The organism is Paraglaciecola sp. 25GB23A (genome assembly GCF_040012495.1).
Classification (GTDB): domain Bacteria; phylum Pseudomonadota; class Gammaproteobacteria; order Enterobacterales; family Alteromonadaceae; genus Paraglaciecola.
Window position 1 is genome coordinate 1,153,431 of the sequence record NZ_JBDYKM010000001.1, and the last position, 57,671, is coordinate 1,211,101.

60 protein-coding genes (2 of these 60 cut by a window edge) are annotated in these 57,671 nt (G+C 41.0%); 38 read left to right on the top strand and 22 right to left on the bottom strand.

The annotated features are described in order from the left end of the window. Both ABKW31_RS04875 and ABKW31_RS04880 read right to left on the bottom strand, forming a co-directional pair. On the bottom strand, window positions 1–424 hold the start of the coding sequence (locus tag ABKW31_RS04875) for a Y-family DNA polymerase (RefSeq protein WP_348615098.1). Its footprint begins 842 nt before the window's first position; 424 of the gene's 1,266 nt are visible here — the first part of the coding sequence; it begins with the start codon at window positions 422–424; its stop codon lies beyond the left edge, outside the window. Beyond that, window positions 424–828 (bottom strand): S24 family peptidase, encoded by a 405-nt coding sequence (locus tag ABKW31_RS04880; RefSeq protein WP_348615099.1) that lies wholly within the window; start codon window positions 826–828, stop codon window positions 424–426. The genes ABKW31_RS04875 and ABKW31_RS04880 overlap by 1 nt, the downstream gene beginning before the upstream one ends. 145 nt (window positions 829–973) lie before the next feature. Between ABKW31_RS04880 and ABKW31_RS04885 the strand changes: the two genes are divergently transcribed. Both ABKW31_RS04885 and ABKW31_RS04890 read left to right on the top strand, forming a co-directional pair. Continuing rightward, window positions 974–1,165 (top strand): hypothetical protein, encoded by a 192-nt coding sequence (locus tag ABKW31_RS04885; protein ID WP_348615101.1) that lies wholly within the window; start codon window positions 974–976, stop codon window positions 1,163–1,165. Window positions 1,166–1,278: 113 nt separating this feature from the next. After that, window positions 1,279–2,106, top strand: coding sequence for a MipA/OmpV family protein (locus ABKW31_RS04890; protein WP_348615102.1), 828 nt, complete (start codon window positions 1,279–1,281; stop codon window positions 2,104–2,106). A 160-nt stretch (window positions 2,107–2,266) separates the two neighbouring features. Here the strand turns inward: ABKW31_RS04890 and ABKW31_RS04895 are convergent, their stop codons facing one another. Further along, window positions 2,267–2,890, bottom strand: a complete 624-nt coding sequence (locus ABKW31_RS04895; RefSeq protein WP_348615103.1) for a tyrosine-type recombinase/integrase — start codon at window positions 2,888–2,890, stop codon at window positions 2,267–2,269. Between the two features lie 152 nt (window positions 2,891–3,042). Between ABKW31_RS04895 and ABKW31_RS04900 the strand changes: the two genes are divergently transcribed. Further along, window positions 3,043–3,780 carry an alpha/beta hydrolase gene (locus ABKW31_RS04900; protein WP_348615104.1) on the top strand — a complete coding sequence of 246 codons (738 nt, stop codon included), beginning with the start codon at window positions 3,043–3,045 and terminating at the stop codon, window positions 3,778–3,780. Window positions 3,781–3,789: 9 nt separating this feature from the next. Further along, window positions 3,790–3,954 carry a hypothetical protein gene (locus tag ABKW31_RS04905; protein ID WP_348615105.1) on the top strand — a complete coding sequence of 55 codons (165 nt, stop codon included), beginning with the start codon at window positions 3,790–3,792 and terminating at the stop codon, window positions 3,952–3,954. Window positions 3,955–4,138: 184 nt separating this feature from the next. Here ABKW31_RS04905 and ABKW31_RS04910 read toward each other — a convergent pair whose 3' ends face one another. Beyond that, the gene (locus tag ABKW31_RS04910) at window positions 4,139–4,903 is read right to left on the bottom strand and encodes a TerC family protein (protein ID WP_348615106.1); all 765 of its coding nucleotides are present in this window, start codon (window positions 4,901–4,903) and stop codon (window positions 4,139–4,141) included. 986 nt (window positions 4,904–5,889) lie between these two features. On the opposite strand from ABKW31_RS04910, the gene ABKW31_RS04915 reads away from it, so the two are divergent. The 6 genes from ABKW31_RS04915 (at window position 5,890) to rplS (ending at window position 10,859) form a co-directional block, all read left to right on the top strand. Next, window positions 5,890–6,861 carry a calcium/sodium antiporter gene (locus ABKW31_RS04915; protein WP_348615107.1) on the top strand — a complete coding sequence of 324 codons (972 nt, stop codon included), beginning with the start codon at window positions 5,890–5,892 and terminating at the stop codon, window positions 6,859–6,861. A 78-nt stretch (window positions 6,862–6,939) separates the two neighbouring features. Then, the gene (locus tag ABKW31_RS04920; RefSeq protein ID WP_348615108.1) at window positions 6,940–7,800 is read left to right on the top strand and encodes a mechanosensitive ion channel family protein; all 861 of its coding nucleotides are present in this window, start codon (window positions 6,940–6,942) and stop codon (window positions 7,798–7,800) included. Window positions 7,801–8,894: 1,094 nt separating this feature from the next. Further along, on the top strand, window positions 8,895–9,146 hold the full coding sequence (gene rpsP, locus ABKW31_RS04925) for a 30S ribosomal protein S16 (RefSeq protein WP_306021474.1): 252 nt from the start codon (window positions 8,895–8,897) through the stop codon (window positions 9,144–9,146). A gap of 30 nt (window positions 9,147–9,176) precedes the next feature. Next, a complete protein-coding gene (gene rimM, locus ABKW31_RS04930; protein WP_348615109.1) occupies window positions 9,177–9,701 on the top strand; it encodes a ribosome maturation factor RimM in 525 nt (174 codons plus the stop codon). Continuing rightward, window positions 9,701–10,480 carry a tRNA (guanosine(37)-N1)-methyltransferase TrmD gene (trmD, locus tag ABKW31_RS04935; RefSeq protein ID WP_348615110.1) on the top strand — a complete coding sequence of 260 codons (780 nt, stop codon included), beginning with the start codon at window positions 9,701–9,703 and terminating at the stop codon, window positions 10,478–10,480. Before rimM ends, trmD begins: the two co-directional genes overlap by 1 nt. A gap of 19 nt (window positions 10,481–10,499) precedes the next feature. Next, window positions 10,500–10,859 carry a 50S ribosomal protein L19 gene (rplS, locus tag ABKW31_RS04940; protein ID WP_348615205.1) on the top strand — a complete coding sequence of 120 codons (360 nt, stop codon included), beginning with the start codon at window positions 10,500–10,502 and terminating at the stop codon, window positions 10,857–10,859. A gap of 170 nt (window positions 10,860–11,029) precedes the next feature. Here rplS and fdxA read toward each other — a convergent pair whose 3' ends face one another. Next, the gene (gene fdxA, locus ABKW31_RS04945) at window positions 11,030–11,353 is read right to left on the bottom strand and encodes a ferredoxin FdxA (RefSeq protein ID WP_348615111.1); all 324 of its coding nucleotides are present in this window, start codon (window positions 11,351–11,353) and stop codon (window positions 11,030–11,032) included. A gap of 189 nt (window positions 11,354–11,542) precedes the next feature. Here fdxA and ABKW31_RS04950 point away from each other — a divergent pair, with 189 nt between their 5' ends. The 6 genes from ABKW31_RS04950 (at window position 11,543) to ABKW31_RS04975 (ending at window position 19,535) form a co-directional block, all read left to right on the top strand. Next, window positions 11,543–13,159 carry an NAD(P)/FAD-dependent oxidoreductase gene (locus ABKW31_RS04950; RefSeq protein WP_348615112.1) on the top strand — a complete coding sequence of 539 codons (1,617 nt, stop codon included), beginning with the start codon at window positions 11,543–11,545 and terminating at the stop codon, window positions 13,157–13,159. Beyond that, on the top strand, window positions 13,152–13,715 hold the full coding sequence (locus ABKW31_RS04955) for a sugar O-acetyltransferase (protein ID WP_348615113.1): 564 nt from the start codon (window positions 13,152–13,154) through the stop codon (window positions 13,713–13,715). The genes ABKW31_RS04950 and ABKW31_RS04955 overlap by 8 nt, the downstream gene beginning before the upstream one ends. Window positions 13,716–13,899: 184 nt before the next feature. Continuing rightward, complete coding sequence (locus ABKW31_RS04960; RefSeq protein WP_348615114.1) at window positions 13,900–14,490, top strand: DNA-J related domain-containing protein; 591 nt, start codon at window positions 13,900–13,902, stop codon at window positions 14,488–14,490. A 380-nt stretch (window positions 14,491–14,870) separates the two neighbouring features. After that, window positions 14,871–15,959, top strand: coding sequence for a 3-deoxy-7-phosphoheptulonate synthase (locus ABKW31_RS04965; RefSeq protein WP_348615115.1), 1,089 nt, complete (start codon window positions 14,871–14,873; stop codon window positions 15,957–15,959). A 15-nt stretch (window positions 15,960–15,974) separates the two neighbouring features. Beyond that, window positions 15,975–17,111: a bifunctional chorismate mutase/prephenate dehydrogenase gene (gene tyrA, locus ABKW31_RS04970; protein WP_348615116.1), complete on the top strand. Its 1,137-nt coding sequence runs from the start codon at window positions 15,975–15,977 to the stop codon at window positions 17,109–17,111. A 105-nt stretch (window positions 17,112–17,216) separates the two neighbouring features. Further along, window positions 17,217–19,535 (top strand): methyl-accepting chemotaxis protein, encoded by a 2,319-nt coding sequence (locus ABKW31_RS04975; RefSeq protein WP_348615117.1) that lies wholly within the window; start codon window positions 17,217–17,219, stop codon window positions 19,533–19,535. Between the two features lie 98 nt (window positions 19,536–19,633). Here ABKW31_RS04975 and ABKW31_RS04980 read toward each other — a convergent pair whose 3' ends face one another. Together ABKW31_RS04980 and yciH are read right to left on the bottom strand one after the other, a co-directional pair. Then, window positions 19,634–20,437: a response regulator gene (locus tag ABKW31_RS04980; RefSeq protein WP_348615119.1), complete on the bottom strand. Its 804-nt coding sequence runs from the start codon at window positions 20,435–20,437 to the stop codon at window positions 19,634–19,636. A 26-nt stretch (window positions 20,438–20,463) separates the two neighbouring features. Then, window positions 20,464–20,784, bottom strand: coding sequence for a stress response translation initiation inhibitor YciH (gene yciH, locus ABKW31_RS04985; RefSeq protein ID WP_348615120.1), 321 nt, complete (start codon window positions 20,782–20,784; stop codon window positions 20,464–20,466). 135 nt (window positions 20,785–20,919) lie between these two features. On the opposite strand from yciH, the gene ABKW31_RS04990 reads away from it, so the two are divergent. The 14 genes from ABKW31_RS04990 (at window position 20,920) to purF (ending at window position 34,067) form a co-directional block, all read left to right on the top strand. After that, complete coding sequence (locus ABKW31_RS04990; RefSeq protein ID WP_348615121.1) at window positions 20,920–21,225, top strand: STAS domain-containing protein; 306 nt, start codon at window positions 20,920–20,922, stop codon at window positions 21,223–21,225. Between the two features lie 15 nt (window positions 21,226–21,240). Beyond that, the gene (locus tag ABKW31_RS04995) at window positions 21,241–22,887 is read left to right on the top strand and encodes a fused response regulator/phosphatase (protein ID WP_348615122.1); all 1,647 of its coding nucleotides are present in this window, start codon (window positions 21,241–21,243) and stop codon (window positions 22,885–22,887) included. Between the two features lie 7 nt (window positions 22,888–22,894). Further along, window positions 22,895–23,341, top strand: a complete 447-nt coding sequence (locus ABKW31_RS05000; protein WP_348615123.1) for a GNAT family N-acetyltransferase — start codon at window positions 22,895–22,897, stop codon at window positions 23,339–23,341. 164 nt (window positions 23,342–23,505) lie between these two features. Further along, on the top strand, window positions 23,506–23,964 hold the full coding sequence (locus tag ABKW31_RS05005; RefSeq protein WP_348615124.1) for a TerB family tellurite resistance protein: 459 nt from the start codon (window positions 23,506–23,508) through the stop codon (window positions 23,962–23,964). Between the two features lie 529 nt (window positions 23,965–24,493). Next, window positions 24,494–24,691, top strand: coding sequence for a hypothetical protein (locus tag ABKW31_RS05010; RefSeq protein WP_348615125.1), 198 nt, complete (start codon window positions 24,494–24,496; stop codon window positions 24,689–24,691). An 80-nt stretch (window positions 24,692–24,771) separates the two neighbouring features. After that, window positions 24,772–26,193 (top strand): HAMP domain-containing sensor histidine kinase, encoded by a 1,422-nt coding sequence (locus ABKW31_RS05015; RefSeq protein WP_348615206.1) that lies wholly within the window; start codon window positions 24,772–24,774, stop codon window positions 26,191–26,193. After that, entirely contained in the window at window positions 26,190–26,777 is a 588-nt protein-coding gene (locus ABKW31_RS05020) for a hypothetical protein (protein WP_348615126.1), read from the top strand. Before ABKW31_RS05015 ends, ABKW31_RS05020 begins: the two co-directional genes overlap by 4 nt. Beyond that, on the top strand, window positions 26,774–28,120 hold the full coding sequence (locus ABKW31_RS05025; RefSeq protein ID WP_348615127.1) for a sigma 54-interacting transcriptional regulator: 1,347 nt from the start codon (window positions 26,774–26,776) through the stop codon (window positions 28,118–28,120). Before ABKW31_RS05020 ends, ABKW31_RS05025 begins: the two co-directional genes overlap by 4 nt. Window positions 28,121–28,219: 99 nt before the next feature. Further along, entirely contained in the window at window positions 28,220–29,005 is a 786-nt protein-coding gene (gene truA, locus ABKW31_RS05030) for a tRNA pseudouridine(38-40) synthase TruA (RefSeq protein WP_348615128.1), read from the top strand. A gap of 142 nt (window positions 29,006–29,147) precedes the next feature. Beyond that, a complete protein-coding gene (gene accD / locus ABKW31_RS05035; protein ID WP_348615129.1) occupies window positions 29,148–29,996 on the top strand; it encodes an acetyl-CoA carboxylase, carboxyltransferase subunit beta in 849 nt (282 codons plus the stop codon). Beyond that, entirely contained in the window at window positions 29,996–31,267 is a 1,272-nt protein-coding gene (folC, locus tag ABKW31_RS05040; RefSeq protein WP_348615130.1) for a bifunctional tetrahydrofolate synthase/dihydrofolate synthase, read from the top strand. The genes accD and folC overlap by 1 nt, the downstream gene beginning before the upstream one ends. A gap of 1 nt (window position 31,268) precedes the next feature. Further along, window positions 31,269–31,895, top strand: coding sequence for an SPOR domain-containing protein (locus ABKW31_RS05045; protein ID WP_348615131.1), 627 nt, complete (start codon window positions 31,269–31,271; stop codon window positions 31,893–31,895). Window positions 31,896–32,046: 151 nt separating this feature from the next. After that, the gene (locus tag ABKW31_RS05050) at window positions 32,047–32,535 is read left to right on the top strand and encodes a CvpA family protein (protein WP_348615132.1); all 489 of its coding nucleotides are present in this window, start codon (window positions 32,047–32,049) and stop codon (window positions 32,533–32,535) included. A gap of 14 nt (window positions 32,536–32,549) precedes the next feature. After that, a complete protein-coding gene (purF, locus tag ABKW31_RS05055) occupies window positions 32,550–34,067 on the top strand; it encodes an amidophosphoribosyltransferase (RefSeq protein ID WP_348615133.1) in 1,518 nt (505 codons plus the stop codon). A gap of 61 nt (window positions 34,068–34,128) precedes the next feature. Here purF and ABKW31_RS05060 read toward each other — a convergent pair whose 3' ends face one another. From ABKW31_RS05060 to ABKW31_RS05070, 3 genes are all read right to left on the bottom strand, one after another. Then, the gene (locus ABKW31_RS05060; RefSeq protein WP_348615134.1) at window positions 34,129–34,728 is read right to left on the bottom strand and encodes a Yip1 family protein; all 600 of its coding nucleotides are present in this window, start codon (window positions 34,726–34,728) and stop codon (window positions 34,129–34,131) included. 437 nt (window positions 34,729–35,165) lie between these two features. Continuing rightward, window positions 35,166–37,157 carry a S9 family peptidase gene (locus ABKW31_RS05065; protein WP_348615135.1) on the bottom strand — a complete coding sequence of 664 codons (1,992 nt, stop codon included), beginning with the start codon at window positions 37,155–37,157 and terminating at the stop codon, window positions 35,166–35,168. Window positions 37,158–37,349: 192 nt separating this feature from the next. Then, complete coding sequence (locus ABKW31_RS05070; RefSeq protein WP_348615136.1) at window positions 37,350–38,240, bottom strand: LysR family transcriptional regulator; 891 nt, start codon at window positions 38,238–38,240, stop codon at window positions 37,350–37,352. 155 nt (window positions 38,241–38,395) lie between these two features. Between ABKW31_RS05070 and ABKW31_RS05075 the strand changes: the two genes are divergently transcribed. The 6 genes from ABKW31_RS05075 (at window position 38,396) to arsB (ending at window position 44,154) form a co-directional block, all read left to right on the top strand. Then, window positions 38,396–38,896, top strand: coding sequence for a lactoylglutathione lyase family protein (locus ABKW31_RS05075; RefSeq protein WP_348615137.1), 501 nt, complete (start codon window positions 38,396–38,398; stop codon window positions 38,894–38,896). A 339-nt stretch (window positions 38,897–39,235) separates the two neighbouring features. Beyond that, the gene (gene recQ / locus ABKW31_RS05080) at window positions 39,236–41,476 is read left to right on the top strand and encodes a DNA helicase RecQ (RefSeq protein ID WP_348615138.1); all 2,241 of its coding nucleotides are present in this window, start codon (window positions 39,236–39,238) and stop codon (window positions 41,474–41,476) included. 97 nt (window positions 41,477–41,573) lie between these two features. Then, a complete protein-coding gene (locus tag ABKW31_RS05085; protein ID WP_348615140.1) occupies window positions 41,574–41,909 on the top strand; it encodes a metalloregulator ArsR/SmtB family transcription factor in 336 nt (111 codons plus the stop codon). A 28-nt stretch (window positions 41,910–41,937) separates the two neighbouring features. After that, entirely contained in the window at window positions 41,938–42,408 is a 471-nt protein-coding gene (locus ABKW31_RS05090) for an arsenate reductase ArsC (protein ID WP_348615207.1), read from the top strand. Continuing rightward, window positions 42,408–43,127 carry an arsenical resistance protein ArsH gene (gene arsH / locus ABKW31_RS05095; protein ID WP_348615141.1) on the top strand — a complete coding sequence of 240 codons (720 nt, stop codon included), beginning with the start codon at window positions 42,408–42,410 and terminating at the stop codon, window positions 43,125–43,127. The genes ABKW31_RS05090 and arsH overlap by 1 nt, the downstream gene beginning before the upstream one ends. Window positions 43,128–43,137: 10 nt before the next feature. After that, window positions 43,138–44,154, top strand: coding sequence for an ACR3 family arsenite efflux transporter (gene arsB, locus ABKW31_RS05100; protein WP_348615143.1), 1,017 nt, complete (start codon window positions 43,138–43,140; stop codon window positions 44,152–44,154). A gap of 54 nt (window positions 44,155–44,208) precedes the next feature. Here arsB and ABKW31_RS05105 read toward each other — a convergent pair whose 3' ends face one another. From ABKW31_RS05105 to ABKW31_RS05145, 9 genes are all read right to left on the bottom strand, one after another. Further along, window positions 44,209–45,117 carry a cation diffusion facilitator family transporter gene (locus tag ABKW31_RS05105; RefSeq protein WP_348615144.1) on the bottom strand — a complete coding sequence of 303 codons (909 nt, stop codon included), beginning with the start codon at window positions 45,115–45,117 and terminating at the stop codon, window positions 44,209–44,211. A 71-nt stretch (window positions 45,118–45,188) separates the two neighbouring features. Then, window positions 45,189–45,428, bottom strand: coding sequence for a thioredoxin family protein (locus ABKW31_RS05110; RefSeq protein ID WP_348615145.1), 240 nt, complete (start codon window positions 45,426–45,428; stop codon window positions 45,189–45,191). Window positions 45,429–45,438: 10 nt separating this feature from the next. After that, window positions 45,439–46,434, bottom strand: a complete 996-nt coding sequence (locus ABKW31_RS05115; protein WP_348615146.1) for a permease — start codon at window positions 46,432–46,434, stop codon at window positions 45,439–45,441. A 500-nt stretch (window positions 46,435–46,934) separates the two neighbouring features. Continuing rightward, window positions 46,935–47,183 (bottom strand): hypothetical protein, encoded by a 249-nt coding sequence (locus ABKW31_RS05120; protein WP_348615147.1) that lies wholly within the window; start codon window positions 47,181–47,183, stop codon window positions 46,935–46,937. A gap of 566 nt (window positions 47,184–47,749) precedes the next feature. Continuing rightward, window positions 47,750–49,012: a serine hydrolase domain-containing protein gene (locus tag ABKW31_RS05125; protein ID WP_348615148.1), complete on the bottom strand. Its 1,263-nt coding sequence runs from the start codon at window positions 49,010–49,012 to the stop codon at window positions 47,750–47,752. 82 nt (window positions 49,013–49,094) lie between these two features. Next, entirely contained in the window at window positions 49,095–50,033 is a 939-nt protein-coding gene (locus ABKW31_RS05130) for an AraC family transcriptional regulator (protein ID WP_348615149.1), read from the bottom strand. A gap of 597 nt (window positions 50,034–50,630) precedes the next feature. Next, the gene (locus ABKW31_RS05135; RefSeq protein WP_348615150.1) at window positions 50,631–51,359 is read right to left on the bottom strand and encodes a hypothetical protein; all 729 of its coding nucleotides are present in this window, start codon (window positions 51,357–51,359) and stop codon (window positions 50,631–50,633) included. 232 nt (window positions 51,360–51,591) lie between these two features. Beyond that, window positions 51,592–52,368: a tRNA isopentenyl-2-thiomethyl-A-37 hydroxylase MiaE gene (gene miaE / locus ABKW31_RS05140; RefSeq protein WP_348615151.1), complete on the bottom strand. Its 777-nt coding sequence runs from the start codon at window positions 52,366–52,368 to the stop codon at window positions 51,592–51,594. Between the two features lie 434 nt (window positions 52,369–52,802). Beyond that, window positions 52,803–53,411, bottom strand: a complete 609-nt coding sequence (locus ABKW31_RS05145) for a FlgO family outer membrane protein (RefSeq protein ID WP_348615152.1) — start codon at window positions 53,409–53,411, stop codon at window positions 52,803–52,805. 251 nt (window positions 53,412–53,662) lie between these two features. Here ABKW31_RS05145 and ABKW31_RS05150 point away from each other — a divergent pair, with 251 nt between their 5' ends. Then, window positions 53,663–54,277: a DoxX family protein gene (locus ABKW31_RS05150; RefSeq protein WP_348615153.1), complete on the top strand. Its 615-nt coding sequence runs from the start codon at window positions 53,663–53,665 to the stop codon at window positions 54,275–54,277. A gap of 121 nt (window positions 54,278–54,398) precedes the next feature. Then, entirely contained in the window at window positions 54,399–54,950 is a 552-nt protein-coding gene (locus tag ABKW31_RS05155) for an NAD(P)H nitroreductase (RefSeq protein WP_348615154.1), read from the top strand. A gap of 68 nt (window positions 54,951–55,018) precedes the next feature. Here ABKW31_RS05155 and ABKW31_RS05160 read toward each other — a convergent pair whose 3' ends face one another. The 3 genes from ABKW31_RS05160 to ABKW31_RS05170 form a co-directional block, all read right to left on the bottom strand. Further along, window positions 55,019–56,371, bottom strand: a complete 1,353-nt coding sequence (locus tag ABKW31_RS05160) for a DEAD/DEAH box helicase (RefSeq protein WP_348615155.1) — start codon at window positions 56,369–56,371, stop codon at window positions 55,019–55,021. A 67-nt stretch (window positions 56,372–56,438) separates the two neighbouring features. Next, on the bottom strand, window positions 56,439–57,095 hold the full coding sequence (locus ABKW31_RS05165) for a CoA transferase subunit B (protein WP_348615156.1): 657 nt from the start codon (window positions 57,093–57,095) through the stop codon (window positions 56,439–56,441). 14 nt (window positions 57,096–57,109) lie between these two features. Next, window positions 57,110–57,671: the 3' portion of a CoA transferase subunit A gene (locus ABKW31_RS05170; RefSeq protein WP_348615157.1), read on the bottom strand. Its footprint extends 146 nt past the window's final position; 562 of the gene's 708 nt are visible here — the last part of the coding sequence; the start codon falls outside the window, past its right edge; the stop codon is at window positions 57,110–57,112.

Consider the following 57,671-nt stretch of genomic DNA (forward strand, 5'->3'; position numbering starts at 1 on the left):
TGCCCACCCCAATAGGCAATCTAACTTCACGCCACACGGTTCTTCTGATTGCGCGCCCTAAGCTCTCCCAGCCTTCTTGGGGCGGTGCCGAGTTTTTGCCGTAATACAAAAAACACTCATCTATCGAGTAAACATTAATATCAGGTGCAAATCGTGCACAGGTATCCATCATTCGCTGACTTAAATCCGCATAGAGCTCGTAATTACTTGAACGGATAACAGCGCCTGCGGCTTCAAGCTCTTTTCTGACTTGAAAGTAGGGCACAAACTTCTTGCCAATCCCCATGCGCTTGGCAATACCACAGGCCGCGCAAATACAACCGTCGTTGTTTGTTAATACCACAACAGGTTTATTACGTATGCTTGCATCAAACACTTTCTCGCAGCTCGCATACATACTATTTGCATCACATAAGGCGTACATTAAATCTTTTTCTTAATTGGTCTATGAAGCCGAATGGAGCGTGTTACCACACCTTCTACTTGGAATTCATCACCGTCTTGTAAAAAATACGGCGCAAGGCCATTTCCAGCTGATATCAAGCAGCGCTGGATTTTATCGATCTTTTTACACACGAAAACACCATTGAGGTTAGCGACCACAATATCGTGATTTTTAATTTCTTGGGCACGGTCAACAATCAGCAAGTCACCTGAAAATATGCCCACTCCTCGCATTGATTCTCCCTCAGCTATACCGATGTAGGTAGCAGAGGGGTGGTCTATGAGTAATTGGTCTAAATCTAGGTTAAGTTGTGTGTATTCTGTTGCTGGCGACTCAAAACCAACAAGTCCAGCATGTGCTTTAATAGGAATAAATTTTAACATTAACTGTAATTATATACAGTTGTTTGTGTTTAAGATATTAGTGTTTGAAAAAAGATGAATAAAATATGAAAGGGTAAAAAGAACCAAAATATTGAAGAGCAGTTTTTGCTGTAAAAAAATACTCAAAGTGACCAGCAGTATAAATATGACGGCACCTATACTGTCAGTCTGCGCACCAGAAATTTCAACGCTATCCAAGGACGGCTTAGAGCGAATAGCCGTCATTGGAGTTAGTTTAGTCGATCGGCAGCTTGCCCAAGAAAACGGCCCGTCGATGAAACAATCGGTATGGCAGGTCTGGGCCTATAACCAGCCCGTCGTAGTCAGAGGTAAATGAAAACCGCAATTTGTGAAGTAAAATATGATCTTATTTTAAACTCTCAATATAATAGAGACATTGAAACGACTTTGGGACTTGATTCTGTTCCGTTAAATAGGGGAAACATCTCAATGAAAAAAATCTCATGCTTATTATTGGTAATGACTTTATATTGTTCCTTTTTAAATACCGCATTGGCGCAAAATGATACGCTTGCTTTAGCTCCTTTACCCTCACTAGATGACTTCACGAAAGGTGACGATGGCTGGAGCTTCGGTCTTGGACTTGGCATTGAATATGAGACTGCGTATGAAGGCTCAGACGAATTTGGAATAGAAATCCAGCCAGCTGGCGCAGTTCAATGGCGCAATGGTGACAATATTTTCTACTTTGCAGGGGAAGCAATAGGCTGGCGCGGTCTTCAAGGTGACACTTGGCTGTTAGAGGCCTTACTGGGCTTTGAGGAAGGTCGAGAAGAAAATGACTCGGGCGACGGACGGCTAGATGGGCTTGGTGAACAAGATGAGGGTTTTGAATTAGTACTTCAGGCTCGCCGAGCATTTACTGGCGATTGGCGCTATTGGTTAGTCGGTCGGGTGGTAACGGGGGGGGATGGAAATTTAGGATTATTTGGTGTGGGTCGTCGCTTCGGAGAACAACTTGATGGCACCGGTTCTGAAGTTAATTTGGTCGCAGTCTTTCATGACAGTGAATACGCCAATAAGGGTTTTGGCATAGACCCCATGCAAGCTGCGGCATCAGGCTTGGATGCGACTGCGCTTAATGGAGGATTACGGTCTATTGGGGTTGATTATAGTTACCGACATTACATCAATAACAATTGGCAGATTTATGGTGAAGCACTTTTTGAATATTACAGTAGTGAAGTCCGAAAAAGCCCCATTGCTCGCAGTAACTACGAGACTGAGGTAGGCATCGGGTTCATTTATATATTCTAACGTCAAAAATCTAATAGTCTGCTTAAATTACAAGCAGGCTATGACGCATCAGTTTCTAAACGACCGCTTTCTGCTAATTGGGATCGTTCATTGGGTAGAACGTGAACAGCCGCTTTTGGTACGATTGAGCCAGACTCTGTTACAGAGTCTGGCTCACTTTCTATGAATCAATGCCCTCTGAGACCTCAAGGGCGTCATCAACCTCGATACCTAGGTATCTAACGGTACTTTCAAGCTTTCGGTGGCCTAGGAGCAATTGGCACGCTCTCAGATTCTTTGTTTTCTTGTAAATCAAAGACGGTTTTGTTCTTCGCATTGAGTGAGTCCCGTACTGTGTATGATCTAATCCAATGCTCGAAACCCAATTATCTACTATGCGCCCATATTGCCGAGTCGAAATATGTTCGGATGATTGGATTCTAGATTTGAACAAATAGTCATATGAGCTAAGTTTATGATGTTCGATTAAAGCTGAAAGAGAAAGTCGTGTACTTTCTGTTATTTCGAATTGAACTGGTGTACCTGTCTTTTTCTGAACAATAATAGCTCTCGACTGAATAGTCTTGCCATGAGCAACATCATTAACTTTCAAAGCGACTAAATCGCAACCACGAAGCTTACTATCGATGGCTAAATTAAAAAGTGCCAAATCTCTGATCTTGTTGAACAACTCTAATCTGATTCGAATCGCCCAAATTTGTTGGAGTTTAAGCGGTAGTTTTTGTCCTACTAGCTTGTCTTTATTCCAAGGCTCTTTCTTATGGTAAATTGCTAATTGATACATTTTGAATCTCCTACGTTAATGGAGATCTAAGTTTAGTAGGCTTGCTAATAGTCTTTAGGTTGAAATGCAAACGGAGTCTTTGAGCGAATAGCTGACTTAGATTTTTTCTTGTAGAATTGAATAAATTAGCTGTCATAAATTTAAGGGAAGCAATGAACTTTCTAAAAGGATTTTTAACAATCTCTGTATTTTGGATGGGAGTTGTTAATGCAGAACAAATTCTTGATAAATCCAGAGATAGGTTGATTCCGTTCGAAGTATCTTATCCACTTGATAAAGTGAGCTGCACACCTGAAATTAAATGCCCTGTGGCGTTTTTAAGTGCTGGATATGGCGTTTCACATACTAAATATTCGTTCTTGGTTAATCAACTAATTAAGCTTGGTTACATGGTGGTTGCTATCGGTCATGAGCTTCCGAGTGATCCACATATTTCAGTTAAGGGGAACTTATTTGAAACTAGAACTGAAAACTGGGTAAGAGGAGCAAGAACGCTAGATTTCCTTAAAAATGAACTTCAGACTCGTTATCAGGAATACGAGTTTGAGGCTTTATTACTAATAGGCCATTCTAATGGTGGCGATATTTCTTCATGGCTTGGAAATGAAGCCAAACCTTATGTGAAATCTATTATTACGCTTGACCATAGGCGTGTCCCGTTACCTCGAACTAAATATATAGATGTTTTGTCTATTCGGGGAAGTGATTTCCCTGCTGACACAGGAGTTTTACCTTCGCAAAAAGAAAGCATTATTTTTGGTAGTTGTATCATAAAAATTCCAGAGTCTAGACATAACGATATGTCTGACTATGGGCCTAATTGGCTGAAAGACAGAATCGCCACTTTAGTAAAAAATTACCTATCCAAAAGAGCCTGTACAGAAGAATAGGATAATCTAATGTCATTTGAATCGCGTGAGGTCACATACAAATTCTGGTTAAACCCAATGACGGCACTAGGCAGATATTCGGCTTCGAGCGATCAGGAGACAGTGGACGACTTTCTCGGCTATTACTGGTTTACTGAAAATGCGGACAGTCAACGCATTGAGTATCAAAGATGAATTTTGCCAAAAGTAGACCTTTAGCACTTTGACTCAATCAAACCTTCAAGGTCAAAAATGTCACCAAGCTTGACGCTTGCAAAACTATGTAATTTAGATGCTGAGTAAGCTAAACGGACTTTATTAACGCTTTGCTCTGATTCAAATCAAAGAGGTGCATAGGTTTGCCCCTAACAGCACATTTCTAGGGATTTGAGTCATCGGATATTTGTTTTGAAAGAGCTATTGGTTTTACTTCTCCAAGTTTACGATTCCTAACCTTTATATTTAAAAGCTCTACAGTAATAGAAAAAGCCATTGCAAAATATATGTAGCCCTTAGGTACGTGCACATCAAAACCTTCAGCAATTAATGTAAATCCAATAAGTATCAGGAAGGATAGTGCAAGCATTTTAATAGTTGGGTTGCTATCTACGAAATTACCGATAGATTCCGCAGCGATTAACATAACGCCAACAGAACCAACAACAGCAATGACCATAATGCTTATGTGATCCACCAAACCGACAGCGGTTATTACCGAATCTAGAGAAAATACAATATCCAAAATTGCCACCTGAACGAGAATAGAAAGAAAACTGGATACTTTATTTGGACTGCTCGCATTTACCGCTACCTCCAAACTGTTATGGATTTCATGTGTTGATTTTGCAAGAAGAAAAAGACCACCAAAAACCAGAATCAGATCCCTTCCAGATATTTCGTTGCCAAAAACAGAGAATATTGGCTGAACTAACCCCATTACCCACACAAGACTAAAAAGCAGTAACAACCTACTTCCCATGGCTAATGCTAACCCTATTTTTCTAGCCTTATTTCGCTGACTTTCTGGCAATCGGCCGACAAGTATTGATATGAATATTATATTGTCTATGCCTAGAACTATTTCCAAAGCAAGTAAGGTAGCCAAAGCCACCCATGTCTCTGGAATTAAAAATAATTCAACCATAATTAAAAGCCCTTCTGTTAGTAGAGTTTATTCGTGAGTCATTGCAAGGTTGTGTCACCATGCTTAAATACTCTAAAAATATAAAATGTTCCTAAATCATACACTAAAGTATTTCAATAAAGGACGAAACCAAGAACGTTTAAAAAACCAATTCCAAGATTACCGAGGGAGTGGAAGTACCTTTTGTGACGGACTTTGCCGATTACATGGCTAAATCCAATCAAAGTTTATTGCTAAGTTGTAACTAAATAAAAATTATCATTTTTTTCTGTAACCTTAGGTGAGTAGTCTCTCAATAATGTTTGAGATAATCGTCAACAATCTCCGAAAAGCAGTTCGTGGCGGTTATGTCCTTATGGATTGAAGACTTAAGGCAAGGGTTGCTCTCGGGGGCAGAGAATTGGGCTTGCCTGTACTGATGCCACCCAAGGAAATAAATATGTGTACTGTTTATGAACTTTGTACATTCCCCGATTTTGATAGGGTGCATGCAGTATCTTAATGTTGTCATGCTGGAGATGTTGCTACAGTGCCTGTCGTTTGGTTGGTTTGCTCTTAGGTTAGACTGGTTCGCGGCCTAATCATCAGTGGCTGTTGTCTTCGTTAGTGTTGAAGACAGCTATCTATTAGTAGGCGTTGAGCATGCATTTACGCATACTCCGATGGCGTATCCTTCTGGAACAACGATCAAAATAAGTCTCTTGTTAGGTTGGATTCGAGAAATATCTTCGCGCTTTTCGTTTTTACTTGCTAACCCCAACTCCACAGTGGCTGCTAATGCTAAGTTACTGGGGGTAGCTTCCAGAGAGACTGTTATTAATTGGAGCGCGTTTTTAGTCGGCGGTGTCGCATCTCTTGCAAGGGCGTTGACAGGTATTCACTTTTCCTTAAAATGCCGAAGTCAGTCGGGGATATGGCCTTATGTGATTTATCGAATCATCTTGTTAGGACGCATTCGTTTCATTTTTTTAACTTAAGGTAACGTTATGACACTCGCTATTTTAGCCATTTTAGGTGGATTTATTCTATTGGTTTGGAGCGCCGATCGCTTTGTTGAAGGGGCATCTTCGACAGCTAAGCATGCAGGGATGCCCTCATTACTCATTGGTATGGTAATTGTTGGCTTCGGCACGTCTGCTCCAGAAATGGTGGTTTCAGCAATGGCGGCACTAGATGGTAATCCAGATTTAGCCTTGGGGAATGCGATAGGTTCAAATATTGTTAATACTGGATTAATTCTTGGTGTGACAGCACTTATTATGCCGATTATGGTGCAATCCAAAATTGTCCGAAAAGAAATCCCATTGTTGTTACTTATAGGCTTATTGGTGGGCTACTTTCTCTGGGATGGCGCTCTAACGCGTTTTGAGGCTGTACTTCTGCTGGTTGGATTCTTTGTATTGATTGGCTGGAGCATTTTTTCTGCCATGAAGGGGAAAGGCGACGCATTAGAAAGCGAAATGGAGCAGGAGTTGGTTGCTCATGCCATGCCTATCAAAAAAGCCATTTTTTGGCTAGTACTCGGGCTTGTATTGTTGATTGTAAGCTCTCGTGTGCTTGTTTGGGGGGCAGTCAGTATTGCTCATGCACTTGGCGTGAGTGACTTGATCATAGGTCTAACTATCGTCGCATTAGGGACGTCATTACCCGAGCTTGCCGCTTCGGTTATAGCGGTCAGAAAAGGCGAACATGATATTGCCATTGGCAATGTGGTTGGCTCGAACATGTTTAACTTATTGGCGGTAACAGGGATTGCGGGTGTTATATCACCCATGACCAGCCTATCTTCAGATGTATTATCTCGCGACTGGTTAGTCATGATGGGCATGACGGTGGCATTATTGGTTATGGCATATGGTTTTCGACGAGCAGGCCGTATAAATCGATTTGAAGGGGCGGGCTTGCTCGTCGCTTTTTGTGCCTACAACGTCTGGTTGGTTTCATCAGTCATCGCTTAACACTAAGCGATGACTATTTGTTAGGAAAATACGCGTTTAAATGCCGTATTAGACGTGTATGAATTACAAGAGAAGTTTATGAAAGAATCACTCATTCAATTTTGGCAAAATCACTCTGAGACAATTGTTGCCCTAGGTTACAACTTGATATTGGCAATCGTTATATTTGTAGCGAGCTCCCTCATTGCTCGGGCTGTTCGTAAGGCGATAAGAAATACCAATTCGAAACTCAAAAAACTGGACGCAACGCTCATCCCAATATTTTCAACCGTAGCCAGCTACGTTGTTTACATTATTGGCAGTGTGTTTATTTTAGATATATTTGGTGTTAACACGGCCAGTCTCATCGCGCTTGTTGGGGCAGCAGGCCTTGCAGTCGGATTAGCGTTGAAAGATACCTTAAGCAACATAGCCGCTGGTATGATGCTACTGATATTGCGTCCTTTTAAAGCTGGTGACTTTATAGAGTTCGGCGCAACCCAAGGGACTGTCAAAGAAATAAATCTGTTTACAACCATTCTTGAAACAATTGAGGGGTTATATATTGCATCGCCCAATAGCGTGCTGTGGAGTAACAATATTAAAAACTTTACCCGAAACGGTAAACGAAGAATGGATATAGTCGTCGGTATTTCCTACTCAGATTCTATTGATGAGGGATTTGCGGTATTGAAGAAAATCGCGGACGTTGAATCTAGGTTGTTGGTTGATCCTGCTCCTCAAGTCATGGTCGCTTCAATGATGGACAGTGCGGTTAATATCCAACTTCGAGCGTGGGCAAAAAATGAAGATTACTGGGCTGCGTATTGGGATTTGAACAAACGGGTGAAAGAATCGATTGAAGAAGCGGGTTTGACCATTCCGTTTCCACAAAGAACGTTGCATGTCGTTGCAGAACAAAAACTGCCTGTTTTAAAGGAAAAACAATGCAGTAATTAATAACATCAGGTTGAGTCAGTCTAACAATTGGTCTGACCGCGTATTCCAAATCTTTAGATGTCAAGGGACTTACTGGTGCTGATCAAGGAGTTACTTGGCAAGTTTTCTGTATAAAGTATTAGTATAGAACACAGCTATTTCGAGCTTATATAGAGGCTAAATTTACTCGTATAGACAAGAGTATTCTCAATTATCAAAGTGATTCGACAATTGAACAAGGTAACCATAATATCGCGTTATTTACCTCTTAATGTCAGCGAGCAATAGACAGTTAGGTCTGCGAAGTTAGAGAGGTCAGTAGTGTAAACAATCGGTGTTTTGATCAAACAATTGAACTCCTTTTCGAGTTTTGGGGATTTAATAAAGACAACACACGTCAAAACACAGTGTGTTGAATGTCTCCTTTCCCCTAGTTAGGATCGTTTCATGAGGGGTTTGGCTATGACAGCTTTTGGCACTCAGGCGACAGAGGGCTCCAAGCAAAAAGCGGATCTTCGATTATTTACGAGTGAATATTGCTTTTATAAAGTAAAGCAGTCACACAAATTTAGATTTCCTTTCAAATCACTATTTTTTGCGGTTTAAATCCATCAAATATGTCGGGTGCGTTACTGAGAAGTCTCACTAACAAGGCCAGTCAAATTGGACTAGAATTCGATATACAGCTGTCGTTAACCACAGCATTCTGTTGTCACAAATTGCAATGAGTTTTAATGGCACATTCGTTGTGTAACCAACCCGGTAAATTCCCTTTTACAAAGAATAGAGTTATCTCTTTTTTGTTTGCTTATTCGCCATGTTTTTAAATGATTCTTATCGGGGGGATTTCGGGGCAGTCTAGTCCAACAAACTTGGCGCTTAATCTGGTTAATTGGCCTTCTGCATGCATAGTAATACTTAGTGACATTTTACCCAACATTACCAAAGCTTTTTACTCTTTAATTCCGTTTCTTACCAAGCTCGCTGTCATTTGTTATAAATACTTGCATTGGGGGCTGTAATCCGTACAATACGGCGTCCATTTATCAGGTAATAATTGCTTGATAGAGGGTACATTAAGTTAACGTTAACGCTACAACGAGTTTGAGGCAAATATGGTTACTATTCGTTTACAGCGTGGTGGTGCAAAAAAGAGTCCATTTTATCAAGTGGTAGTGGCAGACAGTCGTCGTTCACGCGATGGTCGTTTTATTGAAAAAGTAGGTTTTTTCAATCCTACTGCACAAGGTTCTGAAGAGCGTTTACGCTTAGACCTTGGCCGTGTTGAGTACTGGGTTGGGGTAGGCGCAAGCTTATCTGAGCGCGTATCTCGCTTGGTAAAAGACGCTCAAAAAGTAGCAGCTTAATTGCTGTTGCAAAACAATATAGAGGGTTAAATGAGTCACTCGTCTGACACATTGGTAGTTGGCAACATCGGCGCACCTTACGGTGTCAAAGGTTGGGTCAAAATTACCACTTTTACCCATGAACAAGACGGCGTGTTTACTTATACACCTTGGCTTTTAGGTCAAGAGAATAAGGAATACGTTGTTGACCAATGGCGAACCCACAATAAAGGTTTAGTGGCCAAGTTGGTTGGGGTTGAAACCAGAGATGATGCTGAAAGTATCAAAAATCTCGACATTTCAATTAAAGCACAACAGCTACCTCAATTGGCAGGTGACGATTTTTATTGGCGTGAGTTAGTCGGCATGCAAGTAGTAACTGAAAAAGGTTATAGCTTGGGTGTAGTAAAAGAATTGTTTGAAACAGGCGCTAATGACGTAATGTTAATTAAAGCTAATTTGAATGATGCTTTTGGTCAAAAAGAACGCATGGTTCCGTACTTACTTGACCAAGTTGTCAAGCAGGTAGACCGTGAGGCGAAGACAATCACAGTAGATTGGGATCCTGCATTTTAATGCAGTTACCGTCACAGGATGTACAACGTAGGTTTGGTGTAGTTACTCTGTTTCCAGAAATGATGCAGATGTTTACCCAACAAGGTGTTACAGGACGCGCCGTTAAAAACGGCAAGGTGCTAGTAGAGTGTTTTAATCCTCGTGATTTTACACACGACAAACACCGGACTGTAGATGACCGTCCCTACGGTGGTGGTCCTGGTATGTTGATGATGGTTCAGCCTCTAAAAGATGCAATTCTTGCGGCAAAAAATGCGGCAGGAGAACAAACGAAAGTGATTTACCTTTCTCCCCAAGGGAAAAAGCTGGATCAAGCCGGGGTAAAAGAGCTTGCTGAAAATGTGAGTTTGATACTAGTTGCTGGTCGATACGAAGGTGTTGACGAACGGGTAATTCAAAGCCAAGTAGACGAGGAATGGTCGATTGGTGATTACGTGTTAAGTGGCGGCGAATTACCGGCGATGATCTTAATGGATGCGATTTCGAGGTTGGTGCCAGGTGTACTTGGACATGAACAATCGGCACAGCAAGATTCGTTTAGCGACGGTTTGCTCGATTGTCCCCATTATACCCGTCCCGAAAACTTGGATGGCAAGCTGGTTCCTAAGGTGTTGTTAAGTGGTGATCACGACAAAATCAGGCAGTGGCGTTTACAACAGTCGTTAGGTAGAACCTGGCAACGACGCCCTGAATTATTAAACGATCTAGCTCTGACTGAGGAGCAGCAACGTTTGTTAGCTGAATACCAGCGACAAGTTCTGCAGCAAAACGACAGTTAATCTAGAATGAGAGGATATGATGAGTAAAGTAAATCAAGATATCATCAAAAAAATTGAACAAGCACAGCTTAAGACTGATGTTCCTGCGTTCGGCGCTGGTGACACAGTAGTTGTGCAAGTACGCGTTAAAGAAGGCGAAAAAGAGCGTCTTCAGGCTTACGAAGGCGTTGTAATCGCTAAACGTAACCGTGGCCTACACTCTGCTTTTACAGTTCGTAAGATTTCTGACGGCGAAGGTGTTGAGCGTATTTTCCAAACACACAGCCCGGCAATCAGTTCTATTGAAGTGAAACGTCGTGGTGATGTTCGTCGTGCTAAACTTTATTACTTGCGTGACCGCTCAGGTCGTTCTGCACGTATCAAAGAAAAGCTTAACTAATATAAATTTTGCGTTACCGTTAACTTATAAAAAAACCCGCTTAATAGCGGGTTTTTGTTTATAGCCTTCAGTATTGCATGTGTGACTTTTTTGACCCTCTTCTTCACAATAATCACTCACTAACTTGATGGCGCCGAGTTTATTTGCCGTTTAGTTGCAGATTATTAATATTAGCGTTGTAACAAGGGCAGTTTGTTTGCCACACCATTCCATTCGTCAGCGTCTTCTGGTGCCGCTTTGACTTCTATAATGTTGGGCCATACTTTGGCAAGTTCGGCATTTATCTGCAAAAATACCTGTTGCTCACTACTTAATTGAGTGTCTTGCTCTATTGCATCAACCGGGCATTCAGGCACACACAGAGCACAATCAATACATATATCTGGATCAATGACTAAAAAGTTCTCACCTTCAAAAAACGCATCCACCGGGCATACGGCTACACAATCGGTGTATTTACATTTTATACAGCTATCAGTTACTACGAAGGTCATAATTTACATAAAGTGAGATGGATTCAGGTAGCGTGATCATAAAGTAGCAAGGCAAAAAAACAAGCAGCTTAGGCGATTAAATACCCTAATTAATACTGATTTACCTACCTTATATTGGCTAAGTAACTTAAAATACGCCGCCCTGACAGATGGCCTGTCTGGTCGTTCAAATTGATACTGGATTTTATTATGTTACGTCTTACCGAAATTAAATTGCCTTTAGATCATGCTCAAGCCGCGCTTGAACAGGCTATTTTAGATAAATTAAAAATAAGTAAGGCGCAATTACTGTCGTTTGAAATCTTTAAACGCGCTTACGATGCACGTAATAAAAAAGACATTCAATTAATTTACACCTTTGACATTGAAGTGAACCAGCAAGACGAATTGTTGCAAAAATTTGCCAATGATCAACATGTTCGCATCACACCAGATATGACCTACAAGTTTGTGACACAAGCACCCGCAACCTTAAGCGCCAGACCAGTGGTCGTAGGGTTGGGGCCTTGTGGTCTATTTGCTGCCTTAATATTAGCGCAAATGGGTTTTAAACCTATTGTATTAGAAAGAGGCAAAGCGGTCCGTGAACGCACAAAAGATACCTTTGGTTTTTGGCGTAAACAGGCTCTCAATCCAGAATCAAACGTGCAATTTGGTGAGGGTGGAGCGGGCACATTTTCAGATGGAAAATTATACAGTCAAGTAAAAGACCGCAAACACTACGGGCGCAAAGTACTTCATGAGTTTGTTGCAGCCGGTGCACCAGAAGAAATTATGTATGTCAGTAAACCGCATATTGGTACCTTTAAATTGGTTAATATGGTGGAGAAAATGCGTGCACAAATTATCGCCCTCGGTGGTGAAATGCGCTTTAGTACTCGGGTTGAAAAACTCCAAATAGAAAATCATCAGCTCCAAGGCTTACATTTATCTAATGGTGAGTTCTTAGCGGCCAAACATGTCATTTTGGCAATAGGTCACAGTGCTCGAGATACCTTTGAAGCCCTATATGAACAGGGTGTTTATATTGAGGCTAAGCCCTTTTCTGTTGGTTTTAGAATTGAACACGAACAGTCTATGATTGATGCTTGCCGTTTTGGTGACAATGCAGGTAATCCTATTTTGGGTGCAGCCGACTACAAGTTAGTGCACCACTGTAAAAATGGTCGTACGGTTTATAGCTTTTGTATGTGTCCGGGTGGAACTGTGGTTGCTGCCGCGTCAGAAGAGGGCAGAGTGGTAACCAACGGTATGAGCCAATATTCTCGCCATGAGCGCAATGCTAATAGCGCCATTGTGGTGGGTATTACACCAGAAGTGGATTATCCAGGGCATCCTTTAGCAGGTATCGCTTTACAACGCAGTTTAGAAGAGCTGGCTTATAAAGTCGGAGGTGAAAACTATCATGCACCAGCCCAACTCATTGGTGACTTTTTAGCGGGTAAAGTCAGTAATGAGTTAGGTGACGTTAAACCTTCCTATACGCCTGGCATTACCCTAACTGATCTTAGCAAAGTGGTGCCTGATTTTGTTATCCAAGCGATCCGTGAAGCGATCCCAGCCTTTGATCGTCAAATCAAGGGTTTTGCTAAAAAAGATGGTTTATTAACCGGCGTTGAAACTCGCACATCTTCACCTATTTGTATTAAACGTGGTGAGGACTATCAAAGTGTCAATACCAAAGGTTTGTATCCCGCTGGCGAAGGGGCAGGTTATGCCGGTGGAATTTGGTCTGCTGGAATTGATGGCATCAGAGTGGCAGAAGCTTTAGCCTTAGCCATGATGGCCGACGTCAAACATGACTGATATTGAACTGACTGAACAACAGAAGATGGTGCAGGGCCTTCCGTACTTTCCAAGTAACAAACAGCTGCAACAAGAGCGAGCGAAAGCCAAGAAGTTATGCCAGTTATTTAATCAGCATGACATCGATGATCGCAAAGGAGGTCGGCGTATTATCAAAGAGCTATTTGGCAGCGTTGGAAGTGCGTGGATAGAGCCGTATTTTTATTGCGACTATGGCTATAATATTCACGTAGGCAGCAATTTTTATGCGAATCATGGTTTAGTTATTCTCGATGCTGCCTCAGTGACGATTGGTCATGATGTCATGCTGGCCCCTGGCGTTATTATTTCGACAGCAAGCCACCCGCTCAATGCCGATGAGCGTAAAAAAGGCATTGAAATCGCGCGGCCAATTACCATAGGCAACAATGTATGGATAGGAGCCGGGGTAAAAATATTGGATGGTGTGTCCATTGGTGATAATGCGGTGGTTGCCGCTGGTGCGGTGGTCAATAAAAATGTTGCGGCCAACACGCTAGTGGCTGGGGTGCCAGCAAAGCTAATACGCGAATTATAAACTGCACCATGCGTATCATGGTTATGGTAAACAAAGCATAAAGCAAAGATCATGTGCAATTGAATCCAAATAATCCGATTGGCAATAGGCTTCCTTTACCGTTTAAGTCACTCTATTATTCGACAATTGATTGCCTACTTGTGGTAATTTTTAGCTGCTTTAACTGTCATAGTAGGAGTCAAGTTTGCGCCACCTTGAATTAGAAAATGCCTTAACCCTAATTTTAAAAACATATCCAGAAGGGAAAAGTGAATACGAGCTATTCAAATTATTACAAGCAAAGCCCTATCAAATTTTCGATAAAAATTGTCTATCCGAACCTTTACTAATGTTTCAAAGCCACTTTGTATTGTTTCACAGTTTATATCAACTGCGAGCGGCTTACTTGTGTGAACAAGTTTCTGATATCAGGATCCATCCATCAAATATTAGATTATGGCCCTATCACAACAATAAGCCCGGTATGACAGAACCAGATAAGTTGCAAGGGTATTATTTAGATTGGAATAACTTTAGCGACACAACAGAAGGTGATGTTGAAAAGCTCTTGCAAAGCTTTTGGAAAGCCATGCAAGGTCAGCAATCTGTGCCTGATAGGGAGAGTGTTAAAGCGGCCTATGCTTACTTTGACCTCGCTGTAGATAGTGACTTTCGTCAAGTCAAAACGGCCTACCATAAATACCAGCATTTACATCATCCTGATAAAGGCGGCGATACAGAAAAGTCACAACAAATAGAAGCTAATTTCAAACGCTTAAAAGCCTATTTAAGCTGAAATAATACAAACCCTGTTGGAAAATCCCATTGGTGGTTTTGCCAGCATTCGTTCTCACGCTTATTAATCAAAAGCAAGCAAGGGTAAATGGCTTGCAATCAGGCTACACTTCAATATGCAATGTGTTTTTAATCTTAGTTCAGCGATTGTGTTTAATTTGCACAGTTATTAGCGGTATTAAGTGTTTTTTAGCGTAGAAATCAATAATCGCTTGCATACAAAATTCTATCCTGTTAAAAAGTCAACCCTGTTAATAAATATAGATTTTAAATGATTGTAAATAAAGGTGTACAAGCAATTAAGGTTTGAAATATCTAATCTTTTGAAAGCATCTAATCTATAATTCCCAGTCAGAGCTTTGACGCAGTTAAGAGTAAATTATGTTACGCGATAGTATAAACAATATAAATGTCACCTCAGAGAAAGTATTAGTCACTCCTTCAGCCTTAAAAGCTGAATTGCCCGTAAGTCAACAATCACTTGAAATTATCCAGTCTTCACGCCGAGTAATTAGCAATATAATTCATCGTCGTGACCATCGATTTTTAGTTATTTGTGGGCCTTGCTCAATCCACGATGTCGAAGCGGCAAAAGAATATGCTCTGAAACTTAAAGAGTTACATGAGACCTGTAAAGATACTTTATACATTGTGATGAGAGTCTATTTTGAAAAGCCCCGCACCACGGTGGGATGGAAAGGCTTAATCAACGATCCACATATCGACGGAACCTTTGATATTGAAACTGGCTTGCGAAAAGCTCGTGAACTACTTATTTGGTTGGCTGAACTGGAATTACCTGTTGCAACCGAAGCACTAGATCCAATCAGTCCGCAGTATTTAGCTGAATTATTTAGTTGGTCAGCAATTGGCGCACGTACCTCTGAGTCGCAAACTCACCGGGAGATGGCCAGTGGTTTATCTATGCCTGTCGGTTTTAAAAATGGCACTGATGGAAGTCTTGGTATTGCTATAAATGCCTTGCAATCTGCTGCCTCAGGCCATAGTTTTATGGGGATCAATGGTGATGGACAAGTTAGTATCATTCAGACTCAAGGTAATCCCGACGGTCACATTATTCTGCGAGGTGGCAAACAACCCAACTTTGATTCGGTATGTGTTGCCGATTGTGAAACTGAAATGGCCAATGCTAAATTAAGTGCAGGCTTAGTTATTGATTGTAGTCACGCTAATTCAAGCAAAGATTTTCGCCGTCAACCCTTGGTTGCACAAAATGTTGTTAATCAAATATTAGAGGGTAATCAATCGGTTATCGGTATTATGCTGGAAAGTCACTTAAATCACGGTGCTCAAAGTAGCGATGGTAAAAAACCAGCCGACCTAGCCTATGGCGTATCGATTACCGATGGCTGTATTGATTGGAAATCTACGGATGACGTGATCAACCATATCCGAGATAAGTTGATTACTGTATTACCGATGCGCTTAAATAAGATGAACGATAAATAATTGTCAGGAAGTGAAATGACCGAATCCCCCAACTCGCTCGATGAACTGCGCGTTCAGATTGATAAAATTGACAGCCAGATGGTCGAACTATTAGCGCAAAGAGCTAAAATTACCGCCCAAGTTGGTCAATACAAAAGTCGTGTTGGTTTACCTATTTATGTACCAGAACGCGAAGCTGAATTAATCGCTAAACGTCGAGAGCAAGCCAAGGAGTTTGGGGTTTCTCCTATGTTGGTTGAGGACTTACTACGGCGCATAATGCGCGAGTCGTATCATACCCAAAATGTAAATTATTTATGCACCAGGCCTGACATAAAAAAAATAGTCGTGATTGGCGGTGCAGGAGCATTGGGACGCGTATTTGTCGATATGTTTACTAGAAGTGGCTATCCAGTAAGCATATTAGAGAAAAAGGATTGGCTAAATAGTGCTGATATCTTTAAAGATGCGGGATTAGTGCTGGTTGCCGTACCTATCCAGATGACAACGGAGATTATCGCTAAACTCGATAATCTCCCTGCTGATTGTTTATTAGTGGATATCACCAGTACCAAGCAGAAGCCCTTAGAAGCCATGCTCAAAGTTCACTCCGGACCAGTGCTTGGTTTGCACCCGATGTTTGGCCCAGATGTGCCTAGTTTGGTTAAACAGGTGGTAGTAGTGTGCCATGGTCGTGATCAAGATAAATATCAATGGCTGTTACAACAAATTACTATTTGGGGGGCTATTTTGCAGTACAGTGATGCCAAACAACATGATGACGCCATGGGTTTTATTCAAGTAATGCGGCATTTCTGTAGTTTTGTCTTTGGAGCACACTTAGCTAATGAAAATCCGAATTTAAAACAATTAGTGTCATTAAGTTCACCCATTTATCGTTTAGAATTAGCCATGGTCGGGCGTTTATTTGCTCAAGACCCTGCACTTTATGCCGATATCATTTTTGATAATAAGGATAGTGTGCATTTGTTGACTAAATTTGCCGAACAGTTTGCTCAGGCATTGACCTTAGTAGAAGCAAAAAATAAGGGCGAATTTATTAAGCGCTTCTTTAAAATTGGTTCTTGGTTTGGTGATTATTCAAAACAATCACTCATCGATAGTAAAAAACTATTATTGAAAGCCGATGACGACCGCACATGGAGCGATTAAAATACGAGTTTTGTAGGCCAAAATTTTAGATTAAACGTATACCACTTGCTGTAAAATTTATGGATGAGTTTTAGCTAAACCAAAGTTCATTTTAGAGGAAGTCTGATGTCGTTAAAAATGCGTTTAATCTGGGCAATAGTCTTTATTGTTGTGCTTACTATTGGTCTTCTCAGTTTTATTTCGGTTAATTTGGCAGTAAATCAATCGACTGATTCCTTAACGGCGGCAGTTGAAAAACGCCTGCTCTCGCAAAATGTGCAAACGTCCGAAGCCATTAGTGAATATTTTCACACCATAGAATCTCAAGTAAGAGCGAAAGCTTTTAGCTCAGCCACTGTTGAAGCTGCGCAGTCCTTTATACCTGCCTTTAATAATTACACGGCGGCACGAGGTAATATAAACGCTAGTGAATTAAATAAATTGAAATCGTACTACGATGTTGATTTCACCAACCAATATAAAAAACTGAATTCAGATAATCTGTCGAATGCCAGTAGTGCACTGAGTCAGGTCAGTGATAATGGCCTCGCCTTGCAATTTGACTTTATTGCTAATTCTTCCTTTGAGCTTGGCATGAAAGATGGACTTGTTGATTTAAAACAAAATACTGCTTATGCCAATGCTCATAATAAATTTCATCCAGAATTTAGGAAATTTTTAAACGAGTTTAGCTACTACGATATCTTTATTGCCGATGCTGTATCAGGAAATATTGTTTACAGCGTATTTAAGGAACTCGACTTTGCAACAAGCTTAAAGTCAGGCCCCTATGCAAAAACTGAAATTGGTAAGGTGTTTGAGGCAGCATTGGATGCGAAACCTGAAACCGTTAATTTTAGTTACATAGCCCCTTACTTACCCTCATACAATGCTTTTGCTGGTTTTGTTTCAGCGCCGATTTATGCCAATAATAAAGTGATCGCTGTGCTGATTTTTCAAATGCCGATGGGCAAAATAAATAGCCTGGCAACTCACCATAGCAAATGGAATGAAAGAGGTTTTGGTGAATCAGGTGAAACATATTTTGTGAGTAACAGTGGTTTTTTATTGACTGAAAGTCGGTTTTTTATTGAAGACAAAGACAATTACATTAAGGCTATTGCGGCTAAGTACCCAAAGGAAGCGAAAGAAGTGCAGATAAAAGGCACCTCAATCGGCGTGCAGCCAGTTGAATCATTGTCTGCCCAAAAAGCCTTGGCAGGTGAAAAAGGATTTAAAGTAGTTAAAGATTATCGTGGGGTAGATGTATTTTCTGCTTATTCCCCCCTTAAAATGGGTGATCACATAATAGCTGTTGTTGCTGAAGTCGATGTGGATGAAGCGCTCAGACCGGCTAAAGAGCTGGCTAGGTCTTTAGTTACCTCCACGTTTATACTCGGCATAGGTTTACTCTTTGTAGCCATTCTTATAACTCTTTGGCTGGCCGCTAAGTTGGTTAGCCCGCTAAACCAGTTGGGTAAAACCTGCGATGGCTTAGCGTCAGGCGACGGTGATTTAACCATCAAAATCAATAGCGTTAATATTCCTGAAATAGACCGCATAATTGTTGGCTTCAATATATTTATAAAACAAATACGCGATATTGTTATTCAGTTGAAAAGTGATGCTGATTCTCTGGCCTCAGCGTCTGAAGAACTAAGTAACATTACTAAATCAAGCTTGTCTAAAACAGCACAGCAGCGCGATCAAAGTTTTCTGGTGGCGACAGCCATGAAACAGCTTACGGTTGCGGTTGAAGATGTAAGCAAATCCACCGTTCATACCAATTCACAAAGTTTGCAAGCACAGAAAAGTTTAAATGAGAATATGGAGCGGGCTGACATGGCCGCTGGAAACATTAAATTACTAGTCAGTTTAATTGACGATTCCAGTAAGGTAATTGCTAGCCTAAAAAATGAAGTCAATCAAATAACGTCGTTCTTGAACGTCATTACTAGTATTGCTGACCAAACCAATTTATTAGCCTTAAATGCTGCAATTGAAGCGGCAAGAGCTGGCGAAGCGGGTAGAGGTTTTTCAGTGGTAGCAGACGAAGTCAGAACCCTTGCTACGCGTTCACAGCAAAGCACGGTGGAAATTTCTAAGTTAGTTGAAGTGATGAATGTCTCGGCCACTAAATCAGTACACGCGATGGAACGAGCCACCGCAGCGGCTGATGGTGGCATCCATTTAGTTGATTTAGTGACAACAGCCCTTGACGAACTCTCAGTAAATTTAAAGCAAGTCATTGAGTTATCTGAGATTGTTGCCTCTGCGACTGAAGAGCAGCATCAAACCACCAATTCAGTGTTAGTCAATGTGAACACCATTAGTGGCTTAGCAACAGACGTAGAGTTAGGAGCAAAACACACCAGTCAGGCAGCTGATAGTTTGGCCATAACGGCTGCCCATACTCATTCTTTAGTGGGGCGTTTTAAAGTATAAAGATACTCAAAGTACCATTAAAAAGAGCCATTGTTGGCTCCTTTTTAATGATTAAATAATGCTTAAACCTTAAGTTTTATTGATTGTTTTGTAGGAATTTAATGATTACTCAACAGGGCCACAATCATTTTACGCACTTCTTTTAGTTCAAAGGGTTTGTTACATAAGGCATTAATACCCGTTTGACTAATATTAGCCATATGTAGGCTACTAGATGATTCGCTAGTAACCATAATAATGGGTAGGTGGGCAGTTTCCGGGTTAAAACGAATAAACTCGGAGAGCTCTCGACCATCCATTTCTGGCATATTGTAATCGGTAAAGACCAAATCGAAGGTGTGATCTTTTAGCAAGGTTAGCGCTTCTGCGCCATTTTCAGCTTCCATCACCTGTTGCATACCAAGGCTTTTTAGTACTCGACGGATATGGTTTCTGGCTAACTTACTGTCGTCTACGAGAAGTACTCTAAGTTGCTCTACATCAAATAACTCTAGTTCAAGTTCATCAGCATTAATTAAGTCGAGGGAGGCGTTTAAGGCTTTACTTAGGTTTTCAGTGGTAAAAGGCTTAGGTAATATGGCGGACACTCCAGCTTGTTTGAACTCCTCCAATTTTTCTGAGCGATTTTCACTGGAGACCAACATAAAAGGAATATCTGCAAGATCAGGGTTGTTTTTAACGGGTTTTAGGATGTCTTGGGCGGTGCCATCTTCAAAATACATGGCGCTGACAATAAGGTCGGGGGGGCTTTGACGAATAGCGGCAATAGCTTCTTGAGTACCGCCACATGCCTGAACATGTAATACATTTTCATCAGCCAATTTTTTTATAATAATTTTTCTTTGCGTATCAGATGGTTCAACCAAAATAATACTTAGATCTGCTAAAGATAACTGCCTCATCAATACTCCGCTTTAATTTTTATAAATTAGCCGCCAGCCAACTTGACATTATGACCAAGTTTTTCAAGTACGAGCTTAATTTTGTCTCTATTATCGCCCTGAATTTCTATAATACCATCTTTTATCGAGCCGCCAGTACCGCATAGTTTTTTGAGAGAAGTGCACAGTGTTTTAAACTCGGCATCTGTCATACTTAAACCACTAATCGTGGTTACGCCTTTGCCGTTGCGCCCCTTAGTTTCTCGTCTGATGCGGACAATGCCATCCGACTTGGCAGTGGGCTTTGTTTGAACTTGAGGTTTTATGCGGCCAACATCAGTGCTATAAACCAAATTATTGTTACTCATACCATTTACCTAAAAATTGTGCCTTGTTAATAAACCCCTTTATTGTATTAAAAAAGCCGGAAACTTTATAGGCAAAGTCGTTAAACTGTTATTTAATACTGTCCTGTAGTTTTATATCATAAGTTGGAGTAGACAATGAGTTTAGACAAAGAATTCGCTGATGATGGTAAGCAACTTACTATTTACCTCGAAGAAAAGTTTGATTTTAGTAAAGTTCAAGACTTTCGTATTGCTTATAGTGAAGACACAGATAAATTAAACACAGTTATTATCAATCTACAAAAAACAGAATATATGGATAGCTCAGCGCTCGGCATGCTGCTTAATATGCATCGCAGTTTAAGCAGTAAAGTCCGTTCTTTTCAAATTGTTAAATGCCGCCCGCAAGTCTTAAAAATATTGCAGATCGCCCGTTTTGATAAAAAATTCGATATTTCTTAAGGTTAGAAGGCTGTTATGCGCATTTTAGTGGTCGATGACGATACCTTAAATCGGTTTTTATTAGTCCATATGCTTGAGCAACAAGGTTATGTTGATTGTTATGAAGCCGAAAATGGCTTTGAGGCAATAACCTTAGCGAAAAGAATCAAACCCGATTTAGTGTTACTCGACATCGTGATGCCCGTTATGGATGGTTTTGAAGCGGCCCCGAAATTAAAACGATTGGCGGGAGACGCGCATTTACCCATTATCTTTATCAGTTCAATAGAAGATGATGAAACCCTAGCTCGCTGTTTGGAAGTAGGCGGGGATGACTTTGTCAATAAACCATTTAATCGGATTATACTAGCCGCAAAAATTCGGGCTCATGCGCGAACTCGATTACTCAGTAAAAAAATTATCGAACAAAATCAACAACTCTCCTTTTACCGCAATGCTATTGAGCGTGAGCATAAAATTGTAGAACATATTTTTGCTAATGCCTTAAAAGTCGCTCCGGAGTTAAATGCCATTATCGATTTTGTATTAGAGCCAGCCGGTGACTTTAATGGTGATATGTTTTTGACTCACGCTAGCCCTAGTGGTGGGCTATATTTTTTAATTGGAGACTTTACTGGACACGGACTAGCAGCTGCTATCGGCGCATTGCCTGTAGCCAAAGCATTTCATACTATGTCGAGCAAGGGCTTGTCGGTAATGGAAATGACAGAGACACTTAATGCAACTCTATTAGAATTATTACCGGAAGAAATGTTTTTTGCCGCAATATTGGTTGAAATAAACCACAGTGGTAAACAAATAGATGTTTGGAATGGTGGCATGCCTGAGATGATGTTGCAGAATCAAGGAGGCAAAATTGTTAAAAGGTTTACATCAAAACATATGGCACTAGGCATTTTAAACAAGGATGAATTTGAATGTGATATCGAACGATTTGATGCTCAATATGGCGATCGTTTAATAGGCTTTAGTGATGGTGCGGTAGAGGCAATGAACGAGCAAGGTCAAATGCTAACGGATACAGGCATAGAATCTTGGCTTATCGCTGAGCCACTCGCTAACGTTAAATCTATCTTGGGCAAAATCCAGGCGTTTGAGGGCAGCAATCTGCGCAAAGACGATGTGACATTGGTTATCTATACGTGTCAAGAATTGAAACCCATTACCCAAGTACCACTTGCTTCTCAATTACCGATTAAATTTGAACTTTGTTTAGATCATCAGCTTATTAAGTCACAAGAGCCCATTATTGAGTTGATTCGTTTATTGACCAATCAACTGGGACTCTATGGTATACATTCAGAGCTGTTTACCGTCATTAGTGAGCTTTATAACAATGCTGTCGATCACGGTATCCTAGAATTAGACTCAAATTTGAAAAATACCGACGAAGGTTTTTTTGAATACTTTAGTATTAGGCAAGAAAAACTAGAGAAATTATCCAATGGCACCGTTAATCTTGTGGTGCATTATCTGCCTATTGAAGGCACATTACATATTCAAGTAAGTGATTCTGGTAAGGGATTTGATCCCTCAATACTAAAAAAATCGTGTGAACATGACGATTCTTTCGGTCGTGGATTGCCTATGCTTAGAGAGCTATGCCAATCAGTAGAGCATTTAGATGCTGGCCGTACAGTTAATGTTGTATTTAAAATATAGGAAACCCATGCAGTTAAATATTCGAGTAGCCCAAGATAAAGATATCTCCGCCTTAGTTGAATTCAATCAAAACATGGCTTTTGAAACCGAGCAAAAACATCTCGATTCAGAGGTCTTAAGCAAAGGGGTAGGGGCACTTGTTGCCGACTCTAACAAAGGTTTTTATTTAGTTGCTGAATTAGATGCTCAAGTCGTAGGCAGCTTGATGGTGACAACTGAATGGAGCGATTGGCGTAACGCGGTTTTTTGGTGGATTCAAAGTGTTTACATCGTACCGAACTTTAGACGTAGAGGCATTTATGCCCAATTGTATGCCAAAGTAAAAGCGCTAGCCGAAGAGCAAGGGAATATCTGCGGATTTAGACTTTATGTTGAAAAAGACAATACTGTTGCTCAGAGTACTTATACTGCATTAGGCATGCATGAAAGCCATTATTTAATGTTTGAAGAGTAAATTATTTTTCTAGAATGATTTGTATTTTCTTGAGCTTAAGCTCAATAGTGACTTGATAATTATCCATTCATACCCACGTTTTAAATTGGGCTTTAGATCGAAGGTGTAGTGATAACTTCGATCTAAAGCCCTTATTTCACTCCTCGTCTTATGAGTAAGTTATTATGTATAAACAAATCCAAAATTGGTTTACTAGTCAGTGGGAGATCAATGCTCAAACGGAACAAAATAATAATATTGAACTGGCAACTGCAGTTCTGTTATACGAAGTTATGCGTGCAGATCGGGAATTTGCTGAGTCAGAACAAATAAGTTATCGACAACAACTTAACCAGCATTTTAGCTTAAGTGACAGTGAGTTAGAGCAGCTTTGTACAATGAGCCAAGATCAAGCTGAAGACGCCGTTGATTTTCAGCAGTTTACTAGTGTATTAAATGCGCGGTGTCAGCCAGAACAAAAAAGAGCCATTTTAGACTCTTTATGGACCGTGGCTTTTGCTGACCGTGTATTGACTCCCGATGAAGATTATACCATCCGAAAAATTGCAGAACTGCTATACATCCCCCACAGTCAATTTATTCAAAGTAAACTCGCCATACAGGACAATACGTCTAAAAATTAGCCGTGGTCGCAGATTAAAGACTAGCTAACTAATTGATATTAAAGCAATTAATATTGAATCTCCTAGCGAAGTCGCAAATTTCATACATAATAGGCCTGAGTGCGGACATATTGCTCTGTATATTTTCAGATGAATGAAAAAATTAGTCTAAGTCATTGAAAGTAAATTGAAAAATAATTGTGGCACAGAGCCTGATATCAAAGGTAACTAAGCACACTGCTCTTGACCGGTTCCTCAAGACGTTTGCATGGATAGCGAGTGTGGTGAAGCGTATCGACAAAGCGTTTCTAAATTATTAATAGCAATGGCGTTTGCTATTAATGATGTCTATACGTTTGATAACTTTGCATCAGTTATTAAGTGTGGCAAGGACGCCTATTTTACCTGTTCGCCTAGTGAGGGCTTCAAGTAATATTTATTGAAGTTACAAGTAAATTTGCTAAAAGGACGTAATATGCGAAATCAATTTGCTAAAAATATAACTTATCTAAGGATTTTAATTTTTTTCAATTTGCTACTGAGTTTTACAGTGAGTGCAAATGAAGATTTGATTAAAAAATTGGACCAAAATCAAGATGGTTTGATTAGTATTAAAGAATCTGTCGCTGATCCGAATTTATTAGCTATTTTTGGTTCGATTGACCGCAATTTTGATGGTTTCATCACCAAGTTAGAGTTAGAGCAATTTGTTAAAATTAACAATAATCTGCAAGTAGCGAGTAATTAATAAGGCATGATCCGTTTCCAACATAAAGATCGACTTGTACGATCTTTTTTTATTATGCAGACTGCACTCCTTTGAAATCAATGATTGGACTGGCAATGCAACTTGGCTCTTTGCGCCAACTCACTGTAGTGAGTTTTATTTTAGTTTTAGTTCCCTTATTAATGCTTTTGACATACAGCCAATTCACCTTAAGCAAGATGGGGCGAATCGCCAATTCTGAAGCTGAGTATTCCGTCGCTGTTGTTAGACGCCTGAGTAAAATGGAAGGTTTATCGGTTGATATAGAGCGCTTATTTAAACAGTACAACGTATTACACAATGTCGCGCTTAAAAACTTAGCCGAAAAATCCATAGAACGTTTTGTCGAATTACAAGTGCTAGTATGTAGTGAATTAAGTGAGAAACAAAGTTGTAATCATCTCTCAGAGAGGCTTGAATGGCTGGAATTGTATGCGGGTGATCAGGACCAACTATTACTCGATGCGCAATTGGCAGAATTTAAAGTCAACCTAGCAGATTTATCAGATCAGATAGAATCAATGTTAGATTTGCGAATTTTGGCGCAGCAAGACTATGTCAATTCAGTCTTACAAATCCAAGTATGGTTAACGATTATTTTAGTGGGTATTTCATTATTACTGATTATTTTTGGTACGCGAATCATACTAAGGCCGGTTGAAAAGTTGGAGATGGTTATTCGTGCTATTTCGAAGCAGGAAAGTGACCTACCCTCTATTTCTAAATCTGGACCAAAAGAGTTGATTGTATTAGAACACAAGTTGCATCAATTAGCGGCACGCTTGGTACAACTTGAAAACTTGCGTCACGCCCTGCTCAGACACGCTTCTCATGAACTTAAGACACCATTGGCCAGTATTAAAGAAGGTTGTTCTTTACTGAGCGAACAGGTAGTTGGACAGCTCAACCCTCAGCAAGCAGAAGTGGTTTCGCTGCTTAACATCAGTACTGAACGCTTAAATTTATTAATAGTACAGTTGCTCGATTACAATTTATTATTACAACAAGCAAAACCCGTTTTTGAGTTAATTGATACTCAGCGGTTGTTTAAGGACTTTATTACCGACAACAGTTTGGCTATCCAGCAGAATAACAACGTTCTTGAGCTGAATATTGACATAGAGACTATTTTTGCCGATGCCCATCTAATCCGAAGGATATTAGATAATTTATTATCAAATGCTTTGGCCCATGGCAGTAAAGGGCGGCCTATTTCTTTGCACTTGTATAGTCAGCAAGATGTGCAAATTTTAGAAGTGGCAAATCGTGGTCAACGTGTACCACTAGAGATGCGTCAATCTTTATTTCAACCTTTCAGTCGGGGTAACAGCAAACGTAATGATCGGGTAGTCGGGTCTGGATTAGGTCTATCTATCGTTGCGGATTGTGCGCGTATGATGCACGGCAAAGCTGAAATTATTGATATTGAACAAGCAGATTTTTGTGTAAGGGTGACTATCCCTACAAATGGAGAAAGTATATGACATGGCGTTTAGGCTTGGGTTTTTTGGTATTAACTTCACTCACTGGCTGCGAGTTATTGCCCAATAAAAACATGGAACAAAAAGGTGTTTTTAATAGTGAAATCGAGCAAGAGCCAGTCAGTTTCTGTGTGTCTGATTCAAATGAAGCTCTGTTTGAACACAACTGTAATATTGCATTTTGGTTAAATTATCGCAGCACGCTAGAAAAACTGACTTGGTCACAACGTAAAAAAGAAATAGAACAACTTGGGGCTGATGATAATGCCCTTCTGAAAAAAATCCTGTTAAGTCAAGGTAAAGAAACACCTTATAACGATAGGCTGCGCGCGCAAAGTTGGGTAGATAGCATCTTACCTCAGCTGAGCACTGAGATGAGGCAATTTCTAAGGGTTATGGTTTATCAACCTAGTCAAGATTTGCTTGAATTAGAATCAGCGTTAGTCACATTAGGCAGATTAAATAGCAATTTGTCACAAGCCAACGAAGAACAGAAATTAATGATTGAAAAACAAAAAAGTCAAATAGAACAATTGTTGAAAATAGAAGCGTCAATTATGGCGAATGACAACGGAGATAAACGATGAGCCAACAAGAAATAGTTCAACCCAGTGTATTGTTGGTTGATGATGACGAAAGTTTGTTGCGACTCATGGCAATCAGATTACGTGGTGAAGGTTATGCTGTGCAAAGTGCCGAAAGTGGCAAAGAGGCACTGCGAATGCTGAATACCTTAAATGTTGATGTGGTACTAAGTGATTTGCGCATGCCTGGACTAGATGGGCTCAGTTTGTTTGAAGAAATTATGTCTATTGGTAAAGATATTCCGGTAATCCTAATGACGGCCCACGGCACTATACAAGACGCGGTAGAAGCAACTCAACGAGGCGTTTTCGGATTTTTAACTAAACCAATTGATCACGATGAGTTAAGAGCATTATTAAAAAAGGCGGTGAGCCAAACGCAGACCTTGCAAAAAGGCCAGTGGTGCGAACAGATCATCACACGCTCATTGCATATGGAACAATTACTTGATCAGGCTTATCGGGTCGCTCAGCGTGACGTCAGTGTGCTTATCAGCGGTGCAAGCGGCACCGGTAAAGAATTACTTGCCAATGCTATTCATAAAGCCAGTAAACGAGCCAATAAACCCTTTGTTGCCATTAACTGTGGTGCTTTACCGGAGAATTTGCTTGAAAGTGAGTTGTTTGGCCATGCGAAGGGCTCGTTTACCGGCGCCGTAAATGAACATCAAGGTCTATTTAAGGAAGCAGATGGAGGCACCTTATTCCTTGACGAGATTGGTGATATGCCTATTTCATTGCAAGTGAAATTACTGCGCGCCTTACAAGAACAAATGATTAGACCTGTTGGTAGCAGCAAACAAATACCCATCAACGTTAGAGTAATATCAGCGACACATAGAAATCTAAGTACGGAAATGGAAGAGGGGAATTTTAGAGAGGACCTATATTACCGTTTAAATGTGGTTAACATTACCTTGCCCAGTTTGCGTGAACGTTCAGAAGATATCCCACTGTTAGCCCGCTATTTGCTGAAGAAAAGTGGCGAGCGGCATGAGGTCAGAGTCAGTCGTTTTTCAGATGATGCCATGCAGTTACTCACTACTTGTTTATGGCCGGGTAATGTTAGGCAATTGGTTAATGTGGTTGAACAATGTGTTGCATTAACTCAAACATCGGTTATCGCATCACATCTTGTTGAACAGGCATTATCCGCTTCAGAGCAAAAATGGCCTACTTTAACCGAAGCTCGCGATGCATTTGAGCAACAATATTTGCTTAAGTTACTTAAAATGACAGATGGTAACGTTACTCGTGCTGCCGAGCTGGCAGGCCGAAATCGTACCGATATGCATAAGTTGATGAAGAAGCATGATTTGCATTCGGGTGATTTTAAACGAGATTGAGTTAAATTGCGTCAGCGCTCAATTGACTAAAACCGCTGGTCTTTAAGTATAACTTGCTTACAATATCGGCCTTTTGCGATGTGGGAAGTATAATTAGTAATGCGTATAGCCTTAGGTGTGGAGTATGACGGAGGTGCTTTTTATGGCTGGCAACGGCAACAATCTGTCATTACTGTTCAACAGTTAGTAGAAGAAGGGCTAAGTAAAATAGCCAACCATCCGGTTAAGGTCACCTGTGCTGGACGCACCGATGCTGGAGTGCATGCTACCAGTCAGGTGATTCATTTTGATACTGACAGTGTGCGCCATCCAAGCGCGTGGACCATAGGCATTAACGGCTTTCTGCCTGAAACGGTTAGCATTCGCTGGTTTAAAGAGACGAATGATGATTTTCATGCGCGTTTTTCTGCCACCGCACGCCGCTATCGTTACATTATTCATAACAGTAGGTTGCGCAGCGCCATACTAGCCCGCGGCGTGACGACTCATTTTGCACCGCTTGATCATGAGTTAATGCACGAAGCTGCACAATATTTAGTGGGTAAACAGGATTTTAGTGCTTTTCGCGCGGTAAATTGCCAAGCCAATACTCCCGTTCGAACCCTCTCCCACATTAATATTTCTCGCCTTGGGGACTATGTTATTATTGACGTTAAAGCCAATGCGTTTTTGCATCATATGGTCAGAAATATTACAGGCTCCTTGTTGTTAATTGGCAGCGGTGATAAGCCAGTAGATTGGCTTAAAACATTGCTCGAGACAAAAGACCGGACTAAGGCGGGCGCTACGGCTAAACCCAATGGTTTGTATTTAGTCGATGTTACCTATCCGCAAAAGTTTGATTTACCGCGCACACCCTTAGGGCCGTTGTTCTTACCTGACTAACTTCTAAGACCAGTTTTATTTTCGTAAAGACAGCATGTTGTGCTTTAATATCGGGCAAACGAGCCAGTAGGCTAAGAAAAAATTTAAACCATTACCCCTGCTGATTGTCACAGAAACGCGTTCGGCAAATTAGGATTCAGATATGAGTTGGATAGATAAAGTATTAACCCGCACCAAATCGACCACCAAAAGTAATGTGCCTGAAGGTATTTGGACAAAATGCGGTGAATGTGATGCGGTGTTGTATAAGTCTGAATTAGAAAAACAGTTAGGGGTTTGCCCCAAATGTAACCATCACATGCGTATCAGTGCTCGTGTGCGTATTAATAGTTTTTTAGATCAAAATGATCGGGTTGAATTAGGCGCTAATTTAGAACCGCAAGATTTATTAAAGTTTAAGGATTCTAAACGCTATAAAGAGCGATTAATTGCCGCACAAAAAGCCACCAACGAAAAAGATGCCTTAGTGGTGATGCAAGGCAAACTAAAAGGCATGCCAGTGGTAACAGCCGCCTTTGAGTTCGCTTTTATGGGTGGTTCTATGGCTTCGGTGGTAGGGGCCCGGTTTGTGGTTGCTGTTGAAGCGTGTTTGAAAAACAATATGCCACTGGTTTGTTTCTCAACAAGTGGCGGCGCACGTATGCAAGAAGCCTTGTTGTCGCTAATGCAAATGGCCAAAACCAGTGCTGCTTTAGCAAAAATGAGTGAACAAGGTCTACCTTATATATCTGTATTAACCGACCCGACAATGGGCGGGGTATCGGCAAGTTTAGCCATGTTAGGCGATATTAATGTTGCCGAACCGAAAGCATTAATTGGTTTCGCCGGACCGCGCGTGATTGAACAAACGGTGCGTGAAACTCTGCCGGCTGGTTTTCAGCGCAGTGAATTTTTGTTAGAAAAAGGTGCTATTGATATCATTATTGATCGTCGAGAAATGCGCGACAGATTGCACGGCATTTTATCGAATCTGCACCATCAACATCACTAATGCAAAACGACATTCTCCAAAAAACTGCCCAACAGGCAGCTTGGTCCATCGAGCAATGGCTGAGCTATCTTAGCGAAATCCACCCTAAGAATATTGAAATGGGGCTTGAAAGGGTTGCTCAGGTCTTTAACGCTTTACAATTAGATTTTAGTGGTAAAACGGTAATAACCGTAGCCGGAACAAATGGCAAGGGAACCACATGCGCGATGATAGAGCAGGCTTTGCTGTTACACGACAAACAAGTCTCGGTATTTAGCTCTCCACACTTAATCGATTATCGCGAGCGAGTCAGAGTTCAGGGGCAAATGTTAAGTACTGCAAAGCACTGTGCTGCCTTTGCTAAAATCGAGCAAGCGAGAGGCGATATTTTACTCACTTATTTTGAATTTGGCACACTACAAGCTTTGCAACTGATGGCTGAAGCCGATTCTGATTATCTTTTGTTGGAAGTAGGTTTGGGGGGCAGATTAGATGCGGTCAATATTATTGATGCCAATATCGCCGTTATTACCAGTATTGACCTCGATCATCAAGAATGGTTAGGCACTACACGCGAGGCGATTGCAGTGGAAAAGGCCGGGGTTTTCCGTCCTAATATCCCCGTTGTCATCGGCGAGCCATTACCACCTAATAGCCTAATTAAAGCTACCCAAGACTATGCTGTTAAAGCCAGTTGGCAAGGTCATGAGTTTGATTATGAACTCAATAACGGCGTTTTTTCTTGGCACAATGACCTTTATCATTTGGCCCAACTTCCTGCACCGTTTATTCCTGCACAAAATGCCTCAACAGCTCTTCAGGTTTTATCTCTTTTGGGCATACAATTACACCATGACTTGGTTAAACAGTTATTTAAAAATACGCGTTTGCATGGTCGGCGGCAGATTATTCAGCAACAGCCAACTATTATGTTAGATGTGGCTCATAACCCTCATGCAACCAGATTATTGGCAAAGGAAATAGCCGAGCTTGACTGTCGACGTGTAATTGCCGTAGTGGGCATGCTGGCTGACAAAGATATTAGTCAAAGCCTAGCTCCATTGATGCCAGTGGTAGACTATTGGTATTGTGGGTCATTAAGTGTTCCGCGTGGAGCGCCAGCCCAAAAGTTAGTTTCTGTATTAAGCGAAGCAAAAAAGGTGTTAGAATTTGAATCTGTTTCTGCTGCCTTCATTGCAGCCTGCAAAAAAGCACAAAAGGATGATTTTATTTTGGTTTTTGGTTCATTTTACTCTGTAGCAGAAGTATTAACTGCGTATAAGGCAGCTTAAGGTGTCTTCTGCATTACAAAATCGCTTAGTCGGCACAGTCATATTAGTGGCTGTGGCGGTGATATTCTTGCCAGATTTGTTGGATGGAAAAAAAGAGTCTAAACAAAATTTATTTGTGGAATTGCCCTCAAAGCCCAGTGTTAAGAAAGTATTAGCACCTGAAACTTTTGATTCTAGTAAAGTTCAGCAGGGCGCTTCTCGTCAAATTGAAATTGTTAATGAAACAGCAATAGATGATGACACTGAAACTGCAAAAGCGGCTGATTCAACAGCAAGTAAAACGAGCTCGCAGGCATTACCAGTAGATAAACCAGAAAATGAAGTGCAAGTCAGTTCTTTAGCGCAAGAAACCGTCATCGACGACAAACAACCTAAATTGCTCGCGAGCGCCGGTTGGGTAGTTCAATTAGGTAGCTTTAGGCATCAAAAAAATGTGCGTGAACTACTCACCAAGCTTGAGAATAGTGGTTACAGGGCCTTTAGTCGACCTGTGCAAACCAGCTCTGGTTTATTAACCAAAGTATTTGTAGGTCCTGAATTGCAAAAAGATAAGCTTGAAAAAATATTACCTCACTTAAAAGAGATTACCGCGCTTCAGGGGCGAGTCAGTCCATTCACTGTTCAATAGTTTAGTACTAAGGTATGTTGTTATTTAAATAAATTGACATAAAAATAAGCAAGATTTTACCCTGTCCATTTGATAGAATGCGCGCGATTTTAGCCCTTTGGTCGTTCAGTAAAACGAACCATAGCCTCAAGAGCCAAGAAATACGAATCTTATGAATTGGATAGACTTCGCCATTTTAGGTGTGATTTTAATCTCCACCATTATCAGCCTTATCCGTGGCTTTATCAAAGAGGCAATTTCACTTGCAATTTGGTTCAGCGCTTTTTTTGTCGCCAGTCAGTTTTATGCTGACCTCGCTCTTTACCTAAGTAATTTTTCTGATCCGATGATACGCAACGGCGTGGCCATCGCAATTCTATTTGTAAGCACCTTAATCTTAGGGGGCTTAATTAATTATTTGATTGCTCAATTAGTACAATTTACCGGTTTAAGCGGTACTGACCGAGCCTTAGGGGCCATATTTGGTGCGCTAAGAGGTGTACTAATAGTCAGCGCTTTATTATTTTTCCTAGATACATTTACGCCGTCAGCAAGTTCAGATTGGTGGCAAACCTCTATCCTTGTACCTGAGTTTAGTTTAATCATTGAGTGGTTTTTTGAATATTTGCAAGGCAACTCAAGCTTTATAAAATCCGTTTAAAAAAGGTAATCTGCATGTGTGGTATAGTCGGAATTGTTGGTAAAAGCCCAGTTAATCAAGCGCTTTATGATGCTTTAACTGTATTACAACACAGGGGCCAAGATGCCGCTGGTATTGTGACTGTGGATAAGGGACGGTTTAACTTACGTAAGGACAATGGCTTAGTCAAAGACGTTTTCCACACCCGTCACATGCTTAGGTTAACCGGACAAGTTGGCATAGGTCATGTCCGATATCCTACTGCTGGCAGTTCGAGTTCAGCTGAAGCACAACCCTTTTACGTTAATTCTCCTTTTGGTATCGCTTTTGCCCACAACGGTAATTTAACTAACGCCCATGAACTTTTTGATGAAGTGACTAAAGTTTCTAGACGTCATATCAACACCACCTCTGATTCAGAGTTACTGTTAAATATTATTGCTCATGAACTGCAAAACACCGTGGGCTTAGTTTTAACACCAGAAGATGTATTTAAAGCTGTTGCTGCGGTTCATCAGAAGATCCGCGGAGCCTATGCGGTCGTGGCGGCGATTATCGGCAACGGTATGTTAGCCTTTCGTGACCCCTTTGGTATTCGTCCACTATCTCTAGGTAAGCGCAAAACTGAATTTGGCGACGAGTATATGGTTGCTTCAGAAAGTGTGGCATTGGACACGGTAGGTTTTACTTTCATCAGAGACGTTGCGCCTGGTGAAGCCATATACATTACCGAAGCGGGGGAATTACATACTCAGCAATGTGCAAAAAATGCAATTAACGCACCTTGTATATTTGAATTTGTCTATTTTGCTCGTCCAGATTCATTTATTGATGGTATTTCTGTTTACGCTTCTAGGGTTAATATGGGACGTAAGTTGGGTAAAAAAATAGCTAGGGAATGGTCGGAACTGGATATTGATGTAGTCATCCCAATTCCTGAAACCTCAACCGATGTTGCCCTACAAATTGCAATTGAACTAGATAAACCTTATCGCCAAGGTTTTGTAAAAAATCGTTATATTGGTCGTACCTTTATCATGCCGGGTCAAACTCAACGCCGCAAATCAGTGCGTCGTAAACTAAATGCTATTTCATCAGAGTTCAAAGATAAAAATGTACTGTTGGTGGATGACTCTATTGTGAGAGGAACGACCTCAGAACAGATCATTGAGATGGCACGGGAGTCAGGGGCTAAAAAAGTGTATTTTGCTTCAGCGGCACCAGAGATTCGTTTCCCTAATGTGTATGGCATTGATATGCCATCGGCCAATGAATTGATTGCCTACGGTCGAGAAATTGACGAGGTTAGTGAGCTTATTCGTGCAGACGGCTTAATTTTCCAAGATCTACAAGATTTAGTTGATGCAGTGAGTGAATTAAATCCACAAATTACCCAGTTTGAAACATCCGTATTTGATGGTAAATATATTACTGGTGATGTTAACCAAGCCTACTTAGAAAGAATTGATACACAAAGAAATGAGGGGGCAAAAACCTCAGGTCTGCAAACTGAATTGAGTAATCTAGAAATGCATAATATGAGCAATGGATAAGCGCATTAATTGCTAACACAAAAAAGCCGCTATCTTAGCGGCTTTTTTGTGTTCGATGAATTTAGTGCATATACACCGGTCCCATTCCAGCACTCCACAATATGACCGACGCCGCCATTAGAATAGCCAATAATACTAAGCCACAAGTGACTACTGAGCTGGCATAAATAAAGCCCTTTTCTTCAGGTATGTGCATTAAAATAGGGGTGCCCGAATAGAGTAAATAGATAGAGTAGGTTAATCCTCCCAAGCCGATTAACATAACGAACCAAAGAACTGGATATAAAGAAGCAAAGCCCACCATAAATAAAGGAGTGGCAGTATAAGCCGCCAGTTCTAAGGATTGTGTATAAGTAGGAGCTGCATCAAAAGCTTTTGCTAGTTCATGAATTAAGATAGCCAAGGCGACAACACCGACCATGAGCCCAAAATACATGCCGATACTCATCAACATCGCACTTTGGTGAGTCAGTTTAATAATATCACCAACCCCGATACTCCAACCCAAATGTGCTGAGGAATAATAGCTGGTTAATGTGGGGATTAAGGAGATGATCGCGATATGACTTAAGCTGTAAAAAAAACTTTCATGTTTTCTATCGATCAGGTGCCACTCTTCTTTAGGGTGGGCATATAGACCCCATAGGTGATTAAGAATCATTATTTTTTTCTCCAACTGCTAAGACAATTATAAATAAACCAGTTACTTACAATTTATTTACATGAAATTAACACTAGTTTGTTTTAGCTTAACTTTGCAGTCAACAGTTTTGTTTAAAATAGTTTCAGATCCTACATTATTTCAGTTGTAGTGATCCGGCAATGCCAGTGTTTTATGTCGATAAACACTGCTTGCTAGTTGCTGCAGGCCCTTGATATAAACGCTGCTGCCTATTAAAAACCTGCCAACTCACTAGTGGATAGGCTGGCTAGTATTGTGTTCAAAATAAGGGCATGCAGCCTTATACAAGCCCTGCATTAATCACTGGCAGGCACCAAAAGCGAATATTGCCGTTGGGTGATGACTCTTTTATATGGTCTAACAAAGTCTGATAGTGCTGAAGCTCATGTAGTATCAGCCATTAATTAATGCCGCGATTATTTATTCTCACACTTTATCAGTTGCACCGCTTCAATATTACCCGCTGGCACAAAACCAAACACCTGAGCGTAGAAACTTAACTCCGAATTCAGTGCTTTGATATTATTCGCTGGTTGCCTAAAACCATGTCCTTCACCTTCAAAAGTAATATAGGCAGTATCGATACAATTTTCTTTTAAGGCCTTAAATATTAATTCAGATTGATTCGGTGGCACGACCTTATCATCCAGTCCTTGGAGTAACAGCAAGGGGGCTGTTATATTTTGCACACTGTTAATCGGTGAACGCTGATCATAAACGCTTTTCATTTCAGGGTAGGGGCCAATAAGTTGATCAAGGTAGCGTGATTCAAATTTATGGGTATCGCCGGCTAACACACCTAAATCGCTGATCCCATAATAACTGGTGCCAGCCTTAAAAACACGTTGAAAAGCTAAAGCCGCCAGCGTGGTATAACCACCGGCACTGCCGCCTCGAATCGCCACTTTATCGGCATCGATTAAACCCTCAGCCGCCAGCCATTTAACGCCATTTGACGCGTCTTCTACATCTACAATTCCCCAATTAGGATAGAGTTTCTTCCTAAATGCTCTGCCATAGCCGGTGCTGCCTCTATGGTTGACATCAAATACAGCAAACCCACGACTTGTCCAAAATTGAATGCCTGGATTTAAACTCGAATCAGTAGCACCGACTGGGCCCCCATGCACTTTAACAATCAGTGGGGGCAGGGTACCTTTTGCACCAAGGTAATGACTATTTTGCGGTGGATAGTAAAAGCCATAGGCTATTTCATTACTGCCAGTAGGGAACTCAATTGGCTGGGGTACAGAAAGAAAATCTGCTGCGATAACAGGCCCGCTAGCTTGATAAATTTTTTCATAACTATCACCCTTTAATTGATAAATAGCATTCCCAGAACTGGGCGTCGATGCTCTAAAATAAACCCTATCACTGGCTATCGAGATTGAATCGGCTGATGAAAATGTATCACCGATAGTGCTCATTTCGCCGCTTGCTAAGTTAAGCCTCGCGATGTGGTCAACTCCCTCTTTGGTGTAGGCGATAACGGCGGAATTGTTATCTTCAATGCCATAACTGTTTATTTCAATTTCTTGATCCAGTACTTTTTTTACTTGCTTAGATAGCTTATCGACGCGATAGAGCGTCCACCAGTTGTCAAAGTCAGCGATAAAATAAAGGGTCGCATCTTTGGCATAGTGAGGGCTTCTAATCGCAACATTGCCACTTTGTGGGACTTCAATGACGGCTTCGACTGAAGCATCTTGGTTGAAGTTTATTACCCGTAATTGCGTATCATCCCATGGCATATTGGGATGCGACCAAGTAATAAATGCCACTGAGTTACCATCTGGCGATAAATTCGGCGCGCTAACAAAATCGCTGCCTGCGAATAGTATTGTTTCTTGCTTTGTTCCGCTTAGGCTAATCGCCACAAGGGTATTAATAGGCTCACCAATACCGCGGTGATCCTCTCTGACACAAATAAGTCTTTTATTTTTTTGATCTGCAATACATTCCATATAGCGCAAGCCTTCTCTCGTAATGGCTTCAGGACTACTGTTTTGTGAGATGCGGTATATTTTCTGATCGGTGAACTGAGAATAATAAATGTCATCTCCATCCACTACATAAGGATGTCCGCCGTATTCATGCACACGGGATCTAACACTCACTTCACTTGAGGTTAGTGGGACGGCTGTATTTCCTTCATCGAGTTTAACCAATACATTTTTGCCATTAGCAGATGCTTGTGACTCGACAAAATAAAGTTGATTGTTTGCAACCGTAAGATAGGAAATATTATCTGAGGCTTCAAAAATACTCGCCGCAGTGATAGGTGATTGCCAAGCTCCATAGGCTGATGTGCTGCTATTCATGGATTCTGGTACCTCAGAGTAAGGCTTAAATACTAAGTAAGCGACAATAATTAAAAAAATTGAAATGATGATTATTTTGACATTCATTCAAAGGCGACCTGTTTAAATCATGGCAGAAAAAACAGTGTAGAGATTAAGCTCAAGCATGTCTATTGAGTGCGGATTACGTCATCAACTGCTGCCATTTGTTTACTCATGCAATTCTACGATATGTGTACTTTTTTGCCGTTTAGGTGATGTAATGAGCAAGATCGCGATTATCAGAATTATACTTAGTGGTTAAGCGAGGCACCTATCAGTTTGCAACAAGGTTTTAATCTGCTCGGTGACGTAGCGCACGCGTTGGCTTTGCCTCACCTGAGTGTGACGACACAGGTATAGGGTTTCACTAACCGGATGGTTTAAGGCATGAATACGAATTCTGGCTTGATTGTGAAAGGCTTTGGCTGCATGCAGGGGCAAAATACTAAAGCCAAAACCTCTGCATACGGGCTCTAAAATAAGACTTATTTGATTAGAAAAGCCTTTCTCTTGAAATTGACTAGGGTGTTCGAATTGAGCAAAATTTGGGCTTAGAAGAGCCTGGCAATGATGATGTCCATCAGGGTGAGATATAAAACCCAGTTGTTGTAGTACCTGCCAATTTATTTCTTCAATGCTTGTATCAGTGACTAACACCAGTGCTTCTTGGGCGATAGCCTCAGTTATTACCTCAGAAGACGCGCTGGCTTGGGTCATGATGCCTAGATCAAAATGTCGCTGACTCACATCTCGTTCAATACTTTTATTCGGTGCAAACGAATGCCGCACGCTAAGTTGCGGGTGTTGCTGTTGCAAGTCGAGTAAAAATGGATACAAAGTTAGGCCCACACTGCCCGGTGTGGCGATCCGTACTCGCCCACTGAACGGCTCGTCTTGTTTTATATTTTGCTCAAGTAATTCTGTGGCTTGCAGTAGCTTCCAACCGTCGCGATGAAGCTGCATGCCCGCATCCGTTAAGGTGAATGATTTTCCTTCACGGATCAGCAGTGGAGTGGCTAATTGCTGTTCAAGCTTTTTGATTTGTTGGCTAACGCCCGATTGCGTCATAAATAAAGCATGTGCCGTTTGGGTAAAGTGACCCAAGTCGACCAAGGTGCAAAAGGTTTTTAACCAAGTGGAATTAATCATTATAAAATGTACTCATTTATATTTTAACTCATAATTTTTTATACTTTATCATAGGGCGTACAGTAGCGTCACTGGATTGATTCATATCCATCACTCAGGCGATTTTATATCGCATTATTAGTGGTAATTTAGATTCATTATTTAGGAGCGACATTATGACAACCCCATATCCACGAACGTTTTCGCACATAGGTATTTCTGTTCCAGATGTAGAAAAAGCCGTTGAGTTTTACACCCAAGTACTGGGTTGGTATCTGATTATGCAGCCCACTGAAATTGTCGAAGACGATAGCCCCATAGGTGAAATGTGCACTGATGTTTTTGGTGCAAATTGGAAAAAATTTAAGATAGCGCATCTTTCTACTGGTGACAGAGTCGGTGTGGAAATATTCGAATTTGCCAACCAGAAAGACCCAGAAGATAACTTTGAATATTGGAAAACGGGCGTCTTTCATTTTTGTGTGCAAGATCCGAATCTTGAAGAACTGGCAGATGCAATTGTGGCCGCTGGTGGTAAAAAACGTATGGCTAAACCACGATATTATTATCCAGGTGAGAAGCCTTACCGCATGATTTACATGGAAGACCCCTTTGGTAACATTCTAGAAATTTATAGCCACAGTTATGAATTAACTTATGCTGCGGGTGCTTATTAAACCTAAATTATTTAGCTTCAGCGTTATTCGATATCGCCCGGTTGATCAAGGTCAATCGGGCGATATTTCAGCTTGGTATCATTCGTTTAATTCTGTTTAAAAAATATGTCATGTTAGCTAAGTTAAGATAAATCTCGGCAAATAGGCGACAGTGAACTAGAAATTTCATTCTGCGCTTACTATGCAGAATTAAAAAGGCCGGTTAAACCCATTGCAGTTTGGCCTGCGTTTTATTGTTTTTTGAGCATAATCGAGTAAAGTTATAACTGTCGATTTTCAAAGGAGTGAAAATAGTTTCAATTTCCCTCCTTAACCATAATGGATAGTCAGTGCAAGCTCATGTCAAACAATCTAGATGCAAATTCTATGTCTCAGTCTGAATTAACTGAAACGCCGCTTAATCATGCCACCCAACTATTAAATAAGGTATTTGGATTTGCGCAATTTCGCGAGTCTCAGCAAGCCATTATTGAAAATGTACTGGGTCAAAAAAATACCTTGGCGATTATGCCTACAGGCGGTGGAAAGTCTTTATGTTATCAAATACCGGCACTGGTGTTTGATGGCCTAAGCGTGTGTATATCGCCGCTCATTTCGCTCATGCAAGACCAAGTAAGGCAGTTAGTTGAATTAGATATACCGGCTTGTATGCTCAATAGCACGCTCAGCACAGATGAATATCAAGCTAACGTGCAAGCGATTTCTCAAGGCGACATAAAACTGCTTTTTTTGGCGCCTGAAACGGCGCTGCAAATGTCAGTTCTCAATCTATTACAAGCAGCCAATGTTAATTGCCTAGCTATTGATGAAGCCCATTGTATTTCAGAATGGGGCCATGAGTTTAGGCCTGAATATCGTCAACTTGGACAGCTAATCGAGCGTATTCCGCAAGCGGTTATTATTGCTCTAACGGCCACTGCTACACCACGCGTGCGCGAGGATATTAAGCGCCAGTTGGCTATCGCCAATGAAAGTGAATTTATCGCCAGCTTTGATCGACCCAACTTGTTTATTGAAGTAAACCTCAAAGACAATCCCTATGGCCAAAGCAAAGCGTTTATCGATAACCACAAAGGCCAATCAGGCATTATTTATTGCTTGTCGCGCGCCAGTGTGGATGAGCTGACCGCCAAACTGCAAGCCGATGGCTATTCGGCCTTGCCTTATCATGCCGGCCTACAGAGTAAAAAACGCGCTGAATATCAAGACAAGTTTGTACGGGATGATGTGGATATTATTGTTGCCACTATCGCCTTTGGCATGGGCATTAATAAACCTGATGTACGCTATGTTATCCATTATGATTTGCCCAAAAATATTGAAGGATATTACCAGCAAATAGGGCGTGCTGGACGGGACGGCTTAGATGCAGATTGCTTGCTGTTATTCAGTTATGGCGATACGGGTAAGTCCCGCTATTTTATTGATCAAATGGTCAACGAACAAGAAAAGCGTTTAGCCTCTATGCATCTTAACCAGATGCTAGCTTTAGCAGAAACCGAGGATTGCAGGCGCATTCCCTTACTCTCGTATTTTGGCGAGCCCCATGTGCCTCAAAGCTGTGTTAAGTGCGACAACTGCCTCAACGAAAACCAAGAAAAGTCTGACTTAACCGTACCCGCGCAAAAGTTCTTATCTTGTGTACATCGCACCGGTCAACGTTTTGGCGCGGGTTATGTAGTAGATGTATTGCGCGGCTCTAATGCGGAAAAAGTACTGCAAAATCAGCATAACTTGTTATCTACCTACAATATAGGCAACGAATTTAGCAAAAAACAATGGATGACCTTGTCCCGTCAACTGATTCAAAAAGGCTTACTGCAACAAGATGAACAGTTTGGTGGCTTAAAGTTAACGGCTAAAGCGGGTGATGTGTTAAAGGGTAGTGCACCGTTTTATGCCTTATTACAGCAACAAAGCACTGCAGCGAGTAAATCATCGCACTCTCCAGCCACAATAGACTTTAATTCAGACTTATTTGCAATTTTAAAAACGCAGCGTAAACATCTTGCTGATCAGGCAGGGGTGCCGCCTTATGCTATTTTCCCAGATAAATCCTTACAAGAAATGGCGCATTACTTGCCACAATCTTCAATGAGTTTGTTAAAAATTCATGGCGTAGGTCAAGCTAAATTCACTAAATACGGCGAGCAATTTATTAAGATGATCGCTGATTTTTGTGTTCTAAATAGCCTTGCTGAAGTCACTAATAATGCCAGCGGAGCAAGTACTTCAACTAAAACCTCAACAATTGCATTGAGTGCAAAAAGTAAAGAGATAGCGAGCTTATTTGACCAAGGGTATTCGGTGCTGGCCTTGGCCCAACAAAATAAAGTTAAACACAATACTGTCTATGGACACCTACATAAATTTGCAAGTTTAGGCTATAAGTTTGAGCATCCTGAAAGGCTTATTGAAGCAATGAACTTAGCCCCTGAATTATTAAACAAGGGGCTCACAACCTTTGCCGAACTTGGAACTGAACGTTTAAAACCTGTCTTTGATGCTTTAAATGAGCAAGTGAGTTACGAGCAATTACACTTATTAAGGGTGTTTTATTTACAGGGTTTATCTGCTTAGTTTTACTTTAAAACTTAGCACTTGCTAAAAATAGTGATTGACCAAAAATATATTACATGCGAAATTTCACATATGTTTTATTTCACATGTATCAATTATGGATCCTTGTACTTTTTTCAAATGTCTCGCTGATGATACTCGATTAAAATCACTGCTTTTAATTGCTAAAATTAATGAAGCTTGTGTTTGCGATCTAATGGAGGCCCTTGAACTTGATCAACCTAAAACTTCTCGTCATTTAGCTCAGCTGCGCAAGTGCGGTATTTTAGCGGACGAAAGACGCGGTAAATGGGTGTACTACAAGCTACATCCCGCGCTACCGCAGTGGGCGCGAGAGGTTATTCTCAGCGCAGCTGCACATAACGATAATTATTTTAGTTCCCCATTAAAAAAATTGATTGCATCGCAATCTTCAACCAACTCTTGTTGTTAATTAAAGGCCACGTCGTATGCAAGCAACCATGAAAATTCTCTATATTTGTACCCACAATAGATGCAGAAGTATTTTATCTGAAGCGATAACCAACAGTATTGCAGGTGATGTTATTGAGGCAAAAAGTGCGGGTAGTCAGCCGGCTGGTGTGGTGCATCCCTTGTCGCTTAAGTACCTTGCTCAAACAGGTTACGCGATTGAAGACTTACAAAGTCAATCCTGGCATGACTTTGCAGATTTTCATCCTGATGTCGTTGTCACTGTGTGTGACTCTGCCGCAGGCGAAACCTGCCCTTTATATTTTGATGATAGCCTAAAAGTGCATTGGGGCTTGAGCGATCCATCAAAAGTAGCGGGTGATGATGCCGCCATAGAACAGGCATTTTTGGCTTGTATTGAGCAAATAGTTGTTCGGGTAAACCAGCTAAAAGCCCTTGCAGCAAAAGGCCTAGATAAAACTGAGCTTAAAGCGGCACTTGCTGCTTTGGGTGCTCACTAATGCCTGAACAAAACCCAAGCTTAGACAATATTGAAAACAGCGTTTTTATTATTCCAAGTAAGGCTGATTTGCAGAGCGCTCCGTCAGTTCATAAACCGCGAATATTGTTACTATACGGCTCATTAAGAGAGCGCTCATTTAGTCGCCTAGCAATAGAAGAGAGTGCCCGCCTGCTTGATGCCTTTGGCGCAGAAACACGTATTTTTAATCCCACAGGCTTGCCCCAACCGGATAGCGAAGACGAGTCACACCCCAAAGTAAAAGAATTACGCGAGCTAATGATTTGGTCTGAAGGGCAGGTTTGGTGTTCACCAGAGCGCCATGGCGCGATGACGGGCATTTTAAAAAGTCAAATTGATTGGGTGCCCTTAAGTGTAGGAGGCGTTAGGCCGACACAGGGTAAAACCCTCGCCATTATGCAAGTATGCGGTGGCTCTCAATCATTCAATGCGGTGAACCAAATGCGGATTTTAGGCCGATGGATGAGAATGGTAACTATCCCTAATCAATCGTCGGTTGCCAAAGCGTTTTTAGAGTTTGAAGAGAACGGGCGCATGAAACCCTCACCGTATTACAACCGCATTGTGGATGTGATGGAAGAGTTGATGAAGTTCACTTTACTACTGCGTGACAATAAAGACTACTTGGTTGATCGTTACTCTGAGCGGGTTGAAACCGCAGAGCAAGTGAGTCAGCGCGTAAATCAAAAGTCACTTTAAGGAGCATATCATGGGATTGTTTGAGCGTTATTTGTCCGTTTGGGTAGGGCTGGCCATTATTGTGGGCATTATTGCAGGGACCCTGACACCTGATGCTTTTGCTATTATTGCAGAACTTGAATTCGCCCAGGTTAATATTGTTATTGCTGTCCTGATTTGGTTAATGATTTATCCAATGATGGTGCAGATTGATTTTTCATCTATAAAAGACGTTGGTAAAAAGCCCAAAGGTTTAGTACTAACCTTGGTGATAAATTGGTTAATAAAACCCTTTACTATGGCCTTCCTCGGTTGGTTATTTTTTAAAGTCTTGTTTGCTGATTGGGTTGACCCTGCAACGGCAACGGAATACATCGCGGGGATGATATTACTTGGCGTTGCACCTTGCACAGCTATGGTATTTGTTTGGAGTCAAATGACCAAAGGTGATGCCAATTACACATTAGTGCAAGTGTCGATTAACGATATCATCATGATTTTTGCTTTCGCGCCCATCGCGGGTTTATTACTTGGCGTGACTGATATCACAGTGCCTTGGGACACACTTTTGTTGTCAGTTGTACTCTATGTTTTGGTGCCACTTATTGCAGGGGCACTGACCCGTAAAAAACTCGACAACGGCGATGACCACTCGAAGGTCGATAAATTTCTTCGCACCATGAAGCCTTGGTCAATCGTGGGTTTATTAGCAACTGTGACGTTGTTGTTTGGCTTTCAAGCAGACACTATATTATCTAAACCCGAAGCCATAGTGCTTATTGCCATTCCTTTGCTGATTCAAACCTACGGTATATTTGCCATCGCCTATTGGTTAGCCAAGCGGATGAAGCTACCGCACAATATTGCCGCGCCCGCGTGTATGATTGGCACATCTAACTTTTTCGAATTAGCCGTCGCGGTGGCAATTTCACTGTTTGGTTTACACTCAGGTGCGGCGCTGGCAACGGTAGTCGGTGTGCTGGTAGAAGTACCTGTTATGTTGTCGCTAGTATGGTTTGCCAATCGTACTCGGCATTGGTTTGTATAGACTAACCCTTAGAAGCTATCTGGTGGCGTTTAAACCCTCAGTTTTCTACGAGATTTAAACGCCTTTATCTCGGCATTGTTCATCAGCAAACTCTAATTCAATAGTCGTATGCACAAATTCAAATGTGGCCAGTGATTCTTGCAACTGCTGTTTAAGGTTTTTTATTTGTGCAACGCTAAGCTCACCAGCTAAGACTAAGTGCACTGTCATAACACTGTTCGCCCCGTCTAATGACCAAATGTGAAAATGATGAATTTCGCTCACTTCCGGTTTAGATAAAAGCAGGTTTCTCACTTCTTTAACTTGCGCTTCATCAGGCGTGGCTTGCAAAAATAGGAATATGGTTTCTTTTAAATTACGCGCCACGTTAAATAAAATAAACAGGGTAAAACCAATAGACAATATCGGATCGAGTATGGGCCAAGGTTTAAACATCAAGACAATCGAGACAATTAAAACCGCAACCCAGCCAAGCACATCTTCAAGTAAGTGCCAGTTGAGGACACGTTCATTTAATGAGTCGCCATCACTTAACTTGTAGGCCGCAAACCCGTTTACCGCGATGCCAAATATTGATAACAGCAACATACCTTCAGCCTGCGGCATCTCTGGGGCAGCGAGTCTAGGAATGGCTTCAAATAAAATCCAGATTGAGCCTACTGTGAGCACTAAGCCGTTAATCAACGCACCCAATAATGAAAAGCGTTTAAAGCCATAAGAAAAAGTACTATTAGCCTCTTTATCACTGATTTTATTGAGCACCCATGCGGTGCCAATCGACAAACTATCGCCCAAATCATGCACCGCATCAGCCATAATCGCGGTGCTGTTGGTCAGCCATCCACCAATAAATTCGATGATGGTAAACATGACATTGAGAAAAAACGCCCAGCCAATTCGTTTAGAGGCGCTAGAGCCACTACCGTGATGGTGATGACTGTGGCCGTGACTGTGGTTATGCATGTTTTATTCTCTGGCTGGTGGCGTAGTTTTGCATCAATACAAGCATGGGTTTAGTTGTATCTGCCGTCAACTTATTCCTGCATCAGCCACTTAACCACGTTTTCGCGATGGGGGATTGAACCGCTGTGGACTAATTTTTGGTTGATCACCACAGCTGGGGTGCTCATAACGCCATAATTCATAATGACTTGCGGGTTTGTCTCCTTTTTGATTGAAACTTTTACATCAATTTCTTGAGCAATTTTTTCAATGATTTCAGCGGTTTTCGTGCATTTGGCACAACCACTGCCAAGTACTAGGATATTTTTCATATTGCATACCTTACAAAAAGGGAATAAATGCGTTAAAGATCCAACCAACAAAGGTAAACGCGATCAATAACATGACAAACAACATGGCTAATAATTTCCATTGCATCACCTGTTTTAACAGGATGAATTCAGGAAAACTAGCCGCGACTGTACTCATACAAAATGCTAAGGCAGTACCCACCGGCAGACCATTGGTGATCAAACTCTCCATAACCGGAATAACCCCAGTCGCATTCGAATATAAGGGGATACCGAGCAATACTGCAGCAGGAACAGACCACCATTGACCTTCACCTAAGTTAGCTGTAATCCAGCCCTCGGGCACAAAGCCATGCAGGGCAGCGCCCAAACCCACGCCGATGATGACCCACAGCCACACCCGAGCAAATATCTCCTTAGACTCAGAAATGGCGAACTCATGCCTGTCGTGCAGTGTTAATTTGATATTGTCCTGAGATGAATCGGCTGTGCCTGAACTTGTTTGCGCGCGCTGCAATGCCTCAGCTGCAAATGATTGCAGCCAGCGTTCAGCTTTAATTGTATCAAGGAATAAACCGCCCAATATGCCAACTGACATGCCAATAAGCACATATAAAATAGTGAACTTCCATCCGAGTAAACTCATTAGCAATAGCACCGCCACTTCATTGATCAAGGGTGAGGTAATCAAAAATGCCATGGTGATCCCCACAGGAATACCAGCGGATGTAAAGCCAAGAAAGATAGGGATGCTCGAACACGAGCAAAAGGGCGTAATGGCCCCAAAAGCCGAGCCCATTGCATACCCGATACCACGGTTTTTTCCCGCCAGGTAATCACGCACACCTTCGATATTCAGCGATGCACGTATCAGTGCAATTACATAAATCATTACGATCAACAGAACATATATTTTACTGACATCTTCAATGAAAAAATGCAGCGCATCACCCAGTTTGCTGTCGGGCGATAAACCCAAGATGGCGTAAGTCAGCCAATCAGCGAAATCTGTGAATATTTTAAACATTGGCTTGGTCCAATTCAGTGGTAACGTTAATTAGTTATATCAGCTAAGGTGGGTATTAATTAATCTGCAAGGCGTTTTCAGACGTTTGAATAATCTGTGAAGCATACAGTTTTCTTAATTTTGCATTTTGACTTGTATCAACATTTTGAGTGTAAGGAATTGGCTAATTAAACTTATTTATATGTGTGAGCTATAAAATTTTCACTAATCACCAAGTCAAACCGAAACAAAAATTCAGGCGAAAAGTAGGCTTCATTGACTATGAAAAGTCATTACTTGGCAATAGAGTTTAAATGGTCATTTGCAGATAGCTCCCGGACGCCAACAAAACACTTCCATTGATGATATTGCACAAATTATGGGATTCAGTGACTCTAAAACTTTAGTAGGGCAAGGTATATATTGAATTTAGAAAATGCAAGATTGAAACTATCGCTATAAAACATACAAATTAATGGAGGCTCACTTCTCACAATCTTTTTATATTGAGTTACTTGGCTCTATTTTTTGTTTCGTTCTTTCATTATTTTTTCTATTGCTGTGTTTCTCTTTGATTTTTCTACTAATTTATAAACAAAATATAGAGGGATTAGGGTGAAAAGACCCACACTATTTACCAGGATGCTGTAAATTATTATCCCGATTAAAAATCCAATTAAGATTGCGTTAGCAATTGGACTAGATTCTATATCTTTTGCTCTTTGCAAAAGTTCTTCGTCAGTTAATGTTGCAAGTTCATTTTCTTCCATTTTATTTGTTAAACCTTTGTTCGTTGTTATAGGGAAATAGATAACATCCGTTATCTATTCAAAAGCTTGATTTTGTTGTTACAGGGTTAATGAACTCACCGTTAGAACAAAAGAATAAATGAGATCGTTTAAATTTGATAGCCCTGGGAATCGATTTTAAGAGGGGGTATCGGTAAAAAAAGTGCTAAAAGCCTATTGATATCGACGCCTTGTAACAAAATTCGTCATCTTGATAAAAGTCGATTTAGCTTAAAGTTCAGGCTTAAATACAGCTATCGAGAGAGCCGAAGACGATTAAAGTAAGCATCTACGCGCCCTTAAAGCTGCTTAGGACTGTTCGACTAAAATCCAATGAAGTACTGCAATCGGCAACTACCAAACCAATTACTGACTAGCTGAAATGAGCGAAAAACAGATGTTTGGTTAAATTGCCGTGAGGATGGCCTTTTCTGAGAAAGTGCAGGGTCTCTGTGTTGTTAGTAGTGATGTTGGATAATCCGATAAGCAGACTATCACTCACCAACAGCTCCTTTTCTAAACTGCTCTGGATTAGTGAACAATCATTGTTACCTTGTCCTATTTTCCAACATAAATATGTTAGCTAATTGCATCGAGACTTTAGCAAAATCCCAAAAAACCTCAGTGTTGGAATTGATATTGATTGCAACGGCCATGTTATATTTAGGTATTACCATAAGCCAACTTTGTGCACCTCTTGATACTCCACCATGATTGGCAAAGGTAATTGGCCCTATCTCTTTATCAAATTCTTGGCTGAGAACTCTCCACCCCAACGCATATCCATCAGGGGTCTCATCGCCATTTGGTAACACTTGTGGCGTCCAAAAAATGTGCCGGGTTTCTGCTGAAATGAAGTCATCTTGCAGGAAAGCCATACCCATTTTTACCAGATCTGACGAAGTAGAAATAAACCCACCACCAGCCAATCGGTGACTTAAATCTACCTGGCGCCATTTTCTAACTTGCTTAGAACGCCCTTCATCATTCCAATAGAATGAAGCCAAATTTGAGCGATCTTTATTTTGAAACTCAGCCATAGTTTCACTCATCCCCACAGGATCAAATACTTGCTGTTGCATAATATCAAGGTAGGGAATGCCGACGGCGTCTTCCATTACCGCACTAAGTAATACAACGCCGAAAGAGGAATAACTAAACTGCGTTCCAGGCTTAAATAATAGTTCACTAGAGTCAAACACTGAAAGTGCATCTTTAACCTTTTCGTATCGGGTTGATAGCGAGAGAGTTTGATACAGCCCAATGTAATCAGTATTTTCCTTATAATGCGGTAAACCAGCGGTATGTGAAGCTAGCTGTCGGGAGGTAATATTAGCCCAATGCGGATTCGGCAATTTATTCATATAGTTTGAAATAGGACTATCTATAGCGATCAATTTTGCATCAACCAATCTGGCAAGCGCAGTGCCGGTAAGGGCTTTTGATGTGCTACCTATTCTAAATTGGGTGTGAGTTGATACCGGTATTTTAGATTCCAGGTCAGCCCAACCGGAAGCCCCAGCCCAAACACGTTTACCATTAATCGCAACAGCTGCCGATATCGCGGGAGCGTTTATCTTCAACTTATGTTGGCTGATTATATTGAGGGCCTTATCAGCAACATTTTTATAGGCGATATTATCTATCGATTGTGTTGATGGATTGTCACTTGGAAGATCTATGTATTGGTAAAACGGCGGAAACGCAACCTTGCCTTTATGGGCCATACTTTGATAAACAGGCCAGAGCAACCACAGCAAACACAGTAACACCACAACAATAATAGCTTTAATTTTTGATACAATTAACATTTTAAAACTCCACGACTAATTTTTTTAAAATACTAAATAAATCAGTGCGTTAAAGCTCTGCAATTTCAAAAATGTCTGATCATTATTGAAATTTCTGACGATATTCTTTAGGTGTTTGACCTGTTTTTGCTTTGAATGCCCGATTAAAGGTCGCAATTGAACCAAACCCTAACTCTAATGCGATAGTTAAGATTGGCTTGCGAATTTTCGTAATATCCTCAAACTCCTGACAAGCAGCCGGAATTCGATAGCTATTTAGGTAATCAGAAAAATTTCTAAAGCCCAAGTGTTTGTTAATTAACTCTCGCAGTTGATGTTCAGGAAGAGCCAATTCACCCGCCAGTTTTGCTATGGTTAAATTCATCTCCTTATATATTTCATTCGTCATTAAATGGTTAAGGGTCTCATAACTGTTTAGAAAAACTGCAGGTACTTTTATTTCCTTGACAGCATCAACATTGTTCTTTGTCACAGACAAATTGTTGACGAGTGACTCTTTTGGGCTATTTCGAATAAAAGCCCAACTGAAAACAGAAATGGAAAAAAAGAACAATAAAGCATTGATTAAACTAAAGGTTGAAGAGTCACGAAGTGATGCATCACTTAATTCCAGCGTAACCAAGAACAAAATGTACAAGCTAATAGAAATCATTAATAAAATACGCATGGTGCGACGACTATTAACTAAATCATCCTGTAGCCCCTTTACTGCAATGAAAATGATATGGGCCGACAAGACAAGTGCTATCCAATGGTTTATTTGGTGGAACCAGCCTACGCCCTCTAAATAGCCAAAGAAGTAAATAAACCAGATGATGACAAAAACAAGTAGCACCTTAAGCAAACCAGGCAATTTACTCGGACGAAAATCATCTTGCAGTGAAACATAAGCCAAACACCATAAGAGATAAGGCATTAGCTCGGTTAGAAACAATAGAAAACCTCGGAAATAACCGTAAAACTCATCAGGGATTGGTGCTGTTAGGAGTAAATAGCCACTGATACAAATACCTAAACCCAAGGCAATAGCAGACTTAAAGTGAAATTTTACAGTGCAAATTAGCAAACAGAGTATCGACAACTGCCCTACTGTTGCAAAACGAAAGAACATATCTATTAAGTTGAGGGATAATAACTGCATCGAACTAACACTTAATTGGCTACTGTCGCTAAATTTTATCACTTAGATGTAGAAGCCGACACTAATTCCCCCTAACCTTGAAAAAAATCAAACTATTTTCAAAACAAAGTAACCTTTTTCCTACTAGAAATTTAAAGGGGCCGTAGTCAATATTAAGTAATAGTTATCCTGTCTATTTATTCTTTTAGTATGGTTAAAAATGGAGATGGCTTAGGTTAGCAATGTCACAACCGCAATCTTTAAATGCAATATCAAAACCATGTCATATCAATTGTGTCTTGGTTCTTCTACCGCTGATTTAACATACTAATGTGTATCCTAGTCATATCGCTGCCTTGGGTAATATATTGATGATACTGTTTAGGATATTCGATATCCCTATCGGCTTTGATTATATTTTGAACTCACATAGAAAAGCTATCCTTGGACCCTGGCAAATCTTGTCCGATAGAACCCAAATAATGAATTGATTTCAGCTTATGGCGAAGACACATTTTCACGCATCAGATTGTAGTAGGGCATGTTTTTCAAAATGATTTTTGTAACACGGGAAGGCATTTCTTCGAGGTTTACCTCAGTTTTGCCGTCAATGAAGCCTGAACTATTAATCGCATCAATGTGCCAAGATTCTCGTCCTTGCCAGTCTTCTCTGGAACCCGGTTGCCAATCTAGAATATCGTCAGGCATACGATAAGCAATAGAATCAAAGTAACTTTTTACCGTATTTTTTGGGGATTTAATCAGTATTTCAGCATCTACCACGAATGGCTTTTTTTTAGTAAGAGCAAGAATTCTTTTGAACAGTTTGTATTGACCTTCAAATCCAGTTTCGTTTTCATGGAAATCATTTCGCATTTTATATAGTGAAGGTATTGATAGCTTGGGATTTCGTATCAAAAAGGCATGTTTAGCAGAAAGAATCTGACTGTCTGAAATAAATTCTGCGGCATGATACCCCATGTCTTTGACGAAAACCGCCTGTCGTAAACTACTATGCGAAAGGGACTCGAAAGTGTCATTGAAGTTTTTTTGTGCCTTTAGAAAACTATCTGATGAGAGTAAGCCTTGCTTATAAAAATCAATAAATGGTTCACCAACTACGTTAAATTGTCTTGAATTTGCCATCATTTTTTCGAATGAAGTGCTTCTCGACCGAGGTACACACCAAATAAAATGAAGAGAGGTGCTAGTAGCTGATAATGTCAAAATGGCCTCCCGAATTTTTGTGATTCTCGTCGATAAACCTGTTGAGGATATATTAATCAACTAGTTATAAGTATATGACTGAGGAGCTCCTGCGGTTTCAGCTAACCGGCAGCGTTTGTCAACTGCTGTAAGTCGCTCCCTTATTGCGTATTACCGCCTGTTAGATTTGCTTGAGCTTAGGTACTTTAATGTGCCGCATTGATAAGATAATTGCCCTAAAAATGGGCCGGTGTTAGGCCATTCTAATGACTTCGACCGGAGTTCCACTGTGAAACTTAAAATCATCGTCTGGATTCAATATTAATTCAGCTTCTTTCTTACCAAAAAACTCAATTCTATCTGATATGTTTGTTCCAGCGATGTCGGTAGCAAGCTTTAGATAGTCTTGATAGTGACGAGCTTCTGAACGCAGTAATGACACATAAAACCCACCCAACTTTTTATCAATATGGGGAGCGATTTTGGCAAATCTTTCACACGAACGGGCCTCAATGTAAGCGCCACAAATTAGCTTATCAATTAACGAATTGGGTTCGTGGGTTTTAACATGTTGCAACAAACCTTTTGCATAACGACTTGAATTGATATTTTCATAAGGAATGCCATATTCCTCCATCATCTCAAGAACTTGATAAAAGTGGTGAAGCTCTTCTTTGATCAACAAAACCATTTTATCAATCAGGTCTTGGCTGTATGGAGCATTTGTCTTGGCGATTATCGATTTATTGAGTCTTAGCTTCTCTAAATCTTGCCAATGCCCCACTTTTCGGTATGCAAAGTCTTCATAGGGTTTTAACCAATCTAATAGTGCTTTGGCACTTTCACTATCAACTGCATAACGGCGAATTAGAAACATTGCACTTTGCGCTGCTTTCAGTTCACACAGTAGGTGGTCGGTTAATAATACTGCCAAATTCTCTTTTTTCTTAGCCTCTTTTGTCCATTCATCAGGTGTTTCACACTTTAGAAAGGCGTAAATAGGGGCTAGTAATGCGTGATCTATTTCCATTTAACTTCTCAAAATTATATGCCTACGTAATCCCCCAATTTTAAGTAGCATTAAATTGTATCAATTTTTCAAGCCGCTCTTAATAGTGGACATTGGATCATACCACCAATTGCCGTATTTGGATGTTCATTGTTGTATAGTCTGTGCTAGTTGCTGGTGCTTGTTGTCTTGTTCAATACTTTTAAACATAGCTTGGCCCAACCGCTTTATCAGTTCGGTTTTGGTAATGAGTTGCTCGATAAAATGGTGTTATGGATCAAAGAAGAGTTACGCCTAAGTTAACTCGTACTCGATATTATGGCCGCCAGAAGTATTGAAAATTTTAACGTAAGGGCAGGGGGCTAAGCTATAGGTTTGCTGAAATAGAGCCTGCAACGCTGTTTTAAAGTAAGTTTATGTGAACGCTTAGCCATATTAGCGGCTTATTTGGACGTTTAATACATGCCCCGATAAATGTGCTCGTCTTTTAATGTGACTTTCGTTTTACTCCACATTGCGTCAGCTGGAATGTAGTCAGTGGCGGCTGCTATCACTTTATTTGAAGGCACTTCAATTAACCTTAAATTTACCACGGTGCTTTGTTCCATCACGGTATAGGTGCCGGTAAGAAAATAATCGGCCTGCACTTGGCTGTTTAATGTGTCTATGTCTCTGCTTAACATCGCATCAAATTGGTTACCCATTTTAATCGAGCCCATGGTTTTATATTCAACCACGCTTAAGCCCGCTTGCGTCGCTAAGGTTAATAAGCTTTCTTGAATTTGCAGGCCAAATTGAGGATTAGCTGGCAAATTATTTCCGGTTTTAAGGCTGGAAGGTAAGATTGTGCCGACCGCAATGGACTTTTTCAGGTCAATGTTATTGGCTGTGGCCAAAAGTTGACGAGTTAATTGCTCAACGTAAAAATGCATGTATTGTGGTTGGTTGGCATTTCCAGCATTTAATTGCCCTGAGTTGTCGCTATTGTGCCCATTATTAAAGGCTAAATTCGAACAACTGCTCAAGCTTGCAGCGAGAAGCACACCTAAGATTAATTTTTGCATAATTACTTAATCACTATCGACCCATAAATAATAGTTATTGTTTAGCAATTACCGTGCACAACTTTGCAATTACCGTGAGTAAATTACATAAACACTGATTTAGTCTGGTAGTTTTATGGGCTAGTAAGATATTTTGCGCAGAATTCGGTGACACGAATATCATTCATACCATCCTCACAATTTGTCTAGGTGCTGAAATTTTTCAGTAACAATCGCTTTCTATACAACAAGATAATTAATTTGGAAGCCTAATGAACCTAGTCAAACTGTATCGCCCTTGGCAAAATATACTGGATAAAACCTTGGTATTTGAGGGCGTTGCCCCTTTATTATTGCGTCTTTATCTGGCACCGATCATGATCCAAGCCGGTTACAACAAACTGTCTGCATTTGAAAATACCGTTGACTGGTTTGGTAGTGCCGAATATGGCTTAGGTTTGCCGCTGCCTTTTTTGATGGCGTCTTTGGCTATTGGTGCTGAATTAGTGGGTGGTATTTTACTGCTATTAGGTTTAGCGACGCGTTGGGTTTCTGTGCCCTTGATGGTTACCATGTTGGTGGCGATTTTTACGGTGCATTGGCCTAATGGTTGGGCAACCATAGCGGATGCATCTAGTTGGCTTTCTGACGGCACTATTTTACTGAATGAAACAGTGATGAACGCACCAGAAAAATTGAGTGCAGCAAAATACTTATTGTCTGAACATGGCAACTACGACTGGTTAACATCAAGTGGCAGTATTGTGATCCTTAATAACGGTATAGAGTTTGCCGTCACTTACTTCATTATGCTGCTATCTTTATTTTTTAGTGGTGGCGGGAAATACACTAGCTTGGATTATTTTTTGGCTAAAAAATACGACTAGCTTTGTTTATGCATTAATATTTATTTGAATATTGATTAAGATAAATAGACATTTTATTTGCTCAAAGACTAACTAAAACTCATACTTAATTTTAGATTCGTCAAGATTATGTTGGATTGATATGCAAGCTTTAGAATTATTGTTAAACAGAATGTCTCAACCTCGTTTACAAAAACCGGCGCCTTCAGAGCAAGAGTTGCAGAATATTATTCACGCCGCCATGCGGGTTCCTGATCATGCTGGTTTAACGCCGTGGAAATTCATTGTTTGTCAGGAAGCGGGTTTGTCTCGTTTAGGTGATGTGTTCGAGCAAGCTGCTTTAGAAGAGCAATTATCAGAAAAAGAAGTACAGCGTGCGCCGCAATTAGCGCAAAGAGCTCCCTTGATAATCGCAGTCATAGCGAGATATCAAGAGCATGAAAAAGTTCCGTGGGTAGAGCAGGTGGCCTCTGCAAGTTGTGCCGCCTATGCGATGCAATTGGCTGCTAAATCCCAAGGTTATGATAATGTGTGGCGCACTGGCGTTTATGCTCAAAGTAAAGTGGTTAAAGACGCCTTTGGCTTAAAGGAGCAAGATGAAATCGTTGGCTTTTTATATATTGGTACTAGCAACGCTGACCCGATAAGTCGCCCTACTAAAAGTAGTTTTGATTTTGTAGAGCACTGGAATTAATCGATAGAGTTACTTTGTATTAATAAAAAAGGGACTAATCTGCTTTGATTAGTCCCTTTTTTTTACTCTTACTCTTGCTCGTCGTCGTCGTGCTCGATGTCTTCAATGATAGCTCTAGGTTTGCGTTTAAGAGGTGTATTGCCTGCATCAACCCCCTTCATGGTGTTCACCCGTTTTTGTGCCGGTTTAGCTATTTTAGGCGTGTCTACTTGATTAGACTTCTTACTAGAATCATTTTGCCCTAAGTCGAGTTTAGCTTTGTTTACTCTGGGACCTTTAAATTTAGCGACTAATCCCTCGATTTGACTAAATTCAATACTTTGATTTAATAGCGCTTTAATCTCAACATAGCTCGGCCAATCTTTAGGGCCGACAAAAGAAACCGCTTCGCCTTTATTACCGGCTCGACCGGTACGACCCACTCTATGCACGTATTCATCGGCTAACTTAGGCATGTCAAAATTAACCACCAAAGAGACATTCAATAAATCTAAGCCTCGAGATGCGATATCGGTGGTTACTAGAATGTGTTGCTGACCACGACTAAATTCATTCATGATGTTACTGCGTTGCGACTGACTCAAGTCTCCGCTAAGAGCAATACTGTGCATACCTTGTTCGTTCAGCAGTAGTGATAAACGCTCAGTGTCGCTGCGGGTCGCGGTAAAAATAATGATTTGACGATAGGTTTTTTCCGCGATTATTTTGTTTAACAGTGTTTCTTTGTGAGTAACGTGGTCAGCCAAATAGAAACGTTGTTGAATATCGGTATGCTCTTCGCCCGATGAACCCACACTGATCCTTTGTGGTGCTTTGAGCAGGGTTTGGGTCAAGTAGTGCAGTTCGGCATTGTCGAGGGTGGCTGAGAACATCATGGTCTGGCGTTTTCTATGATCCGCGGCCTTGTGGATCAACTTTAATTGCGGCGCAAAACCAAGGTCTAACATGCGGTCAGCCTCGTCTAGTATCAACAATTCTAATCCGTTCAAATACAGTGATTTGCCGGCAATATGGTCGGCCACTCGTCCTGCGGTGCCCACAATAAAATGGGGATAATGTTTTAAGGCTTTAACTTGGTCATTAAAATTTTCGCCACCTAGGATTAATGCGGCACGTAGAGACTGTTTACCTAACAAACCTTTTAACTGCAAAAATACTTGTTTAGCCAATTCACGGGTTGGTGCCAAGATTAAAACGCGTGGATCGCGGCGACTCAAGGGTGGTTTGGTTAAAATACGATGAACGGCGGGTAATAAAAACGCTAAGGTTTTACCCGAGCCGGTTTTTGAAGATGCAATTAGGTCGCGGCCTAAGAGGCCATAGGGTATGGCTAATTGCTGGATCTCGGTAGGGTCATTTAAACCCTTAAGATCCAGCGCTTTTAACAAGGAATGGTGCAGTGGTAAGTCAGTAAATTGCAAAAGGTCTATCTCTAATACGTTAATATTGCAATTATACTCAGCAAAGTCCCTTTAGTGGGAACTAATTTTAAACTTGCATCTCTGGCGTAGCATCTTTTACAACTAATTTGCCCGCTGTTTTACTTTTGATTTCTTCTACTGTGACACCAGGTGCTCTTTCGATTAGATGAAAAGCGCCGTCTTTCACTTCCAAAACTGCAAGATCAGTAATGATACGATTAATGCAATTAACGCCGGTAAGCGGCAAAGTGCAGGCTTCAAGTAGCTTTGAATTACCGTGTTTATCGGCGTGGGTCATGGTGACTATGATGTTACGGGCACCTGCCACTAAGTCCATCGCACCGCCCATTCCTTTGATCAATTTGCCGGGTATCATCCAAGAGGCTATATTACCTTGGCAGTCTACTTCAAAGGCTCCCAGTACAGTAAGATCCACATGACCGCCGCGGATCATGGCAAAACTTTCTGCCGAACTAAAAATTGAAGCCCCTGTTGCGGCAGTAACTGTCTCTTTGCCTGCGTTGATCATATCGGCGTCAACTTGTTCTTCAGTTGGATAGCGGCCCATACCAAGTAAACCATTTTCTGACTGCAACATAACTTCCATACCTTCTGGCACGTAGTTAGCCGCAAGGGTAGGAATGCCAATGCCAAGATTAATATAATCACCATCACAAAATTCTTGGGCGACACGTTTGGCGATTTGTTCTCTATTTAATGCCATAAGATTGTCCTCTTTTATATTGATGATGAAGAAAGAACTTTACGTTCAATGCGTTTTTCAAATTTGCCGACAATAATACGGTCAACATAGATACCAGGGGTATGGATCTGACTCGGGTCCAACTCACCTGGCTCAACCAATTCTTCTACTTCTACTACGGTAATTTTGCCTGCTGTGGCCGCCATAGGATTAAAGTTTTGTGCTGTGTGGCGATAAATACAATTGCCATAACGATCGGCTTTCCAAGCCTTAACAATGGCAAAGTCACCGGTAATCGATTCTTCCATAATGTAAGGGCGGCCCTTAAATTCGCGGACTTCCTTGCCTTCACTTACGGGCGTGCCGTAACCAGTGGCAGTGAAAAAAGCAGGAATACCCGCACCACCTGCGCGCATTTTTTCAGCTAAGGTGCCTTGTGGTGTGAGTTCAACTTCAAGTTCACCGTTGAGTAATTGCTGCTCAAACAGGGCATTTTCACCGACATAGGAAGAGATCATCTTTTTGATTTGTTTTTGCTCAAGTAGCAAACCCAGACCAAAACCATCAACACCACAATTATTCGACACAACCGTTAGT

Bases quoted from the DNA above. Each gene is read 5' to 3' on its own strand.
- ABKW31_RS04880 (WP_348615099.1), bottom strand. From the start codon at position 828: ATGTTAAAATTTATTCCTATTAAAGCACATGCTGGACTTGTTGGTTTT.
- ABKW31_RS04885 (WP_348615101.1), top strand. From the start codon at position 974: ATGACGGCACCTATACTGTCAGTCTGCGCACCAGAAATTTCAACGCTA.
- ABKW31_RS04890 (WP_348615102.1), top strand. From the start codon at position 1,279: ATGAAAAAAATCTCATGCTTATTATTGGTAATGACTTTATATTGTTCC.
- ABKW31_RS04895 (WP_348615103.1), bottom strand. From the start codon at position 2,890: ATGTATCAATTAGCAATTTACCATAAGAAAGAGCCTTGGAATAAAGAC.
- ABKW31_RS04900 (WP_348615104.1), top strand. From the start codon at position 3,043: ATGAACTTTCTAAAAGGATTTTTAACAATCTCTGTATTTTGGATGGGA.
- ABKW31_RS04905 (WP_348615105.1), top strand. From the start codon at position 3,790: ATGTCATTTGAATCGCGTGAGGTCACATACAAATTCTGGTTAAACCCA.
- ABKW31_RS04910 (WP_348615106.1), bottom strand. From the start codon at position 4,903: ATGGTTGAATTATTTTTAATTCCAGAGACATGGGTGGCTTTGGCTACC.
- ABKW31_RS04915 (WP_348615107.1), top strand. From the start codon at position 5,890: ATGACACTCGCTATTTTAGCCATTTTAGGTGGATTTATTCTATTGGTT.
- ABKW31_RS04920 (WP_348615108.1), top strand. From the start codon at position 6,940: ATGAAAGAATCACTCATTCAATTTTGGCAAAATCACTCTGAGACAATT.
- rpsP (WP_306021474.1), top strand. From the start codon at position 8,895: ATGGTTACTATTCGTTTACAGCGTGGTGGTGCAAAAAAGAGTCCATTT.
- rimM (WP_348615109.1), top strand. From the start codon at position 9,177: ATGAGTCACTCGTCTGACACATTGGTAGTTGGCAACATCGGCGCACCT.
- trmD (WP_348615110.1), top strand. From the start codon at position 9,701: ATGCAGTTACCGTCACAGGATGTACAACGTAGGTTTGGTGTAGTTACT.
- rplS (WP_348615205.1), top strand. From the start codon at position 10,500: ATGAGTAAAGTAAATCAAGATATCATCAAAAAAATTGAACAAGCACAG.
- fdxA (WP_348615111.1), bottom strand. From the start codon at position 11,353: ATGACCTTCGTAGTAACTGATAGCTGTATAAAATGTAAATACACCGAT.
- ABKW31_RS04950 (WP_348615112.1), top strand. From the start codon at position 11,543: ATGTTACGTCTTACCGAAATTAAATTGCCTTTAGATCATGCTCAAGCC.
- ABKW31_RS04955 (WP_348615113.1), top strand. From the start codon at position 13,152: ATGACTGATATTGAACTGACTGAACAACAGAAGATGGTGCAGGGCCTT.
- ABKW31_RS04965 (WP_348615115.1), top strand. From the start codon at position 14,871: ATGTTACGCGATAGTATAAACAATATAAATGTCACCTCAGAGAAAGTA.
- tyrA (WP_348615116.1), top strand. From the start codon at position 15,975: ATGACCGAATCCCCCAACTCGCTCGATGAACTGCGCGTTCAGATTGAT.
- ABKW31_RS04975 (WP_348615117.1), top strand. From the start codon at position 17,217: ATGTCGTTAAAAATGCGTTTAATCTGGGCAATAGTCTTTATTGTTGTG.
- ABKW31_RS04980 (WP_348615119.1), bottom strand. From the start codon at position 20,437: ATGAGGCAGTTATCTTTAGCAGATCTAAGTATTATTTTGGTTGAACCA.
- yciH (WP_348615120.1), bottom strand. From the start codon at position 20,784: ATGAGTAACAATAATTTGGTTTATAGCACTGATGTTGGCCGCATAAAA.
- ABKW31_RS04990 (WP_348615121.1), top strand. From the start codon at position 20,920: ATGAGTTTAGACAAAGAATTCGCTGATGATGGTAAGCAACTTACTATT.
- ABKW31_RS04995 (WP_348615122.1), top strand. From the start codon at position 21,241: ATGCGCATTTTAGTGGTCGATGACGATACCTTAAATCGGTTTTTATTA.
- ABKW31_RS05000 (WP_348615123.1), top strand. From the start codon at position 22,895: ATGCAGTTAAATATTCGAGTAGCCCAAGATAAAGATATCTCCGCCTTA.
- ABKW31_RS05005 (WP_348615124.1), top strand. From the start codon at position 23,506: ATGTATAAACAAATCCAAAATTGGTTTACTAGTCAGTGGGAGATCAAT.
- ABKW31_RS05015 (WP_348615206.1), top strand. From the start codon at position 24,772: ATGATTGGACTGGCAATGCAACTTGGCTCTTTGCGCCAACTCACTGTA.
- ABKW31_RS05020 (WP_348615126.1), top strand. From the start codon at position 26,190: ATGACATGGCGTTTAGGCTTGGGTTTTTTGGTATTAACTTCACTCACT.
- ABKW31_RS05025 (WP_348615127.1), top strand. From the start codon at position 26,774: ATGAGCCAACAAGAAATAGTTCAACCCAGTGTATTGTTGGTTGATGAT.
- truA (WP_348615128.1), top strand. From the start codon at position 28,220: ATGCGTATAGCCTTAGGTGTGGAGTATGACGGAGGTGCTTTTTATGGC.
- accD (WP_348615129.1), top strand. From the start codon at position 29,148: ATGAGTTGGATAGATAAAGTATTAACCCGCACCAAATCGACCACCAAA.
- folC (WP_348615130.1), top strand. From the start codon at position 29,996: ATGCAAAACGACATTCTCCAAAAAACTGCCCAACAGGCAGCTTGGTCC.
- ABKW31_RS05050 (WP_348615132.1), top strand. From the start codon at position 32,047: ATGAATTGGATAGACTTCGCCATTTTAGGTGTGATTTTAATCTCCACC.
- purF (WP_348615133.1), top strand. From the start codon at position 32,550: ATGTGTGGTATAGTCGGAATTGTTGGTAAAAGCCCAGTTAATCAAGCG.
- ABKW31_RS05060 (WP_348615134.1), bottom strand. From the start codon at position 34,728: ATGATTCTTAATCACCTATGGGGTCTATATGCCCACCCTAAAGAAGAG.
- ABKW31_RS05065 (WP_348615135.1), bottom strand. From the start codon at position 37,157: ATGAATGTCAAAATAATCATCATTTCAATTTTTTTAATTATTGTCGCT.
- ABKW31_RS05070 (WP_348615136.1), bottom strand. From the start codon at position 38,240: ATGATTAATTCCACTTGGTTAAAAACCTTTTGCACCTTGGTCGACTTG.
- ABKW31_RS05075 (WP_348615137.1), top strand. From the start codon at position 38,396: ATGACAACCCCATATCCACGAACGTTTTCGCACATAGGTATTTCTGTT.
- recQ (WP_348615138.1), top strand. From the start codon at position 39,236: ATGTCAAACAATCTAGATGCAAATTCTATGTCTCAGTCTGAATTAACT.
- ABKW31_RS05085 (WP_348615140.1), top strand. From the start codon at position 41,574: ATGGATCCTTGTACTTTTTTCAAATGTCTCGCTGATGATACTCGATTA.
- ABKW31_RS05090 (WP_348615207.1), top strand. From the start codon at position 41,938: ATGAAAATTCTCTATATTTGTACCCACAATAGATGCAGAAGTATTTTA.
- arsH (WP_348615141.1), top strand. From the start codon at position 42,408: ATGCCTGAACAAAACCCAAGCTTAGACAATATTGAAAACAGCGTTTTT.
- arsB (WP_348615143.1), top strand. From the start codon at position 43,138: ATGGGATTGTTTGAGCGTTATTTGTCCGTTTGGGTAGGGCTGGCCATT.
- ABKW31_RS05105 (WP_348615144.1), bottom strand. From the start codon at position 45,117: ATGCATAACCACAGTCACGGCCACAGTCATCACCATCACGGTAGTGGC.
- ABKW31_RS05110 (WP_348615145.1), bottom strand. From the start codon at position 45,428: ATGAAAAATATCCTAGTACTTGGCAGTGGTTGTGCCAAATGCACGAAA.
- ABKW31_RS05115 (WP_348615146.1), bottom strand. From the start codon at position 46,434: ATGTTTAAAATATTCACAGATTTCGCTGATTGGCTGACTTACGCCATC.
- ABKW31_RS05120 (WP_348615147.1), bottom strand. From the start codon at position 47,183: ATGGAAGAAAATGAACTTGCAACATTAACTGACGAAGAACTTTTGCAA.
- ABKW31_RS05125 (WP_348615148.1), bottom strand. From the start codon at position 49,012: ATGTTAATTGTATCAAAAATTAAAGCTATTATTGTTGTGGTGTTACTG.
- miaE (WP_348615151.1), bottom strand. From the start codon at position 52,368: ATGGAAATAGATCACGCATTACTAGCCCCTATTTACGCCTTTCTAAAG.
- ABKW31_RS05145 (WP_348615152.1), bottom strand. From the start codon at position 53,411: ATGCAAAAATTAATCTTAGGTGTGCTTCTCGCTGCAAGCTTGAGCAGT.
- ABKW31_RS05150 (WP_348615153.1), top strand. From the start codon at position 53,663: ATGAACCTAGTCAAACTGTATCGCCCTTGGCAAAATATACTGGATAAA.
- ABKW31_RS05155 (WP_348615154.1), top strand. From the start codon at position 54,399: ATGCAAGCTTTAGAATTATTGTTAAACAGAATGTCTCAACCTCGTTTA.
- ABKW31_RS05165 (WP_348615156.1), bottom strand. From the start codon at position 57,095: ATGGCATTAAATAGAGAACAAATCGCCAAACGTGTCGCCCAAGAATTT.